Here is a 57,671-nt window from a genome sequence, read left to right on the forward strand (position 1 = left end):
ATGCGCGTCAACGTTGTTTTAATACAATTTGTCGTTTTTTCACGGTTATCTACTGCCGCCAAGCCACCAACAAGCGTTCCACCAGCAAGTTCGGCAATGAGTGCTGCACCATGTTGCAATGCCTTCTCGACTTTCCACGCATCACTGCCTTTATCATAACGAATACTTGCTTCCGTTCTAATGTTCAGCTCACGAGAAGCTCTCCCGACATAACTACTAGCAAAAATGGCGCCTTCTAGCGCAACCGTCGTTGTCGTTTCGATAACCTCAGACGTTTCGCCACCCATCACACCTGCAATCGCAATCGGAGCCGTTCCATTCGTGATTACCGCGTGACCTTCACGAAGCGTCCGTGTTTCGCCGTCCAATGTCACAATTTCTTCGCCATTTGTAGCGAGACGAACGAGAATTTCTTTACTGCCAATACGGTCATAATCAAAAGCATGTAACGGTTGGCCGTACTTCAAGCAAATGTAATTCGTAATATCCACCACATTGTTATGCGGACGAATTCCCGCTTTCATTAATTTCGTTTGTAGCCAAAGCGGTGATTCTTTTACCACGACATCCTTAATTACTTGCATCCCGTAAAATGGCGTCGTTTCTGCATCTTTCACGCTCACTTGAATGTAATCCGCTATCTCACCTTGTGTCGCTACTTCTGGAACAGCCTCAAACGTTGCTTTTTGATCCACAATCGCACCAACTTCATACGCCACACCTGTCATGCTAAGTGCATCTGCACGATTCGGCGTAATCGCCATATCTAAAATCGCATCATCCAAGCCAAGTAACACCGTCGCATCCGCACCAACTTCCACCTCGTTCGGCAATACGAAAATGCCATCCGCGACAGCTTTTGGAATCGTTTTCCCTTCAAATCCTAATTCTTGTAACGAACAGATCATACCTTCGGAGACTTCGCCACGCAATTTCGCACGCTTAATCTTCATACCGCCTGGCAATTTTGCACCGACGCGAGCCACGATTACTTTTTGACCAGCTGCAACGTTTGGTGCGCCGCAAATAATTTGAATTGGCTCCGACTCACCGACGTTTACCGTACATTTATTCAGTGTATCTGCGTTCGGATGTTTCTCACATGTTAAGACTTCACCGACAACGACATTGGAAATTTCTGCATCCAAGTACGCTACGCCCTCTATTTCAATTCCGCCACGCGTGATGCGCTCGCCTAGCTCTTCTGCTGAAACCGCTAGATTCGGAAAATATTCTTTGACCCATTGATATGATACTAACATGATTTTTCGCCCCCTTATTCTTTCACCGAAAATTGATTTGTAAACCGCAGATCGTTCGTGTATAAGTGACGAATATCATCCACTGCATATTTCAACATTGCGACACGCTCTGGTCCCATTCCGAATGCAAAACCGCTGTATTTTTTCGAATCGATGCCCGACATTTCCAACACATTTGGATGCACCATGCCGGAGCCAAGAATCTCGATCCAGCCAGTTCCTTTACAAACACGGCAACCTTCCCCGCCACATTTGAAGCACGAAATATCCATCTCCACGGACGGCTCTGTGAATGGGAAAAAACTTGGACGCAAACGAACATCGCGGTCTTCGCCAAACATTTTTTTCGCGAGCACGGTCAGGGTGCCTTTTAAATCGGCCAACGTAATATTTTCATCGACAACAAGCCCTTCGATTTGCGTGAACTGATGAGAATGCGTCGCGTCATCATTATCACGACGGTAAACTTTACCTGGACAAATAATTTTAATCGGTCCATTCGCAAAATCATGTTTTTCCATGACGCGCGCCTGAACTGGGGATGTTTGCGTACGCAACAACGTATTCTCCGTAATGTAAAAACTATCCTGCATATCGCGTGCTGGATGGTCTTTTGGCAAGTTTAGAGCTTCAAAGTTGTAATAATCCTTCTCGACTTCCGGGCCTTCCGCAATCGTGTAACCCATTCCAATAAATAGATCTTCAATTTCTTCGATAACTTGCGTCAATAAGTGTCCTGTTCCCGCCTCTACAGCTGTGCCAGGAAGCGTCACATCAATGGTCTCATTCGCAAGTTGTGCTTTGATTTGTGCTGCACCAAGTTCATCTTGCTGTTCTTGAATGGCGTTTGTCAATTGTTCCCGAACCTCATTCGCAATGGCGCCGACTTTCGGACGTTCCTCTGCAGATAATTTCCCCATTTGCTTCATGATTTCCGTCATTGGACCCTTTTTCCCTAAATACTTCACCCGTAAATCGTTCAACGTTTCTAAGTTTTCTACGGCCCCGATTTCCTTCAAAGCCTCTTGTTTCAATTGCTCCAACTGATCTAACACGCTACTTCACTCCTTATTTTTAGCCAAAATAAAAAACCTTATCCACAAAAGGGACGAGGTTTATAATCACGCGGTACCACCCTAATAGACAGCACTAGGCTATCCACTTCATTCGAATAACGGCTTCACACCGATCTGTCTTTCATTACCAAAATAAATCCCGACAGCGACTCCAGAGCTGAAATGTTCACTCGTACGCATCATTGCGAGGTTATTTGCAGTCTAAGATAACCTCTCCCTAAAAATGACTCCGTAAAGCTACTTGTCTCCTTCAACGTCTTTAAAACATATTTAGTTGATACGTTACATTATAGTATGTTTTGATAGGATTTTCAAGGTAAAAAGAAAATATGGCGCATAAACATTGTTCTGCGCCTTCGGACCGAGCTTCATCGACTAACTCCTCGAAAACTTCACGCCCTCCATAAAAAACAAGAGCGGTTTTTTATGCGGCCGCTCCAGTTTTTTGGGAGTTGAACGAGCCGATTCAGCTTTTTAATTCAATCCAATCTTCTGCCCACTCCTGGACTTGAATCATCACTTTCTCCAAGCCTTTACCTTTTTCGGTCAATACATATTCAATACGAACAGGTGTCTCTGGGTACACATGCCGTACGACGATTCCGGATTCTTCTAACTCTTTTAAGCGCTCTGCAAGGACACGATCACTCATTTGCGTAATCTCACCAGCAATTTCCTTGAAGCGTTTCGGTCCATCAAGCAAAACATTAATAATCAGACCTGTCCAACGCTTGCCAAGTAGCGAAAAGGCATTCTCGAACTTCGGACACATTGTATGCGTTTCTTCTTTCATTGTTCTCACCTCGCAACCATTATACCATATTCCGATCAAGAAAGTAACTAATTTAACCTCTGCGACTTACAATTAATAAGTGAATGAAGCCATTGAAAATTCACGCATTTAGGAGTAAAATGAAGGAAACAGATACATTCATTAAAAACAAAATTGGAGGGATCATCACTATGACACAGTCCAGATATGTTGTAAAAAGTAGCGTAGCCGAAACGATGGATTTAATTAAATTATCCCAGTCCGAAAATGACATCGTCTTTGAAGAATTGCGCCAATTTGGAGAGTTCCAGCAAGGTATGTTAACATATGAACGTTCCAGCAATCAAACTGCCTTATTTATCGTGGTACACAATTTCAACCACGTCACCGAAGTCACAATGATTGCAACCGGTGGATCGAACGGTAGCCTCTTTAATATTGATTGGGGTCTCGCAAAAGGCATTATTGGCGGCGTGAAGTCTGCATTAAAACCTGTGTTGATCGAGGAAGTAAAGCTGCCAAAATAGGAAAAAGAGTCTGAGACAAAACTCAAGATAAAGCAAAATCGTCCAACCCGTTACTTTGGGTAGGACGAAAATTTTGCTTTACACAAATCGAGCGAAAGCGTTTGTATTCAGGGAGTTTGGTGGAAGCCGGAAGCGGAGTGTACGATTGTACATGAGAACCGGAAGTCCGCTAAACTCCCTGAATGCGAGCGCTTTTCGCCGATTTATCTGGGTTATGTCCTAGCCAGTTTTGCTTATTTTAGCCCTATATATTTGGCTGTCTGATGCTGACTAGTAGCCACCATTCATTTGATCCTTACTTCCGCAACCCATACATCAAAATTCCCGCGGCTACTGCCACATTCAGCGATTCGCTAGCGCCGTATATGGGTATGTATACTTTATGCGTCAACCGGGTTTGTAGCTCCGCTTGAATTCCGTTTCCTTCATTTCCGACCATCAAAGCCAGTGTTTCTCGTGGTTCTGTATCTTGTAATTTCGTTGCTGTATCATCTAAAACCGCGCCGAAAATTGGTACACCATCTTCTTCCAACCGCTCAATCCAGTTCATTAAATTCGCCTGCAACACCGGAATATGAAAATGGCTTCCTTGTGTGGATCGGATCACTTTTGGATTGTAAAGGTCGGCACTGCCACGCCCCAGAACAACTGCATCATATCCTGCCGCATCTGCCGTACGAATCAGTGTCCCAACATTCCCCGGATCTTGTACGCCATCAAGCAACAAAAACTTCTTACCAAAAAGCATCATAATTTCTGGATCTTCCATCTTCACCACAGCAAAGATACCTTGATCTGTAATCGTTTCACTAATACTTGTCGCAACTTCCTTGTTCACATAGAAAACGGGGAGGTTCGCGGTACTCCACTCTTCTGGTATTTTCACATTTGGCGCTACGATTAGCTCTGTCACTAGGCCATCTTGACGCAATGCTTCTTCTACAAGATGAAAACCCTCTACTAAATAGGAAAATTCTTGTTGTCTCCCTTTTTTGGTTTGCAATTTACGCCAATTTTTGACGCGGTCATTTTTCGTTGATTTAATCATTTCCACGATTCATCACGCTCCCATTCCTACCTATTATAGCACAATGGTTGCATTTAAATAGATCTTTTATGGAATCCTTCTTTTATCTAGCGCGTAAAACTGGTATAATACGTTAAAGATATACGTTGTAAAGGGGAGAATGAGATTATTATGCAAACAAATCGGGAACAATGGACATCAAAAATTGGCTTTATTTTGGCGGCGGCTGGGTCGGCTATTGGGCTAGGCGCTTTATGGAAAATGCCTTATGTAACGGCAAATGCTGGCGGTGGCGCTTTCTTTCTTATTTTTGCAGTCTTTACGATATTTATTGGCTTACCGGTCTTGCTCGGTGAATTTGTGATTGGACGTAAGACACAGAGTGGAACCATTTCGGCCTATCAAAAACTTGCACCAAACACAAAATGGGATTGGACGGGGCGTATTGGGGTCCTCACCTGCTTTTTGATTCTTGCTTTTTATTGCGTCGTTGGTAGCTGGGCCTTACTTTACATATGGAAAGCCGCGACTGGAGCGCTTCATGGCCTTTCGGTAGATGCTTTGACGGCCTTGTTTGTCACGACTTCGAATGATCCGCTACAAGTGATTTTGGCGACGGTTGCCTTTATTGCAATCAATCTTTTTGTGTTGCTCAATGGGATTACGGCCGGCATTGAGCGCGCAAATCGGTGGATGATGCCGATGCTTTTTATTTTCTTGCTAATCTTGATTGTCTACTCCCTAACATTGCCGAATGCGATGGACGGCGTGCGCTACTTTTTAGAGCCGAAATTCGATGATTTGTCTTCGGATGGGATTTTACAAGCGCTTGGACAAAGTTTCTTCTCGCTTGCAGTTGGAGTTGGGGGTATGATTACGTATGCTTCTTATTTGAAGCGAGACGTCTTCTTGCCTAGTAGCGCGCTCACGATTGCTTTGATGAACTTACTCATTTCTTTATTTGCTGGATTGGCGATTTTTCCTGCAGCCTTCTCGTTTGGGATTGAGCCACAAGCTGGACCTGGACTACTTTTCGTCGTGTTACCTGCAATTTTTAATCAAGTGCCCTTTGGAATTGTGTTTTTACTACTATTCCTCGTCCTATTTTTGTTTGCCGCACTCACGTCTAGTTTCAACTTATTTGAAGTTCCGGTAACTGCATTCCTAGAAAAACGACCAGAAGCCAGAAAGCGTGTGTTACTCATCGTTGTTGCGATCGTAACCTTGCTCGCTGTACCGACATCACTCAGCACCGGCGTCCTTGCCGACGTAACCATTTTCGGGAAAAATTTATTCGGTATCGCGGACTATCTTTCGTCCAACATCCTCCTCCCAATTGGCGCCTTTTTAATCGCGATTTTCGTCGGTTTTCGGATACCACGCCAAGTACTACTGGAAGAGATTACATCAGGCGGCACCTTCCGCTTCAAACTTTTCGCGGCTTGGTTATTGCTTCTAAAATACGTATGTCCCATCGCGATTTTCTTCGTATTTTTGCAACAACTCGGAATTTTATAGATCAGAAAAAAGATGATGCGAAAAAATGCACCATCTTTTTTCTTTATAAACTTGTGAAAACGTCATGGATCATCCGTTCTACATTATCTGCGTGATAATCGAGGTCATCTAGCGCTTCCATTGGGTTCACATAAAGCATACGCGTCAAAAGTTCTGTATACGCCACTGGCTCAAGTCCTGCCTCGCGCCCCGCCAACTCATTCGTATGCGCTTCTTTTCTAGCCATCGCTTGGAGTTCTCGGAGCGTCATTGTTTTGATTTTTGTGTCCACTTGTAAGGCGCGCTTCGCTTGGATTAAGAAGGCCTCATTCGATATATTACTCCAGCCTAATGTATAGCTTTTAGAACTAACGCTTTCGTTCGCTGCGCCAACAAGGGCTTGACCTACCTGCTTTGCCGTCATGTAGCACGAACCGCCTGTTGCTTTATTATGCTGATCGACATAGAGCGGAAACTCCGCACGATGCAGACGCTTCGCATACGTTTTCCATGCAGTCACTTGGCTCGGCACCAAACCGACCACATACGGTAACCGCAGAGCTACTGTCGTTAAGCCATTCCCATTCTCGTTTAGCAGACGCATCTCCTGCTCCACACTTGCATAAATATACGGATGAATCCCCGTCAATTGTAATTCTGGCCACAAGGCGTGAAAATAGTTATAAAACGACGTGCAAAGAATAAATTTAGATAGTCGCGCTTGTCTTGCTAATTGCGCTAAATGTTCTACTGGCTCTACATTCGCCTGGAAGAAAAACTCTTTTGCTGGCTTTTTTGGTATAAAATGCGAGTTCACTCCACCCGCAAAAATAAAAATATCATGCCCATTCAACAGCTTCACAATCTCCGCATCTGACATATCATTTATATTTCCAAAATGATGTTTGGCACGCGGATCAAGCACGCCATCTTCTGGTACTGGTGGCAAGGAGAACGTGGTGACGTAATAATCCTCCGTATCCAAAAATGCTTTTGTAGCAGCATGACCGATCAAACCTGTGCCACCGAGTATGAATACTGATTTCAAGTGGTGTAACCTCCCCTAAGTTGAGCTGTCTCCTCTTATCCTAAGCGTATTTCTTTTACCGTATCGGCATCTAAACGTTTCACCACTTCGGTAATCAATTTCACTGCATTTGTAAAGTCATCCCGGTGAAGCATGGATGTATGTGAATGAATATAACGTGTCGCGATCGTGATTGATAAGGAGGGGATTCCGTTACCTGTCAAATGAATCGCACCTGAATCTGTACCACCAGCCGCGATAGCTTCGAATTGGTACGGAATTTCTAGTTCGTCCGCGACATCTGTTACAAAATTACGTAGTGGTACATGACTAATCATCGATGCGTCGTAAATGATAATTTGTGGGCCTTCTCCCATTTTGCTGACTGCTTCTTTTGCTGTCACACCAGGCGTATCTCCCGCAATTCCAACATCGACACCGAATGCGATATCTGGCATAATTTGATGCGCTGATGTTTTTGCACCGCGTAAACCGACCTCTTCTTGCACTGTACCAACGCCGTACACGATATTCGGATGTTTCTCGCCCTTCAAGTTACGCAATACCTCAATCGCAATGGCAAGGCCAATACGGTTATCCCACGCTTTTGCAAGGAGGTACTTCTCGTTTTTCATCACGGTAAATTCAAATGCAGGAACGATCATATCGCCAGGCTTAATGCCCCAACTCACGACCTCGTCCTTATCCGCCGCACCAACATCGATAAACATATCTTTCATATCAAAAGCTTTTTGGCGCTCCGCTGCACTCATCAAATGTGGTGGCTTCGAACCGATAACGCCTGTAATCTCTTCTCCAGCACGCGTCACAATCGTCACACGCTGCGCTAACATCACAGAACTAACCCAGCCGCCAATCGTTTGGAATTTGATGAAACCTTTGTCATCGATTTGTGTGACCATGAATCCAACTTCATCTAAATGGCCAGCAATCATGATTTTCGGACCATTCGCGTCTCCCGTCTTTGTTGCGATGGCACTACCAAGTCCATCTGTTTCAAACGTATCTGCTAGTGGTTCTATGTAATTCTTGAAAACATTACGTACTTCGCGCTCGTTTCCAGAGATGCCTTTTGCGTCCGTCAACTCTTTTAGCATTTCTAATTGTTTATCCATTTTTCGTTCCTCCTCGAAATTGAGTGATTTTCCTACTATAGTATACGTCATTTCTGGTTACAAAACCACTTGTAGATTGCGTTTCGATATAAAAATAAGCGCCAAACAAGAATCGAACTTCTCATTTGCCGCTTATTGGACGTTTATTATTTAGCTAAAGCTTCTTTTGCTTGTGTAGCGATTTGTGTAAATGCTGCTTCGTCATGTACTGCAAGATCTGCAAGCATTTTACGGTTCATATCGATACCAGCAAGTTTCAAACCATGCATGAATTTGCTGTAAGAAAGATCATTCAAACGAGCTGCCGCATTGATACGTGCGATCCATAATTTACGGAAATCACGTTTCTTTTGACGACGATCACGGTAAGCATATTGGTAAGATTTCATTACCGCTTGGTTTGCTACTTTATATAGTGTATGCTTCGAGCCGTAATAGCCCTTCGCTAATTTAATTACTTTTCTCCGACGTTTGCGTGTTACTGTTCCGCCTTTTACGCGTGGCATATAAATTACCTCCTAATGGGTTTTCACAAAAATAGATTCTGTGTTTTTCCGAATTAAAACTTGCTTATTTCATTTTAGCGACCATTTGGCGAATACGCTTGAAGTCACCTTTTGAAACTAACGCACTTTTACGTAGTTTACGTTTTTGTTTTTGAGATTTGTTTGCGAACATATGACTTGTGTAACCGTGCGAACGTTTTAATTTACCAGAACCTGTTCTTTTGAAACGCTTAGCAGAGCCACGGTGAGTTTTCATTTTTGGCATGAATTTTTCCTCCTTTAGAACTTTACTTCTCTTGAATTGGCGCTAGGACTAAGAACATTGAACGTCCGTCCATTTTTGGTCTTTGCTCAATTGTACAAAGGTCTTCGCACTCTTTTGCAAAACGGTCAAGCACCTTCTGACCGATTTCTTTATGGGTAATCGCACGCCCTTTAAAGCGGATAGAGCATTTCACTTTATCGCCCTTCTCAAGGAACTTGCGTGCATTACGTAGTTTCGTATCGAAATCGTGTTCGTCAATCGTGGGACTTAAACGAACTTCCTTCATTACGATGATTTTTTGATTCTTGCGAGCTTCTTTGTCTTTCTTCTGCTGCTCGAAGCGGAATTTACCATAGTCCATAATACGGGCTACTGGTGGTTTCGCTGTCGGTGCAACGAGAACAACATCCAAATTGGCTTTCTCCGCAATTTCAAGTGCTTCAGCTTTTGTTTTGACACCAAGCTGTTCGCCGTCTTGATCAATCAATCTTAATTCACGTGCACGAATCCCATCGTTTACCAACATGTCTTTGCTAATGGTGAGCCACCTCCATAAATTATTACTCATAACAAGTGAAAGTACGCATAAAAAAAGCGCCGGTTTCATTACAAACCCGCACATCAGAAAATTCACATACATCATACGTGAACTATAATTCCAATTCTTTGCCTGCAAAAATACATTTACGAGGCGAGAAGCGGGATGCTCCTTCTTTCTTGTCATTCATTAACCAGAAGTTATTGTACCACGGCTAGACTGCATATGTCAAATCACCTACTCATTCGACTACGAGATTTATCATATCAAAGTTTGATCTGCTTTTCAAGGACTTTCTGAAACTTTTTCAAATTCCCGGCTCGGCGAATAGGATTTTGAAGGGGCTGTGGATCGTTTGTTGCATGATTTGCGCCATGATTTCGTCTTTTTCGAGCTGGGAAATTGGTGTGATTTCGTCCGCTTTGTACCAGTTTTTGATGGATGCTCGGTCTGCGATGAAGCCTCCACGGACGAGTTCGCCATTTAATTGGAAGTGTTGACCTGACTGGTTTTCAACGGTGATGTGGCTGTTGTGACCGGTGAGCGTTAATTTTTCGCTATCCATCATTTTTCCCAATTCAGTTCCCAACTAAATCCAAATTTATCGACAACTTTCGCGTGTACGGCACCCCAGAAAGCTTCTTGGAGTTCCATTTCGATCGTGCCTTCTTCGGCGAGCGCTGTGTAGATGTTGGTGATTTCCTCTTCTGACTCGAATTCTAGACCTAATATGACGCTATTTCCTTCTGTGACTGGCGTTTGGAAAATATCATTGAGATAGAGTGTCAAATTTTCGTTAATGACGATTTCTGCGTGGAGGACTTTGTTAGGATATTGTTCAAAACCGGGAATGCCATCCGACATTTGGAAGTTTTTAATTTCCCCTCCCAAAATGGCGTGATAATAGTCTACTGCTTCTTTACAGTGATCCGTTGTTAAATAAGGAATGAGCTTTTTCATTATTTTAACTTCCTTCCATTATTTGATAGTATCAGAATACGCGATTGACTCTTTTTTTGCAAGCGATACATAAAAAGACGATCAGCGCGATGCCGACCGTCCTTTTATAATTAACGAATTTCTTTAATACGAGCTGCTTTACCACGCAGGTCACGTAGGTAATACAATTTCGCACGACGTACTTTACCACGACGTAATACTTCTAATTTAGCGATACGCGGTGTGTGTACAGGGAATGTACGCTCAACGCCAACACTATAAGAGATTTTACGAACTGTGAAAGTTTCGCTGATTCCTGCTCCACGGCGTTTGATTACAACACCTTCAAAAAGCTGAATACGTTCGCGAGTTCCCTCGACAACCTTCACGTGAAGGCGAACAGTATCACCAGGACGGAAGCTAGGCACGTCTGGATTTAATTGACTTTTAGTAATTTCATTGATTAACAAATTCATTACACTTCATCTCCTTCCAACAGACATTCTTTCATTCAACATATGTAATGAAGCGGAACATCGTTATAAAACTGGATCTGTCCAGTTACTAATCTAATCTATCATATTTTCTATAGTGTGTAAAGGTTTTTTTCTTGATGGCTAAAATATGGTATGATAACCTCTAGAAACGGGTATATATTTCTTACAAGTAGAAAGGAAGTGTTCGATGCATGCGAATCGTCAAACAAAATTTTCTCACCCAGTTAACGACGCTACCGTTGTTATTTCCTGTAAATTGTTATCTCGTTACAGATGGTGATAGCTTAACGCTAGTCGATGCTGGTTTACCAATGAGCAGTAGCAAGATTTTGCAGAATATCGCAGCAATTGGTTTGCCGCTACGCCACATTATTTTAACGCATGCGCATGGCGATCATATCGGCGCACTTAAAAATGTCACGGAGGCGCATCCCGAGGCTCTCGTCATGATTTCTGCACGCGAATTACAGCTTTTGAAAGACCCTACACCTCGCGCTTTTGAGGCGCAAAAACCGATAAAAGGCTCCTACCCAAAAACATTTCCCGTTAAAGTCGATAAAACCATCCAGGAAGGTGATATGGTTGGCTCCTTATCTGTCATTGAGACACCTGGTCACACGCCAGGTTCCATCTCCTTTTTCGATAACCGCACACAAGCGATAATTGTTGGCGATTTACTGCAAACACAAGGCGGACTCGCCATAGCCGGTGACACGCGCCCGCTATTCCCTTTTCCAACGATGGGAACGTGGGATTTAGAAACAGGGATTGCTTCCACCGAAAAAATAATGCGCCATCAACCTAAAATTTTAGCGGTTGGCCACGGAAGAATGATTCCTGAACCGATGCGACTACTCGAAAAGGTAGTAGAACGAGCAAAAAAACGATTGCATTCCTAATAAAAACAACTCGGTAACAAGCATTTGTCGCCGAGTTGTTTTGTTACGCTATTTTAAAATCTCGTTATTTTTGTCATAACAACCGTGCCGTAGCCTACCTGACTTAGCAACAGTTTGCCGTCTTCTTCACGGATAAATTGTTCATCGAAATGGCAGTTCAACACAGCGTCTCCACCAAGTTCGTGTGCCTGTTCCTGCAAACCGCGAACAAGCCCTGAAAAATCAGATGTTGCTGACCAGCCAGCTTTTGGCTCTACTTGCACATAATTACGAACAAAAACCACTTTTACGACATCGTGATTTACAGCTGTTGGGCCAGTTGACACGAGCACCGATTCCACATTGCGATCCAACACATCATCCCGATTCTCATCCGCTTCATTTTTAAAAATTCCCATGTTTTAGTCCACTCCTTTTTGTATCTCATCTAACCATTTTTGCTGTTGCTCCGTCAGCTTATAATTCTGAAGCAAGTCCGGCCTGCGTTCCCATGTGCGGCGCAACGATTCGCGCTCTCGCCATTCTTCAATGAGCTTATGATTCCCATTTAAAAGCACCTCTGGAACTTCCATATCCCGAAACTGCGCTGGGCGTGTGTAGTGTGGATGTTCGAGTAGCCCCGTTGAAAATGAATCTGTTACAGCAGAATCAGCATTACCTAGCGCGCCAGGAAGCAACCGGATAACACTATCCATCATCGCCATTGCCCCAATTTCACCGCCAGTTAATATATAATCCCCAATCGACACCTCATCCGTTACTAAAAATTCGCGAATTCGCTCATCATAGCCTTCGTAATGCCCACAAATAAAGATGAGATGCTCCTCTTGTGCAAATTCTTCCGCAAGTTTCTGATCGAATCGTTTGCCAGCAGGATCCATCAAAACAACCCGTGGTTTCGTATCAGGCGATCTTTCCCGCAATGCCTCTACCGCTGAGAAAATCGGTTGCGCTTTTAATAGCATACCCGCGCCGCCGCCATAGGGATAGTCATCCACGGTTTGATGCTTCCCTTCTGCATATTCCCGAAAGTCGATAATAGAAACATCGACGAGGCCTTTTTCAATCGTTTTTTTTATAATCGAGTTTCCAGTCATACCGTCAAACATCGTTGGAAAAATCGACAAAACATCCATTTTCATCTAGTCAAACAGTCCTTCCATGACAGAAATCGTGATTTTTTTATCGTTTACGTTGACCGATTGCACCACGTCTGCGATATATGGAATAAGCTTGTCTTTTTGCCCCTTCATTTGAACAACCCAGACATCATTTGCGCCTGGCGTCAAGATTTCACTAATAGTTCCGAGTAGCTCTCCTTCGTCGGTATAAACTTCGCAACCAATGATTTCATGAAAATAAAATTCATTTTCTTCGAGGTCACCAAGCTGGGATTTCGGCACCTTGAGCATGCCCTCTCGCATACGCTCTACATTGTTAATACCAATAATATCTTCAAAAGTCAGCAAATCGAAATTTTTGTGCTTCCGATGCGTTTTTATGACTAGTTTCTCCGGTTTTTTGCTATTTTTTGCGAATAAAAACAATTCATTTCCTGGTACAAATCGCTCATCCGCGAAATCTGTCTGCGAGATAACGCGTACTTCTCCCATTAAACCGTGTGTATTGACTATTTTCCCTACATTAAACATTTGCTCCATGCTTTCACCTCTAGCGTATTTCTATTATTATATCATCTTGTATTACGATCGTTTTGGCAAAAATAGTATCATCCCAAGCATCGCCCACTGAAACATCGAGAATAGCTTCTAAGTCACGTTCTTTGATTTCACTCCCCAGCGGCAAAATATCTAGTTGTTCCAATTGAAATTCAATCAATTTGACCTTTTCTTGACGCATTTCAATTTCTCGTCCAAAGTAATCATTCACTGATTCTTGGTTAAATTTATTTTTACGCTCCATTTTCTTTTGTTCAAAATGAAGTTGATCGCTTTCCTTTTGCAGTTGTTGTCGTTGTTCTAAGTAGAATTGTAACAATTTCTGTTTGCTTTTCTCTGTTAGTACCTGCTTGACAGTCACTTTTTGGATAATTTTCATCAGGAACACCCCTTTATCCGTGGCTCGTTTCTTCTATTGTAACAGGGTTTTAGGGGGAACGCTATACGAAAAATGGAACACGCCCGTTAGCATCAACAAAAACTGGGCAAGCATTACTCTAAGAGCCAAAGTAAAAAAACCACCGCACGTTTGACGTGGAGTGGTTATTCAATGATTTCGAGTCGAACTTTCTTCTCGTTACGGTTTCCCGTGGCATAGACAAGCGTCCGAATCGATTTCGCGATCCGTCCTTGCTTGCCTATCACACGGCCCATATCATCTTTATTTACTGATAACTTATAAAGAAGGCTTGTAGCGCTCTCTTCCACCGAGATAACAACGTCATCTTGATGATCAACAAGAGGCTTTACGATGGTTAGAATTAAATCTTCCATAGCCATAATCCCTATTATTTACCTAGTTTTGAATTATGGAATTTCTCCATAATGCCTTCTTTTGACAACAAGTTACGAACTGTGTCAGAAGGTTTCGCACCATTATGCAACCATTTTAAAACTGCTTCTTCGTCGATTTTCACTTCTGCTGGGTTCAAAAGTGGATTGTATGTACCCACTGTTTCGATTGAACGGCCATCACGAGGAGAACGAGAATCTGCAACTTGAATACGGTAGAAAGGTTTCTTGTTAGAACCCATACGTTTTAAACGAATTTTAACTGCCATTTATATATACACCTCCATAAAGTCTTACACAAGTATATATATTACCAGTAAAGGATTTGTTTGTAAAGTGTTTTTTCTTTACAGCTGCATTTTTTCTTTTATTTCTTCGGGAGAATGGGCTGTTATCCTATTTAAATAGCGGCAATAACCTGAAATATTATGTTCGACATCATCAATACGAATCCGAAAAGAATGGTGCCGAATGAAGAAACTATTCACAATTTTAGCAGGGTTTTTATAATACATCGCAAGCTCTGGATAAAACAAACCATTTAATTGGAAGTCTGCACGTTTCTCAATCGTTTTGTCTAGTTTTTCGCGATCAAATTCTTGCAATAGATACCCTTTATCCGCCGCCTCAATGCGTTCACACATATCATGGGTTGCAACGGTTAGCTCAAGGAATGTCGGAAATGCTGTTTCACGATGGTAAATAAAATCCAGTCGGCCAAACGCATTCTTTAAACCAAATTCAAAGTAACGATCTTCCGGCAAATATTTTGTAATTTCGTTCGTACAGTAACTTAACCAATGATCGTGATTTTTCCAATACTCTTTGGCGATGAAGTAGTCGAACGCTTTTTTCGCCATATTTAGCCATGTTGCATCAGGGTCCATGGCGTACAACCTCAAGATCGCTAATACAGCCTCACCGTCGTAGTAAATAATACGGAATGGGTCTTTTACAGCAAGTGTAGGATATTCTAAAACATGGATAAACTGCCCATCCTCTTGCTGTTGATCACAAATCGCACGCGCTAAACTTTGGCAAAGTGGTAAATAGGCCATGTCTTGCGTCACTTGCATATATTTTGAAAATGCCAAAATAGCCGCAGCGTTCGCACCTAATTTTATTTCATTCGTATCTTGTTCGATAACATACGCCCGGTCTCCCTGTTCACGAATCAAGTCAATAGCTAAGAATCGCAATGCTTTTTTCGCAGCTACAAGAATCGCCTCGTCTCTAGACACCTCATAAGATTCTATCATCGAATAGGTAGAGCTCGCGTGGCGCAGACTATTGTAATGCTTAATTTTCTTATCAAAACAAGCAAAATAGCCATAAACAAATTCGCCGTCAGCACCTACTTGATTTGCCAAATAAGCGCCCGCACCATGGATGATTCCCTCAATATCCGTTGAGGTTAACTCGCTTCGTCTCCTACCATTGTTCAAACCCCCGCTATGAAGCTCCAACACAACCTCACCATCAAAATAATAACCAAACGTATCAAAAATAATTAGCTCTGAATTCGCCTCTATTTGAAGTTTCCCATGCACCTTATTGGCTTGAACTAGGTAGCGATTCAAGTTCTCTAAATTAAGCGCCACACCTTCATCTTTCGGCTGTATCATTGCATTTCCATTAACCTCTTGCTCCAGTAAGGCTGTATAGAAACCTTTGTCAAAAGAAATTCCTTTGCGATAATAGTTTTTCCTTGTATGTAAAGCTAATTTATTCCATTCTGAGAAAAGAACTGTTTCGAACTGGTAAGCGACATCAATTTTAAACGCTCTATCTTCCGTTTCATTTTGGAGCTTTTTATGAATTTGTTTAAAAATATAATCAAGCGAAACATGGCTATAATTTAGCACAGTCGCACGCTTCTTTTCAAAACCTAGCGAAAGAAAGACTTTCCATTCTCCTTTCCAATTACTCGTGTTTTCTTGTTTGCCTTTCATTTCCACTTGTGTTTTTATCATTGAAACAGCTTCTAAACTTAGCATTTTCCCCACTCCTTTTTAAATAATGGCCTCTCTACTCCGAAAAAGCAGAGAGGTCATTTTTTATATCCTTAATTATTCTTGTGGTCTTCTACGGAATAGTTTCAGTAAGAATCCTCCAGCAAGTAGTAGTAGACCGCCGCCGAACCATTGCGCAGCTGCGGAGTCTTCATCACCAGTTGAAGGTAGTTCCGATCCTGCGGTCGTGCCACTCATTGTGGTACCCGTTGTAGTCCCCGTTCCACCAGTGCTAATAGGAACAATGACTGAACCAGTGGATGTGGTTCCTGTCCCCATTGTTGTACCCGTTCCTGTTCCAGAGCCTGTTCCACCAGTTCCAGTATTCGTTGGCACTGTAGGATCGTTGTCCCCATCGGAATCCGAGTCGGCATCGGCATCGGCGTCCGAATCAGAATCTGCATCCGAATCAGCGTCGGCATCCGTTTCGTCAATAGCTGGGAGAACCGTAGTAGAAGCAACGGCTCCTATTTTTGTATCCTCACCATGTTGAGCGATTAGATAGGCTGTAATGATATCATCAACAGCTAGCGTATGGCCCGTAATATTAGCAGAATAAGTTCCATCTGCATTTAAAACAATATTTCCAATAATCGTTCCATCCGGCAATTGCAATATCAATTTCAAAGTAGTCCCTGATGGCAATGTTTTAGCAATCGCTTGCGCCCGTTGAACCAAATCACTAACAGGGCTAGCGCTATCATATCCACTATCGCCGCTTATGATAGTATCCCCTACATGGACTGGGTTAAACAAAGGTCTATCAACTGCGAAAGTAATCCAACCACCATCCCCGTCAGAATCGGAATCAGCGTCGGCGTCAGCATCCGCATCAGCGTCAGCATCCGCATCGGCGTCAGCATCAGCGTCGGCATCAGCGTCGGCATCAGCGTCGGCATCAGCATCCGCATCCGCGTCAGCATCCGCATCCGCATCCGCATCAGCGTCAGCATCCGCATCAGCGTCGGCGTCAGCATCCGCATCGGCGTCAGCATCCGCATCAGCTTCCGCCTCCGCATCCGCATCGGCATCCGCATCAGCATCCGCATCCGCATCCGCATCCGCATCCGCATCGGCGTCAGCATCCGCATCCGCATCCGCATCGGCATCGGCATCCGCATCCGCATCGGCGTCAGCATCCGCATCATCATCATCCATCGAAACAATAAACGCCGAAGCAGAATTAGTTCCCAACAAATCAATATCCAATAATCCATCCCCAACACGCGCAAAGAAATCCAAGTCATTGTCATCGATACCAGCTGGTAATGCAACTGTTCCTAAAGCTAACAAATCAATTGTCAGCGTAAACACCGTTGCTCCACCAACCGAAAGACGCAATCCATTAGATATGTCTGCTCCAACCGTCCCACTTGTTGGATTAATTTTCAAAGCACTGCCCGTAACACTTCCCGTATTATGATTTGTCGAAAAACCTTGTAAGTATGGAATACTATAAGCAATTGTGGTGTTAGCCCTTATTGCAGAATTGGATAAAATAGGTTTCAATTCATCTGGCAATTTGAAATATGGATAGTAATGCTTCCCAATCCCTATATTCAACAATTGATTTCCAGTAATCGTTAAAATTAATTTTCCTCCTGAATAACTGGCATTCAAGTTCGCTGAATTCAACAAACTAACAGATGCCGCATCCACCGAAACACCATTTAACTCTAATCCCCGTTCTAGAGCGCTATAATGAATCGATACTGGCGCGGAAACAATCGTCGCCGCCGTAAAAAGAGTCGCTAACATTTTCGCCTTTTGATTATACTTACTACTCATTCTGCGCTTATAATCCACCTGTTGTTTTCCCATTATTATTTCCCCCTCAAGCTTCGGCCTAAACCGAGCTGAATTAATATCAACAAGTTTCGTACCAATCCTAAAGCTAACCCGACACAACCTTTCAATTACTAATATATATAATTTTCTGTTATCACCTACTTTCTTAAAAATAGAAAAACAATAAATTTATTATCCTATTTTTCTATTTTTAAAATAATTACTTTAACCTATATGTTAAAAATAGATTGATATCAAAATATGTAGCAAACAATATATACTACCACTATGACACTTGAAGTTAATATACCCAAGAAAAAATAATTTATACCAAAAAATATAAAGTAAATACATTTTAAAGTATTTCCTAGAAATTTTTATTTATTTAGGCTCTTTCTCCCGCTTTTGAAATGCACTTTAATTAACAATTTCAATAAAAATAATTTGTATGTATTTTAAACACCTTAACCCAACGACTTACTTGTTTTTTATTTTACAAACATTTTTCGCGAAAAACAGGTCTATATAACTGGTAAAATATATCACAATAAAAAAAAGCACAAAAAAACATAGCTTTTCGCTATGTTTTTTTGTGCTTTTTTTATCAAAATGGCATTTTAAAATTGCCAAATCCGCCGCGTTTTTTCTTGCCTTTTCCATTTCCACCGCCGCCGGACATCTGTTTCATCATTTTTTTCATCTCATTAAATTGTTTCAACAGGCGATTTACCTCTTGAATTGGGCGTCCAGATCCTCTAGCAATACGCTTACGACGATTGGCATTAATAATATCTGGATGATCTTTTTCTGCTTTTGTCATGGATTTGATGATCGCTTCGATATGTGTCAGTTGCTTTTCATCCACTTGCATACTATCTAAACCCTTCATTTTGTTAGCACCAGGCATCATTTTTAATAGTTCATCAAGCGGTCCCATTTGGCGTACTTGTTGCAATTGTTCCAAGAAGTCATCAAGCGTCATCGACATGTCTTTTACTTTCTGCTCTAACTCACGCGCCTTATCCTCATCCACAGAAACCTGCGCCTTCTCAATGAGCGATAACACATCTCCCATACCTAAAATACGCGATGCCATCCGGTCTGGGTGGAAACTTTCTAACGCCTCCATTTTCTCGCCCATACCAACAAATTTAATTGGTTTTTGTGTGACAGAACGAATCGAAAGCGCTGCACCACCACGAGTATCCCCATCCAATTTCGTTAGAACGACACCTGTGATATCCAGTTGCGCGTTAAAGCTTTCTGCGACATTCACCGCATCTTGCCCTGTCATCGAATCGACAACGAGTAGAATTTCCGATGGATTAGCTATTTCTTTCACAGCAACAAGCTCATCCATCAGCTCCGTGTCAATATGCAAACGACCTGCCGTATCAATCAAAACATAATCCAGATGATCCTCTTTCGCCTTCGCAATCGCTTGTTTCGCAATCTCAACAGGACTTACTTGATCCCCTAAAGAGAACACTGGCATGTCTAACTGATTACCGAGCGTTTCTAATTGCTTAATTGCAGCCGGTCGATAAATATCTGCCGCAACGAGAAGCGGTTTGCGATTATATTTTTTGCGCAGTAGGTTCGCCAGTTTCCCAGTGGTTGTTGTTTTACCAGCCCCTTGAAGACCTACCATCATGACGACAGTCGGTGGTTTATCGGCAACAGCAATCTTACTTTCCTCGCCACCCATCAATGCTGTCAGTTCTTCTTGTACAATTTTGATAACTTGTTGCCCTGGCGTTAAGCTCTTCATGACCTCACTACCAACAGCACGATCGCTCACCGTTTTAATAAATTGTTTTACGACTTTAAAGTTAACATCGGCTTCTAGTAGCGCTAACCGCACTTCACGCATCATTTCTTTAACATCCGCTTCGTTCACTTTCCCTTTTCCACGGATTTTGTTCATCGTTTCTTGTAATCGGCCAGCTAATCCTTCAAATGCCATACGCGCCGCCTCCTAATCCATATTTTTAAGTTGTTGAAGCAGTCCTGCTACTTCACTGGTTAAAATTTCATTGGCTTGTAGATGCTGCTCCAATTGTTCGATCAGCTCCTCACGCTCCTGATACTTCTTCAAAACGCCAAGCTTGTCCTCGTAATTCTCGAGCACGGCTTCCGTTCGCTTAATATTATCATATACCGCCTGTCTGCTCACCTCGTACTCCTCAGCGATCTCACCAAGCGATAAATCTTCCAAATAGTAAAGCGAAACATAGGACTTCTGCTTCTCCGTTAAGAGCGATTCATAGATGTCAATCAAAAAATTCATTCGCGTTGTTTTCTCAAACATGGTGCATCGTCCTTTCCAAACTTAGCGTTTGTTCATACTCTATAAGAATACGTGTAAAAACAGGTGATGTCAAGCAATCCGAGACGAAAAAAACCGTTCAGATCTCACAAAAATTGTTAGGAAAACGCAGTGAAAACAAAGCATTCTCACAAAACTAAATCCACGCTTCAGGCTCACATAAATAGCCTGTGTACGCCTCACTTGCTATAATAGTCCATATACCAACAAATAAGGAGGAAAAAAACATGAGAAAAGTCGTTTTTTATGGTGCTGTAAGCTTAGATGGTTACCTAGCAGACCAAAATAACAGCCTAACCTGGCTATTTGAAACAGACACCGGTGGAGAAACAACCTACGAAAATTTCATCAAAAGTGTGGACTCCGTCATCATGGGGCGAGTCACATACCAAGAGGTTTTGAAGCTACTAAAAGCCGAACCACTTTACCCAGATCAAGAAGTCTTTGTTTTCACACGGGACCAAAACACAGCATTCAAAGATGTGCAGACCATTCATGAAAATCCCGTAACATTTATCAACGAGTTAAAAGAATCTGCTGGTAAATCCATCTGGATTGTCGGCGGTGGGAATTTACTAAAACCGCTCGTAGAAGCAAATTTGATCGATGAATGGTGGATTCAAATCACGCCTGTCTTACTAGGAAAAGGAAAGCGTTTATTTGAAGAAGGAGACTATTTAGACAGACTCGAACTTGTAGATACAACCTCATTTGGGCAATTCGTCGAGCTGCATTACAAAAAAATGGACTAAACAAGAGACCGCCATATCAAGGTTTATGAAACGCCTTGACATGACGGTTTTTTTCTTATTCTTTTGCTCCATCAATCACATCTGCAAACAAGCCATATACATATTCGTTCGCATCGAAAGCTTGCAAGTCATCCATTTTTTCGCCTAGACCAACAAATTTAACGGGGATGTGGAGCTCGTTACGAATCGCGATCACGATACCACCTTTTGCCGTTCCATCTAGTTTCGTTAAGACAAGGCCGCTCACATCGGTTGCTTCTTTGAATTGCTTCGCTTGAACGAATGCATTTTGCCCTGTTGTCGCGTCCAATACAAGTAAAACTTCATGCGGGGCATCTGGTACTTCACGCGTGATAACTCGCTTCACTTTTTCTAGCTCGTTCATGAGGTTTACTTTATTTTGCAGTCGTCCAGCTGTATCACAAAGCAGTACGTCGACATGACGCGCTTTAGCCGCTTGAACCGCATCGAACATCACAGCCGCGGGATCACTGCCTTCTGCTTGCTTGATGACATCGACACCCACGCGCTCGCCCCAAACATCTAGTTGGTCAATCGCTCCTGCTCGGAATGTATCGCCAGCTGCGAGTAATACGCTCTTCCCTTGCGATTTCAGATGGTGCGCTAATTTTCCGATTGTCGTTGTTTTACCGACGCCATTTACGCCGACGAAAAGGATGACAGTGAGGCCGTCTGCTTGGATATTCAGCTCCGGTAGTTCTTCTTCCTCACCATGATAAATCGCCACTAATTTCTCGACGATTACTTCTTGTACTTCTTTCGGATCTTGAATGTTGCGCAATTTCACTTCTTCGCGTAATTGCTCGACCAGCTCCATCACTGTTTCAAAGCCGACATCCGCCTGAATCAAGATTTCCTCTAACTCTTCGAAAAATTCCTCATCCACTTTACGATATCGCGCCACAAGCTCATTCATTTTCCCGGAGAAATTATCACGGGTTTTGGATAAGCCGTCTTTAAACTTCTCCGTTACGGCATCGGTTTGTTGCGTTAATTTATCTTTTATTTTTTTGAAAAATGTCATCGGGGTTGCAACTCCTTATTTGATTAATTCTGCGGTTTCTTCCAAGCGTACGGAAACAAGCTTGGAGACACCGGATTCTTGCATCGTTACGCCGTATAACACGTCGGCTTCTTCCATCGTGCCTTTGCGGTGGGTAATAACGATAAACTGGATATTCGTTTCAAATTTCTTCAAATAACGACTAAAGCGCGTCACGTTGGCTTCATCAAGCGCGGCCTCAACCTCATCCAAAATACAGAACGGCATTGGACGAACACGAATGATCGCAAACAGTAAGGCAATCGCGGTTAATGCACGTTCCCCACCGGATAGTAAACTCAAGTTTTGCAGTTTTTTACCAGGCGGTTGCGCTTCGATATCAATACCTGTCGTTAAAACTTCGTCTGGATTTTGCAGGATAAGTCGCGCCTGGCCACCGCCAAATAATTCTGGGAAAACGATGGCAAATTCAGTCTGAATCGCCGTGAAGGAAGCCTCAAATCGCTTCTTCATCTCCTCATCCATCTCGTCCATCACTTGGAATAACGTCGATTTTGCTTCCAACAGGTCTTCTTGCTGCCCATTCAAAAATTCGAAACGTTCTTTAATCCGCTCAAATTCATCGATGGCGCCAATGTTTACCACACCTAACTCATCCATGGAGCGTTTTAGCAAACGGACTTTAGATCTCGCATTATCGATATCGACGTCTGCCATCGCGCGCGCTTTTGCAGCTTCAAATGTTAGGACATAAGCTTCTGATAGGCGTTCCAAACGGTTATCTACATCGGCATCCAAACGGCTCAAACTGACTTCTGCCACCGTTTTTTGCTCCATGTAGAAGCTCGCCTGATTGTGTTTTTGTTGGAGAGCTTCTTCTTGTTCTGCCAAGCTTTCTTGAAGTTTGGAGCGCTGTTCACGAAGCTCATCGCGGCGCACCGCTGTCTCTTCCTTTTCAGTCCGCGTATTTTCGATCGTTTCTGCTAGCTCTTCTGTATTTGTATGAACCGTTTCCAGATTCGTTTGTAACATCGCGAGTTTAGAGGTGATCGCCTCTTTTTCTTGGTAATGTTCACTCATGTCTAGCTCAAGCTTCGCCAAGGCCTGTTCTGCGGTTTGGAGTTGCTCCCGACTAACTGCTACACGTGATTTCAGCGTGGAATAAGCTTCTTGGTCGCTGGCACGGTTGTGTTCCTGCGCCTTACTTTGCTCAGCCATTTGTTGAATACGCTCGTCTTTATCGATAATCTCCATCGCGAGCACAGCTAATTCTTGTTCCAATTTCTCTTTCCGAGCTGTCAATTGCTCTTGTTCTGTGGCACCTTCTTCTTTTTCCATATCATAAATTTGGAGTTGTTTATTAGCAAGCGCCAAACGTTCTTCCGCGCGTTCTTTCTTACCAAGAAGTTCTGTTTCTTGCAAACGAAGCGATTCCCCAACAGATCGGGCTTCTTCTAATTGTTCTCGTTTTTCTTTCACGCCCTCTTTTAACACGGTAAATTGTTGCTCTGTTTTTTCGACGGAATGCGTCATCTGCGCGATTGTCTTGCTCAGATTTTCGAGCTCATGTTTTCGCGTCATGATCGATGATTTACCTTGCGCCGTAGCCCCACCAGTCATCGAACCGCCCGCATTCACCACATCACCATCCAGCGTAACGACACGATAGCGGAAATTGACCAGTTTGGCTAGCGTATTCGCGCCTTTTAAATCTTTTGCCAAAATCGTCGTCCCAAGCGCGTTCAAAATAACATTCTCGATATGGGCATCGTATGTCAACACGTCACTTGCTAGCGCCACAAAAGCTGGTTGCTGCTCAAGTGCATGTTTCGTCGCAGTTGGCAATTGACGCGGCTGTATCGTGGAGAGCGGTAAAAATGTTGCTCGTCCAGCTCGTGTCTCTTTCAAATACCGAATCGCATCGCGCGCGGCTTGGTCATCCCGCACAATAATATGCTGCGCGTTCGCACCAAGCGCGATCTCAAGCGCCTTCTGATAGTGCTCCGGAATCTCAACTAACTCCACAAACGCGCCCATTATCCCATCGAGTTTCTTCTTCGCCTTCAAAACTTCGCGGACACCTTGGAAAAATCCGGCATAATCGTCAGCTAATTCAGCCAGTGTTTCCTGACGCGATTTTGCTTGTTGGATCACTTCATATTGTCGATACATCTCGCGTTCTTCTTTCACAAACATCGCTTCTTGTTTCGTTAACACTTGTTGAATCGTCTGGTAATGCGCCATCTGCTCAGCAAGTTTCGTTTGCATATCTTCCAAATGCTTTGTTAAATGCTCTACGTTCGCAATGATCTCATTACGATCCGTGATATGTTGCTGATTCTCATGATCCAACTTCTCTGAACGACCTTGCATCTGCGATAATTGACGCTCCAAATAACCGATATCATTTTTCATCGTCGTTTGCGTGTGGCGCAGCTCGATATAATCGCTCTTCATGTTTTCAATCGCTTCTTCGGACAAATTACTATACTCTGCAAGCTTAGCCTCAAGTGCCTTCTTTTCTTTGAGGAACACTTCAAGTGCTGTTTCCTTTTCGAGTTTATCCTGCAAAAGCACTCTTTTTTGAGATTCCTGAGCGCTGATTTTAGTCTCCAATTGTTGTAGGTTTTCATACATCACTTGCTCATTCTCGTTGCTATGCTTTTTCCGTTCTAGCGCGACGTTTCGCTGACCTTCTAACTGTTCCAATCGCTCCGTTACGACTAGGAGTTCCGCTTGCGTCTCCTCCATGTGCTGATCGATCTCAGCCAGTCGCTTTTTTTGCGTATAGATTTGCGTTTCTTCCTGCTTAATTTCTGCCTGCATCGCTGCTAAAATTTCACCATTCTTCACAAAATCAGCTTTTTGAATCGCGATTTTTTCTGTGAAGGCTTCAATTTCTGCCACGAGCAAGGTCACTTCAAACTTCTCTAACTCTTCCTGTTGGAATAAATAGTCTTTCGCTACACTCGCCTGAATTTCTAATGGCTCCAATTGCCCTTCTAATTCGTATAAAATATCCTGCACACGGTTCAAATTCTCTTCCGTTTCGAAAAGCTTGTTTTCCGCCTGCTTCTTGCGGTGTTTATATTTCAACACGCCCGCCGCTTCTTCAAAAATCGACCGCCGTTCCTCTGGCTTACTATTTAGAATTTCATCAATTTTCCCTTGACTAATAATCGAAAACGACTCGCGACCGAGCCCTGAATCCATAAACAAATCTACAATATCTTTTAGGCGACACGATTGTTTGTTGATTAAATAATCACTATCCCCGTTACGAAAAATCCGTCTTGTTACCGATACTTCACTATAATCGAGCGGTAAAAACCGATCTTCGTTCTCAAAAACAAGAGAAACTTCCGCAAAATTAATCGGTTTACGCGTATCACTTCCTGCAAAAATAACATCACCCATCCGACCACCGCGAAGGCTTTTGGCAGACTGCTCACCAAGTACCCAGCGAATCGCCTCGGTAATATTACTTTTCCCACTCCCATTTGGCCCTACAATTGCCGTAGTGCCCGGCACAAAATCAATTACCATCTTGTCAGCAAATGATTTGAAACCATTCATTTCCAGTCGTTTTAATAACATGTCCGGACTCCTTTACCGCTTAGTTTTGACGCAACGCTTGAATGGCATTTTGGGCCGCCTTTTGTTCCGCTTGCTTCTTCGTTTTTCCAGTACCCGCGCCGCGTTTCTCGTGATTGATTGCCACAATGGCTTCGAATGCCTTGCTGTGGGCTGGGCCTTTTTCATCTAGAATAGTATACGTGATAACGACATCACGATCTTTTTGCACAATTTCTTGTAATTGCGTTTTGTAGTCGACGGTTTGCTCAAAATAGCCCGCATCGATCTTAGGAAAGACAACGCGTTCTAGGAATCGGACTACTTTATCAAGCCCTTGATCAAGAAACAGCGCGCCAATAAATGATTCAAAGACATCCGCAAGCAGCGCCGGACGTGTTCTACCACCCGCACGTTCCTCACCACGCCCAAGTCTGACATACCGCGAGAAATTCACCATCTCTGCAAAACTGACGAGTGACGGCTCACAGACGATAGCTGCGCGCATTTTTGTCATTTGTCCTTCCGCCATATCTGGAAATTTCTTAAATAGGTAATGCGATACTGTTACTTCAAGCACCGCGTCACCTAAAAATTCGAGCCGTTCGTTGTCCTCGATTTTTTCCTTGCGATGCTCGTTCACGTAAGACGAGTGTGTAAAAGCTGTTTTTAAGAGCGCCAGATCTGTGAATGTGAAGCCGACGCTTTCCTGTAATTCTTCCCAAATATTCATCTGTAAAGCCTCCATTTTCGTATTTAGAAGCCACACTATAGCTTTATTTTCTAAACAACTCCTAGAATAAGAGAAGTCTGCTTAGAAAATAAACTTTAATGTGGAAAAAGAGGATGCCAAGAAACAGCAACAGAATTTTTAACCGGAATACCCGTCTAAAACAGTCTGTGCTACCTAGACACCCTCGTTCATTTGATTAAAACAGGTCGGATTTATGCATTGCCCTCTATGTACTTCACTGCATCCCCAACTGTTCCGATATTTGCTGCATCATCATCAGAAATTTCTACGCTAAATTCATCTTCAAGTTCCATAACCAATTCAACAACGTCTAGTGAATCTGCACCTAGATCGTCTTTGAAGGAAGCTTCTAAAGTCACTTTAGATTCCTCGACGCCTAAACGATCGACGATAATCTTAGTTACTTTCTCTAATACTTCTGCCATTGTTTACTTCACCTCCCTCCAAGTATTATATAGGATTTCTTCGTATTCGTAAACTATTAATTAAAAAAAGCCTACAAACCGAGCAAAAATCAGGAGTCACTCACCACATTTCCAAGCGAAACCTGTGACTTTCTGAAAACTACATGGTCATGCCGCCGTCAACCGCAATTGTCTGTCCAGTCATATAACTCGAAACATCACTCGCTAAGAACAAGACTGCATTAGCAACATCTTCCACCGATCCGTATTTGCCAAGTGGAATTTGTGCTAGCATCGCCGTTTTTGTGGCTTCGTCCAGTTCATCCGTCATCTCCGTTGCAATAAAACCTGGAGCCACTGCATTGACGTTAATACCACGTGATGCTAGTTCTCGCGCTGTTGTTTTTGTAAGACCGATGACACCTGCTTTACTTGCTACGTAGTTTGCTTGACCAGCATTTCCAATTAAACCGACGACAGATGTAATATTGATAATTTTACCATAGCGCTGTTTCATCATGGTTCTTGAAACGGCTTTCGTACAAAGGAACACACCTTTAAGATTCGTGTCGATCACCGCGTCCCATTCGTCCACTTTCATGCGCATCAATAGGTTATCACGCGTTATTCCCGCGTTATTCACTAAAATATCGATACGTCCATATTTCTCAACGGCTTCTTTGAAAAGTGCTTGTACGTCGTCTTCTACCGCTACGTTGGCTTTCATCGCGGCTGCTTCTCCACCGGCTGCTGTAATCTCATTCACGATTGCCTCTGCTGCTTCTTGGGAACCATTAAAATTAAAAAATACTTTTGCACCTTGTTTGGCAAGTGTCATCACGATTTCACGGCCGATACCGCGTGATCCACCTGTAACAAGCGCTACTTTATCTGTTAAAATCATTATTTTGCCTCCTTCAATGCCGTCGCAACTTCTTGTACAGAGGCTACGTCGCCTGCTGCTAAAATCGTCACGTCACGATTAATTTTCTTGATTAAACCAGAAAGTACTTTACCTGATCCGATCTCAACAAAGGTATCTACACCTTGCGCTACTAGATTCGTAATGATATCTTCCCACAAAACAGGCGCATAAATCTGTTTGACAAGTTTTTCAGGGATTTCATTTTTATCTGTCGTTGCTTTTGCATCTACGTTATTGACGACTGGTACGGCGCCATCTTGGAACGTCACTTGCTCAAGTTCCGCTTGGAATTGTTCAGCTGCCGGCATCATTAATTTAGAGTGGAAGGGTCCGCTCACAGCAAGTGGCATCACGCGTTTAGCGCCTGCTTCTTTTGCATTTGCACCCGCTTTTTCAACACCTGCAACCGTTCCTGAAATAACGATTTGACCTGGGCAATTAAGGTTCGCTAGCTGCACATCATCACCTGCTGCTGTCACAGCATCTGTAATCGCGCCTAATGCATCGCGATCTAAGCCTAGTACGGCTGCCATTGCGCCTTGACCATTTGGTACGGCTGCTTCCATCAATTTACCGCGACGGTGCACTAAATAAATCGCGTCTTCTGCTGTTAAAAAACCACCTGCAACCAGCGCGCTATATTCACCTAGACTATGGCCTGCAACAAAATCAGCCTTCACACCGTATGTCTCCAAAGCTCGTAAAATCGCCACGCTCGTTGAAACAAGCGCCGGTTGGGCGTTCTCTGATTTGGTTAGAAGCTCCATCGGGCCATCTTTGATCACATCCGTAAGGGCATAGCCTAACTTGGAATCCGCCGCTGTATAGACCGCTTGTGCTTCTTTATATTCTGCTGCAACATCTTGTCCCATCCCCATTTTTTGCGATCCTTGACCTGGGAAAACGAATGCTATTTTACTCATCTTTTGTGCCTCCTTGATTTGCTTTTTCTTGTTCAGCTTTTAAGTGGCCGCTTGCGACTTCCGTTTTTATAGTCTCTACCACTTGTTTTTGGACCATTTCACGTGCTTGACGAACGGTAGAAAAAATCGCCTGTGCGTTAGACGAACCGTGTGCTTTAATGACTGGCGCTTGAACGCCGAATAGGCATGCGCCGCCATATTCGCTGTAATCCATTTTCGCTTTTAGTTCCATCAAATCTTTTTTCAAGAAGGATGCCGCGATTTTATTTTTAAGACCGTTCATCAGGCTCATTTTCATCAGGCTAAAGAAGGCTCCGGCTGTTCCTTCGATCGATTTTAAAACCATGTTTCCTGTAAAACCGTCTGTTACGATAACGTCTGCCACGTCCATCATCACATCGCGAGCTTCAACATTGCCGATGAAATTATAAGAGGTCTGGTTCTTCATGAGTGCAAAAGCGCGCTTCGTCACGTCATTTCCTTTTGTTTCCTCGGTTCCGATGTTTAATAAAGCAACACGTGGACGTTCAATTTTCCGAACTTTTTCGGCGTAAACAGAGCCCATTAAACCAAATTGTAAAAGATGTTCGGGTTTGGCGTCAGAGTTTGCACCTAGATCAAGCATCACAAAGCCTTTTCCAGTTACGGTTGGCAGTGTTGGTGCTAGCGCTGGGCGATCAATGCCTTTAATACGGCCAACCACGAAAAGCCCTGTAGCCATGAGAGCACCAGTATTCCCCGCAGAAATGCAGGCATCTGCTTCGCCATCTTTTACTGCTTGTGCGGCTAACACCATCGAAGCTCTTTTTTTTCGTTTGACGGCACGAACTGGTTCATCATCGCTTTCGATTTTTTCGTCCGTATGTATAATTTGAATGCGCGTTTTATCTGCCAAATATTCATTTATTTTCACTTCATCACCAAAAAGTAGGAACTCGACATCTTTATATTGTGCTGCTGCTTTCATGACGCCTAGTACAATTTCTTTGGGCGCATTATCGCCACCCATTGCATCAATTGCAATTTTCATTTCACTTCAGTCCTTTTTACTTTTTTCCGTCGCGTGGTACATCTCGAATTTTCCTTTTAATACCACTTCATCGCCGACGTAGCTTAATACATCCACAATCGTAATCGATCTGCTGTCCCGTTCATTTCTTACTTTCGCTTTTGCTACGACACGCTCGCCTTCTTTCACAGAATGAATAAAGCGCACAGTGGCCTGCGTTGTTAAAGCAAGATCATTCGGAATAATAGCTGTTGCCAGGGAATTCGCTTGTGCAAAGAGATGATGTCCGCGTGCAATTTTATTTCGTTTAAAAACATGTTCTGGCCCCACTTCAAAAATGGAAATGGCTCCTTTATTTAATTCGATATCAATGATTTCACCAATAACTTCTTCGATTGGAAGGGAGCGAACGGCATCTGCGTAATTTTCAGAGGCCACATGTTTAATTCGTTCGCGAAGCTCTGGAATCGCGAGCGCAACTCGATCTAATCGAACTGTCTGTACACTGACTTGAAACTTTTCGGCCAATTGTTCGTCCGTAATGAACGGATTTTCTTCAATCGCTTGAACCAGCCGCGTTTGCCTTTCTTTTTTTGGATATTTTTTCATCCCAATTCCTCTCTCTTTTCACGCTTCTTATTTTAAAACTTTAATACCAGATACTAAGAGTAATATATAAAAAATGCTTCCAATATGCAAGCTTTAAGGCTTTCATGGTCTGTTGGAACTCAGTCTAATTTCTGTTCACTAAAGACACCATTGGCCTCGAAAAAGCCTCGTAACGGGGCATATTCTGCTGCCTCTAAAAACTTATCATGATAAATTATTTCGACGGCATCTTGGCGGGCAATTTCTAAAACACGATAGTCATGAACCATATCGGCGACTTTAAATTCTGGAATGCCGCTTTGCTTTTTACCGAAGAAGTCACCGGGGCCGCGAAGTTCTAAATCGCGTTCGCTGACAACAAAGCCATCGTTGGTTTCCGTCATGATGGTCATTCGTTCTTTGCCGACTTCCGTTTTCGGATCAGCGATAAGAACACAGTAGGATTGCTCTGCGCCACGACCAACACGCCCGCGCAATTGATGGAGCTGGGCAAGCCCGAATCGATCAGCATCATAGATGACCATCATCGTCGCGTTCGGTACATTAACGCCAACTTCGACAACAGTGGTGGACACAAGGCAATCAATTTTATGATCATTAAAATCACGCATAATCTGATCTTTATCCGCCGGTAAAAGTTTACCATGCATCAAGCCAGCAGAATGCCTCCCTTGCCACTTGCCATTCAAAATATTATACACATCAATCGCATTTTGAACGTCTAGCTTTTCCGATTCTTCGATGAGTGGGCAAATGACGTAAGCTTGCCGTCCTTTGGTGATTTCTTGTTCGATAAAACCGATGACGCGCTCAAGCATTTGATGTTTCACCCAATAGGTCTCAATTTGCTTCCGACCTGCTGGCAATTCGTCGATGACGGAAACGTCCATTTCGCCAAAAGCCGTGATGGCAAGCGTCCGCGGTATTGGTGTCGCTGTCATGAAGAGCACGTCAGGAAACGCACCTTTTTCGCGCAATACCCGTCGTTGTTCGACACCGAATCGATGTTGCTCATCCGTGATAACGAGTCCTAATTTTTGAAAGATGACTTCTTCTTGAATGAGTGCATGCGTCCCAACGAGTACATCGATCTGTCCAGCCTCAAGTAGCGCCAACATTTCACGACGACGCTTGCCTTTGACGCTACTTGTGAGGAGTCCAACGGTGACATCAAAGGGTTGCAACAAGTCGACCAATGAATTGGCATGCTGTTCGGCTAGTATCTCTGTCGGTACCATCAAAGCTCCTTGGAAACCACTTTTTGCCGCGGCATATAGGGCAATGGAAGCCACGACGGTTTTCCCAGACCCAACATCGCCCTGTAGTAAACGGTTCATATGGAAGTGCGATTTCATGTCTCCGCATATCTCATTCACGACACGCTTTTGCGCATCCGTTAGTGGAAATGGCAAGCGCTCAATATAATGACGCAATGCCTTCACGTCATAGTCAATCGAGACGCCGCCCGACCGCTCTCGTTCAATTTTGCGGAATAGCTGCATCTTTAATTGGAACAGCAGGAATTCTTCGTACACCATCCGTCGCCGCGCTTGTTTCAATTCTTCCGGACCTTTCGGAAAATGCAAGAATTGGACGGCTTCTGGCCGCGAAATAAGCTGATATTTTTGTAGCCATTTTTCAGGTAAAATTTCGACAACCTCTTGTCCATATACCTCAAATGCTGCCATCGTGAACTTTAGTAATGTCTTGTTACGAATCGTGCCCTTCAATCGGTACACGCCTTCTAGTGCCTCCTCGGATGTTTGGTGTCCTTTTTTATATTTACTTGCCGTTATTTGCGCGCGTCCTTTGTCCCATTTACCAGAAATCGTGACCTCGTCCCCAATCGTTAGCTTTCCTTTTATGTACGGCTGATTGAAAAAATCGATTTTAACGACTTGATGGCCTGACGCAACGCGAAAAGACAGCTTCGATTTTTTCCGTCCATAGTAGGCGAGAGTAGGTTCGGTCAAGACTTCTCCTTGCACCGTCACCCGCTCTTCATGCGCCACCTCGGACAAATCCCGCAACCGATAATCTTCATACCGATACGGAAAATTGAAAAGTAAATCTGCTACTGTCTCAATATCTAATTCTTTTAACGTTTTCGCTGTCTCAGCGCCGACACCTTTCACGTCTGTCACTGGAATATCATTCAGATTCTTCACGTTCCTCTTGCGGCGACAAACCAAAGATCTTTCTTTGTACTGCCCTACCAGTAGGTGTTGCCGCTAGACCTCCTTCACCAGTTTCACGCAATGAACTCGGCATTTGTAACCCCACTCGGTACATTGCCTCAATCACTTCATCACATGGAATTCTACTCTTAATGCCGGCTAATGCCATGTCCGCTGAAATCATCGCCTGCGAAGCTCCTAGCGCGTTACGTTTCACGCATGGTACTTCCACAAGTCCTGCTACAGGATCACACACGAGTCCAAGCATATTTTTCATCGTCATCGCCATTGCTTCCGCGGATTGTTCCGGTGTCCCGCCGGCCGCCTCCACGATAGCTGCTGAGGCCATCGCGCTTGCTGAGCCGATTTCCGCTTGGCAACCACCCGCCGCGCCAGAAATAAAGGCTTTATTGGCCACAACGAAACCGAAAGCTCCAGCTGTAAATAGGAAGCGTAACATATCATCACGTGTCATGCTAAGGCGATCTTTCACTGCATACAGCACACCAGGAACGACACCGGCGCTCCCCGCAGTTGGCGTTGCGCAAATAACTCCCATCGCCGCGTTGACCTCGTTCGTCGCAATCGCTTTAGCAACAGCATCCAAAATTGTTTCACCAGATAGCATATTTCCTTTTGCAATGTATTCGCGCATCAGAACCGCATCACCACCCGTTAATCCAGTCGTTGATTCCACGCCTTCTTCCCCGCGAGCAATCGCCTCTTCCATCACCGTCAAATTCCGGTCCATCACTTCTAAAATCGTTTCGCGCGTGTTATTCGTAACATTCATTTCACGCTCAATCATGATTTCAGAAATTCGTTTATTTTCGCGATTTGCGATATCCACCAGCTCTGCAACTGTATGAAACATAGTATAACCTCCTATTTGTTGTGGCTCTTACGAAGCGTACTCTGCTAAGTTAGAGCCTCAATATGCATGGGAACGTAGTGAGCATGTAATCCATGTGCTGCATCGTGTCCTGTGCCTTCGGATCCAGCTTCAGAAGCCAACCCCTCGAAACTTTCACACCCTCCAAGTTTTTTCGGGGCTAAACGGGCTTCCTCAGCTTTGTTGTGGCTCTTACGAAGCGTATTCTGCTAAGTTAGAGCCTCAATGCATGGGAACGTAGTGAGCATGTAATCCATGTGCTGCATCGTGCCCCGCGCCTTCGGATCCAGCTTCAGAAGCCAGCTCCTCGAAACTTTCTCGCCCTCCACAAAAACCAAGATCGGGTTTTCATTGCGGCCGCTCCAAGTTTTTTCGGGGCTAAACGGGCTTCCTCAGCTTTTCATTTGATCCAGCTTCAACGGCCAACTCCTCGAAAACTTCACGCCCTCCATAAAAAGCAAGATCGGCTTTTTACTGCGGACGCTCCAGTTTTTTTCGGAGCTGAACGGGCCGTTTCAGCTTTTCGTTTTTCATAATACAAAACTGGCCACCTGGTAAATATCCGGCAACTGCTTAATTTCGTCTAGCACAACTTGTTCGACAAGCTGATCGACCTCGAGCACCATCAAAGCTTCGTCACCTTTTACTTTTCGAGATACTTTCATTTGTCCAATATTAATTTCGTGCTTTGCAAAAATTCCTGACACAGCTGCAATCGCACCAAACTGATCTTTATGTAATACTAAAACAGCAGGCGACATACCGGTAAACTCTAGTTCAAACTCATTCAAACGTACAATTTCCACCTTGCCACCACCGATAGAAGCGCCGACTAAAGTTGTTTGTTGCATCCCATTTTTGAGCACTAATTTTACAGTATTGGGGTGAGCCGCTTCCTCAAGCTCCTCGATAAAATTAATATGCATGCCCCACTCATTGGCGAGCTTGATCGCGTCTGGCATCCGTTCATCGTCTGTTTCAAAGCCGAGCAAGCCGCCGATTAAAGCGACGTCCGTCCCATGCCCCTTATACGTCTTCGCAAAAGAACCATACAAATGAATATCCACCTGCATTGGCATTTCATTAAACACACTTCGCGCAACAGCACCAATCCGACAAGCCCCGGCCGTATGCGAACTCGAAGGTCCAACCATCACCGGTCCAATAATATCAAACACACTATTAAATTTCATCTCACTTCACCCCTTCATGTTTTTTATAAAACAAGGTACCACCTACGAACAAAGCCGAAGACCGCCAAACCTCAGCGGCGCGGCAAATGTTCATATCCTAGGCAAAGCCGAGCACCGAAGCGGAGCGTACGACTGTACGTGAGCATCGGAGCACAGGCTTTAACGACGGAGATGGACGTTTGCCGTGCCGCTGAATGACTACTCGACGGAGAAGATGTATGGATATACCGGCTGCCCACCCGAATGAATCTCAAACTCAATTTCTGGAAAATCGTTTGACACTTGCTCGGCAATGTTCTCAGCATCTATTTCCGTCACGTCTTCCCCGTATAGCAACGTCACAATTTCGCTATATTCATCCACCATTTCCTTCAGTGTCGCAATCGTCGCCGTAGCTAAACTTGGATGGCTCACTTTGATATCGCCTTCTACCATCCCGATGTACTCATCTTTCTTAATTGTCACACCATCAACGGTTGTATCGCGAACTGCTGTTGTCACTTGACCACTCGCGATATCTTGAATCGCCGCAGTCATTTCATTCGCATTATGTTCAAAACTAACCTCCGCTTGGAATACAAGTAATGCTGCCATACCTTGAGGAATCGTCTTCGTCGGAATAATTTTGACCTTATCTTCTCCTAAAATAAGTGCGGCTTGATCGGCGGCCATTTGAATGTTTTTGTTATTTGGCAAAACAAAGACTTGCTCGGCGTTCGCTGATTCGATTGCTTTCACAATATCTTCCGTACTTGGGTTCATCGTTTGACCGCCAGAAAGTACGACGGTTGCGCCAACACTTTCAAATAAACGTTTAATCCCTTCACCAACAGAAACCGTTACGATGCCGTATGCTGCTTTTTCGGAAGCTTCCGGAGCTTTGTCCTTCAATACTTCCCGATGTTGTTCACGCATATTCTCGACTTTCATTTTGATGAGGCTTCCGTACTGTTGGCCGTAATTAAATACGTCTCCAGGATGTTCTGTATGGACGTGAACTTTGGCAACTTCCTCATCCGCCACGACAAGCAAGGAATCACCCATTTCGGCAAGGTCATCGCGAAACTTCTCTTCATTAAATTTCTTTTGACCTGGTTTGTTTTCGTTGATTTGTACCATTATTTCTGTGCAATAACCAAATACGATTTCCTCGGTCGACATAACATCTTGCACATGGCGGTGGTGCTCTGCGTTAATGAGCTCGCCCATGGAAGCCGTGTAATTCGTGATCCCATCTTCATTACCAGTAAGCGCTGCATAAAATCCTTCGTAAATGATAATAAGTCCTTGTCCGCCACTGTCCACGACGCCAACTTCTTTCAAAACTGGTAACATTTCTTGGGTTTTTGCAAGCACAATTTTACCTTTTTCAAGGATTTGTTGCATCACAAATTCGATATCGTCGGATTCGTTTGCAGCTACCACACCTGCTTTTGCGGCTTCACGGGCAACGGTAAGAATCGTCCCCTCCACCGGTTTCATCACTGCTTTGTAAGCTGTTTCCACGCCAGCTGTGAATGCTGCGGCTAACTCTTTTGTATTTAATTCTGTTTTTCCCTCGATTGCTTTGGAAAAACCACGGAAAAGTTGGGATAAAATAACCCCAGAATTACCGCGCGCTCCCATGAGTAAACCTTTAGCAAGACTTGTTCCTACCGCACCCACTGTGCTCAAGCTATTGCGACCAACTTCTTGCGCGCCGCTAGTCATGGATAAATTCATATTGGTTCCTGTATCGCCGTCCGGTACGGGGAAGACGTTTAACGAATCGACAAAATCCGCATTTTTTGCTAAGTTCTCTGCTCCAGCTGCGATCATTGCCGCTAGCTTTTCTCCATTCAATTGATACATACTCACGATTACGTATCCTCCCTTATGCTTCGTTCGTCACACGGACACCCTGGACATAGATATTCACAGAATCTACTGTGATGCCCAACGTTTTTTCTAACGTATATTTCACGCGCTCCTGTACGTTGTGAGCGACCTCAGAAATTTTAGTACCAAAACCGACGATAATATACATATCAATGTTTAAACCGTCATCTTCTTGACGAACAATGACACCTTTCGTGTAGTTCTCACGGCGCAATATATCCGTCAGGCCATCGCGTATTTGATGCTGACTGGCCATCCCTACAATGCCGAAATTCTCCTCTGCTGCCCCACCAGCAAGCGTTGCAATCACTTCTGTAGTGATATCAATTTTGCCGAGCTTTGTTTCCATTTCAATTGTCATCTTTATGTTCCTCCTTAGGTTAAGTAAGGTTTTCAGAAGAAGCCGACGCTTCATGCCAGCTCCCTAAGTATCTTTCATAAAAATTATTCTAACATCGCTGTTCTTCTCTATTCTACTATATTAAAGGAGGGTTGGGAAGGAGTTTGTTGCTAAGGCTTTTAGGAAGGGTAATTTAGTTCCTCACGAGTGCGAAAAGAGGGAGTATTTGTTCCTTTTCTGTCGAGGCTAACGGGCTGTTTCAGCTTTTCGGTCTGTCAAGTAAAAAATCTTTGCAGGTTTTTCGCTTAAGAGGTTGCAATTGGATGTGGTTTATGATAAATTATTGTAGTGTATGAAAAACAAAAAGCTATTTTTATGCGATAGATGGGTAATTAACAGCTTTTTTGAAGTAGCTCTGTAAGGAGGGAAATAACGATGGCAAAAGTATGTGTAGTAACAGGTCGCAAAACTCGCTCTGGTAACAAACGTTCCCACGCGATGAACGCAAGCAAACGTACTTGGAAAGCAAACTTGCAAAAAGTTCGTATCTTAGTAAACGGCAAACCTAAAAAAGTTTGGGTTTCAGCTCGTGCGCTTAAATCTGGTAAAGTTGAACGTGTTTAATAAGAAAATGAATGCATAAATGGTACCTATAGAATGAACACTTCAAAAATAGAAGTGCATTCTATAGGTATTTTTTGCATACTCAAAAAACAGAAGCACAACTTGCATAAAGAAGCCTTTATTCACTCCAATCAAGGAAGCCATTATACAAGTCCTATCTACCAGTGCTACAATGATACTCTCCCATATAAGTATCATTTTATAAGCAGGTAACATTAACTAGTTTTTCGCTGATTGCACTCAATAGTTCATTCATAATTAAACCTCTACTAAGCACTTGGATGATCAGTTACAAAAGCATTCCTAGCATTACTTTCAACAACTGAATCCTCCTCAATTATTGTGAAATCATCACCAAATTGCTTATTTAAACGCTTAGTTGCTTCGTGTTCATCTAACCCCCCTTATATTAACAGCATAAAGAAAGAGCATCACTTTTTTTCAGAGTGCCCTTTCTTTGGGTATTAATGGTATCTACTTAACTACTATAATCTCTACATTTTCTTTCTCTTCTTCCTTTCCTCTCTTCTCCAAGTAACAAAGAATACGACAATGATAAAGAATAACATTCCGTAATTGGGGTGTCCTATAAAAAAACCTATTATACTACTTACAGCAATTGCTATAAAGACACTCCAATAAGGATGCTCATCATAAAAATGATTCAATTTCTTAAACAATGCCTTCATCCCCATACCTCCATTTCCTATTATTTGGTGGTATACCTAGTTGCAACGTGCTTACCCGCAGCATTGTACCCCAATTGTTTATAGAACCCAACCCAACCATTGTTGTTTTTATCCCATTTTTTAGCCACTGCATTACCAGGTCTTGCACCATGATCCGACATTTGAGCAAGGTTTAGCAAGCCTACCGTAGCTGCAGTTGGTATTCCAATAACAGCTACAATAGCTCCTACTCCAGTGTACATAGCAGTATTAATCGCCCCTGCTACAATACTTCTTGATACAGCAATGTGTGTGTACGTCCATTTACCCCACTTGGATACTTGAGTAGAACCTGGCCCTGCTCGTAACATACTTCCTTCCTCTTCCTCAGATACAATAAGTTCATCGTCCTCCTCCAATGGTCCCAACTCTTCGGATTCTTTATCCGCTTCGTTATCACTTGGATGTATTTCTACTACATTTCCATCTATTACTGTTTTTGCTCCATCACTAGGTAAAGCCTCAATATCGATTGTATTATTTTGATTGAGAGCAATCGTTTGCCCGTCTTCATCATAGGCAGTGACCTTCGTCCAATATACATTTCTATCAGAATAAACGCTGTTGTTTACCTGGTAAACAAGACTTGGAGTAATCGATAGGTCTGCCCCACTACCATCCAAATGCAATGAACCTTCACCTCGACTTATTTCGTCAATTGTAGGCCATAAGTTTTGATATTGTGACGTCCAACTTGTTTCTGTCCCTACATCAAAGCTATTGTATTTTAATCCATCGAAAACCCACACTTTATACCCTTGGGCTCCCGTTACTTCACTCCATTCTAGATCAATTGCCCCTACTTCTTCATCAATTCCTCTCGATGATATGTCTACATCACTAACTACTTTATACGGCATTGTCACAACACCCGCTTCAGAGACCGGCGTCTCTCCATCAGCTAGGACTGCAATAACGCGAGTATAATAGAATAAACGGTCACTGTAGTTTACACTTGGATTCGCTTGATTCGCTACAGTATATGTTTTCATCGGATCTATGGGTAGCTCACTACCCGTTCCATCTGTATGCAATTGGTAGTTTCCATTCACAATATCTGTTTTAGTTGCCCATATTTTCTTCCCTTTGGTACTCCAGCTGGTCACTTTACCAACGTTTACATACTGATAATTAAATCCGTTGAACAGCCCAACTTTATAGGAAATCGCATCGGTTACAGGTTGCCAACTGACATCCAAATACCCTGTACTTGCTTCACCTTCGGAACGATGACTCGTAACCATTGGTTTCGCCATTTGCTCGATTGGCATGATTGCATCCGTGATATCCGATGTTGGACCGTCTCCCCACGGATATACCGCTAGTATACGCACAATATACTTCTTCTGATTGCGCAAGCCAAACGTACTGCCTGCTTGATACCCATTCTCATACAACACACGTGGATCACTCGCAAATTCCACGCCCTTGCCATCTTGGTGGAACTTGTATTGTTTATTCGCTATTTCTGCTTGTGTTGGGAAGATATTTTTCCCTTTTGTAGACCAATTGGTCACATTTCCTGTATTGAAATACTCATAGTTGTAGCCGTTGCTGATCACTACTTTATAATCAATCGCACCGGATACGGCTTGCCATGAGATATCCATGTACCCTGTACTAGTTCCTGCACCATTTGATACCGTTTTAATGGTTGATTTCTCTGGTTTCGCTGGTAATGTTTCTGGTGGCATAACTGCCTCCGTAATATCGGATGTTGGGCCATCTCCGCTAGCATAGATGGCTAAAATACGGACAATATATTTCTTTTGTCCACGCAATGTCCAGGTCGTTCCTGCTTTAAATGTATTCTCGTATAATTGCGTCGGATCATTCGCAAATTCTGTTCCTTTTCCATCCGTATGGAAACGATACAAACCTTTGTCTAGTTCTGCTTTGGTAAGGAAAATACCTTTGCCTTTCGTCGTCCAGGATGTCACATTTCCTACTGAAAAATACTCATAGTTATAGCCGTTACCAATAATCACTTTATACCCTGTCGCACCTGGCATCGCTTTCCATGACAAGTTCATCGCACCTGTTCCAGTTCCAACACCGTTCGATACGGTTTTAATCGTTGCTTTTTCTGGTTTATCCTGTACACTTCTTAACATTCTTTTACCCTCATAGTAAGGATCTGTCCAATCGCCGTCTACCTTCACGGAAGAGACTTCTGTCTTCTTATCTTCTGTCATGTGTGTGTCTTGCTGTTCATTTTCCGTTTGTTCCTCTACAACTTCTGTTTTTTCTGGCGTGCCTTCTATTGTTCCTTCTGCTGGTGGCACTCCTTGTTCCGCATGCGGTTCGTATGCTGGAATCGTAGACACGATCATCGCAATGGAGATCATGACTAATAGTACTCGTGATAGTCCCTTTTTCATCTTGTTAAGCCCCTTTTCTGTTTGTAATTGAGCAATACGTCTCCACTAAAATGTATCACACAACACTTGTAAATAGCAATCTCTTTTTTCTTATATTTGTAAATATGGGCGAACCATCGTCGTGTATTTCTCCCATATTTTACTATTCCAATGCTTGGAGTCAAGTGTTATCAGAACATTTCACTTCTTGTTATACTTTTACTTCTCTTCTCCTGTTAAACGTCTATTGAATCTGGGTCTATTTTATGCTATGATTACCGCACAGTACATGTCTTCATGTATTTTTCTACGATAGCATTTTATATCCCTTTAAGTGCTATCTCTTTTCTACAAACTCTGTATAAAGAAGATGCCTATCACCAAACGTGGTGACAAGCACCTTCTTTTTTGTATTAAGATGGTCTACTTGGTAACATTGGTACCTCTTGTTCTTTTTGTAACGTGTCCGTGGCGCGGTCGTAAATTTTGGCCGTGATTTGACTGGTGGCGTTAGGCTGAATAGCAAGACCCCTAGGCACATACCATAACTTGCTTTTTTGATCCATGTTCGTTTGCTCGTCATTTAAATTTAGCTCCTTTACGCTTGTTTGCTTGATATCGTGGACGAAGGAATAGCCAAGTGCCTACCAGTAACAAGGTCAGTCCCCATCCGATGGAATGCGTGGTGCGATCCCCCAACGAGGGCAGGGTCGGTCCGGGAACAACTGGCACCACCGATGGACTTACTTCGGAGGACACTCGCGTCGGTAAAGGAAGCGTTGGTGTCCTTGTATCCTCTGTCACAGGAGATGTTAGTGAAGGCTTCGGCGGCGTGGTGTGCCCCTCCTCCACTGGATCAATCGCTTCGATGGGCTCGTCCAGCGCATACACAAAGCGCACCGTTTGTGCGGATGGACCGAAGATCCCCGTCGCGTTCGCTGGGTGTTGGGAAACATGGTACCCCGGAATCACTTTGGCTTTCGCGTGATACGTCTCCCCTGCGTGCCCCTGCAGGATGTCTTCTTCCGCTACGGCTTTCCCTTGTGTATCCACATGTTGGACCGTGACCGGTTGCACGACTGGCAACGCTTGTTTGGTATAGACAAAACGAACCGTTTGTGCCACCGCTTGGAAGGTCCCGGTATGATTACTTGGTAGGCTGGTCAGTTGGTAGCCTGAAATCGTTTTAACCTCGGCTTGGTATGGGGCACCAAATGCCCCTATCAAGGTTTCCTCTTGTGTTAGGGCTTGCCCTTGGTCATCCACATATTGTACCGTGACCGGTTGCGCCATAGGTGGGACAGTCTCTTGTGCGTAGATAAAGGTCACCGTTTGCGCTTCTGTACCAAAAGTGCCCGTTTGATTGGCTGGTGTCGTGACAAGTCGGTACCCTAAAATAGCCTGGGCTTCAGCTTCATACGTATCCCCCAAAGCTCCTGTCAACACTTCTTCTGGTGCTAAGACCTTCCCGTTGGTATCTAGATGACGCACTGTGACCGCTTGACTGACAGGGATGGCTTCCTTGGTATAGACAAAGGTCACCGTTTGCGCCTCGGTGCCGAAAGTTCCTACCCGATTGATCGGTTCTTCGGTGAGCTGATACCCGTTAATCGTTTTAGCTTGGGCTTCATACGCTTCGCCCAACACCCCCGTTAAACGTTCCTCTGGCGCTAAAAATTCGCCTTTTTCATCCACATAACGGACGGTGACGGGTTGAACCGTTGCTTTCGCAGGTAGTACTCGTTGTTTGAAGACAACGGTCATAAAATTGCCTGTTGATGCCCCGTCCTTTGGTCCCTGAAAAGTAACTTGTCCTTTTTCCCCACTTTCTTCCCACCGCATGTATGGCGTCGTATATTTTCCCCCACGTAACTTGCCATCTAGCTTTACCGAGCCATACGTAGAAGCGTCCCCAAATGGATCGAACGCCTGCATAAAGACAGGTTCCCCGACGTAGGCATCCGGGAGTTGCACCTCACTTCGTAATTCCCATGTATTACTTGCATCCTGGATGAGCGGTAAGTGTTGTAACGGTCGAAAATCACTGACACTCGTAGTCAAATACAACTTCTTCAGGTTCGTCAGCTGCCGAAAAGGTGCCAAGCTTTGAATGTTATTTTCCATATCCAAATTGATATATTCCAGTTTCGTTAATCCTGCAATCGGACTCGCATCTGTGATGTTGTTGTCACTTAAATCTAAATACCTGAGATTGGTTAAGTTTTTTATCCCCGAAATATCTTGCACTCTACTCTTTACGATGGAGAGCTCTTCTAGTTTATCTAGACCGGCTAATCGATCTAGATTTTCTACAAAACCGCTCCATACACCATCTCCAATGCTTAGCCTCTTTAAATTATGCAGATATTGGACGCCTTCGATTTCTCTCATTGGATTATCGGTAATATCCCAATTTTCGTTGATTTCTGTCACTCGGTTGAGTTCTTCTTGTGTGACCTTCTGGTCCAGATCTAAATCTTCAAAATAGACGTGGGGATAAATTTGTTTCGCCACTGTTATCGCTAATTTTTTATCTGGAAAAAGCGAACGATAGGTACTATTGGCTGGAAGGAGTGTTGCTGCTTCTTTGGTATAGACAAACGTCACGGTTTGCGCCTCGGTGCTGAAAGACCCTACCCGATTCGCTGGTTCTTTGGTGAGTTGGTAGCCGTCAATCGTTTTGACTTGGGCTGTATACGCTTCGCCAAGCACCCCCGTTAAACGGTCCTCTGGCGCTAAAGCACCGCCTTGGTCATCCACATAACGGACGGTGACGGCTTGGACAGTTGCTTTCGCAGGTAGTACTCGTTGCTTAAAAACGACACTTATAAAACGATTGGAATTGGTGCCACCTACGGGTCGCTGTGTAAAGGTAACCCTGCCAACGGTTCCCTGTTTTGTCCAAATGACCTGATTATTTTGGTATGCGTCCAATCCCTGCCATTTATCGTCCAAGTAAACGGAACCATACGCCACCTGTTGCCCAGTAGGATCAAACGCCTGCATAAAGACAGGTTCCCCGACATAGGCATCCGGGAGTTGCACCTCACCCCGTAATTGCCATGTGCTACCTTCATCTTGGATTAATAGTAGGTTCTGTAATGGTCTAAAGTCACTGACACTCGCACTCAAATACAACTTCTTCAGGTTCGTCAGCTGCCGAAAAGGTGCCAAGCTTTGAATGTTATTTCGCATATCCAAACTAATATATTCCAGCTTGGTTAATCCAGCAATCGGGCTCGCATCTGTGATTTCATTATCGGTTAAATTCAGATACGTCAGATTGCTTAAGTTTTTTAATCCTGAAATGTCCTCTATATCCTGATATGGTAAATATAAACTCACCAAATCCGCAGATCTAGATAATCCATCCAAGTTCTGAATATCACCAGAATCCAAGTATGATGTTTCTCTCGTAATAAACAATTCCTTAAGGTGATGTAAATACTGCGCGCCTTCTAAGCTAGTATACCAATTGTCACTGATCGCACTAATTTTCACTATTTGATCTAATTTTTCCTGTGTTACTTCACCATCTAGAAGCGCATCCCCTGCAGCAGTCATGACGGCTGCTCCAAAACAGACATCTTTAAATAGCGAGCGGTAAGTGCTGTTTGGGGGTACTACATGTGTCGCGTACTGCAAAGTAACTATTTGTTTTTCTTCTGAAAATGTACGTGTCATACTCACTGGTGCCTTCCATATTTGATAACCCTCGATTTTCTGTACTTGAATATCATAGGACTCTCCATATTCTCCATGTACTTCCTTTGGCGAGATGATATTATCACCAAATTCGTCAACGTAATGGATTGTAATTGATTTTGCTTCTGCGGCTTCATAGATAATCACTACTGTTTGGACTTTATCAGAGAAATGTCCCTTACTATTAGTTGGTATCTCCGCTACTTTATAACCTGCTATTACTTTAGGTTTTGCTTCATATGAGTTATTATAGCTCCCGATTAATTTTTCTTGTGCTGCAATTTCATTTCCTGATTTATCTACATGTTTGACAATAACAGGCTGTACTTCTGGGCTATCACCTGATGCTACAGTGATTTCGCCAATGCGCTGCCCATCTACTATGGCTTGGTACACACCTTCTGACTGGTTTTTATTCATCGTTATACGTAACGTTGGTTCTGTCTCTCCTACTAATATTTTACCGTCTTTTTCCCATGAGACTGCTGGTAACCAACCTTTTCCCGATGAGAACTTGTACACCATGTCTTTTACTTCCAAATCTAGCGCTTGCCCCTCGTTTAGATAATAATACATCTGTTTGTTGGTGTAGGAACTTTTGCGATTTTCAACTGTCAAAACGGCACCTTCCTCGACACCAGAAGCAGGCCAACCATGTTGTGCATCTAATACTTCTTTCAACTGGGAAACGGTAGGGCTTCCCTTTAAGGTGTAGCGATGCAGGTCAGGGTTTTTTTTGAAGGCATTTGGACCTACTTGTCGTAATCCGAGCGGAAATTGAATTTCTTGTAATTTATTTTCCCAAAAAGCCATCTCACCAATAGTTTCCACTCCCTCTGGTAAATCAAGCTTTTTTAACCGATTGCCAGCAAATCCAGATTCACCGATGGAAAACAAATTTTTAGGTAATTTTACTTCTACTAAGCGATTACTGGCAAAAGTCCCATCAGCAATCTTGCGTATACTGTCTGGCAATTGTAACGTAGAAATTTCATTAGCGGCAAAAGCACCCCTTCCTATATCCGTCGCTCCAACGACCCTCAAATGCTTTATCTTGTTGAAAGCAAAAGCATCTTCTCCTATCTGCTTGACATTTTCGGTAACTAATAATTCTGTTATATCATTAAACATAAAGGCCCTATCGCCTATCTTTTGTATTGTTTTCGGTATATCTATGCCTGATAGCATATTCATATGAAAAACATCATCCCCGATTGCTGTGACAGTGTAGGTTTCACCAGCTATTTGAATTTCTTCAAGAATATGATCCGCAAAAAATCCTTCTATCCCAATAATTGTCGCTGTTTTTTGTATCGGATCATAGCTATACGTGAAATGATCTAACTTAATTTGATTTTGTTTTGCTTCGCTGTTTTTCTCTATGTTTGTAGACATCAGTTGAGGCATTTCTGCATAAACAAATGGCGTTTTCACACTTATAAGTAAAGCTACAATACAGCACCAGACCCCGATTTTCTTCATTTTTATTCTCCCCTTTTAATATTTTCTTCATTATAACTTTTCCCTCACTAAATAGCTGTGTACAAAATAAGACTTTTACATTGCTAAAACAGCCATTGGATAGCGTTTTCATTACAAGTTATTCCATATAAACTAATAGAAAAACAGAATTCCCATCAACTTGCAACGGAAATTCTGTTTTTCTACGTTTGAGAGAAGCTCTCCTTACTCAATATTTAGTAAACTACTTAATCACAATTGTCTCTAAACCAACTAATTTGGCCCAAGTTAGAATTTGATCGGTTGTTACGTTTAGTGAAACAACCGTATGATGGCCACCGCCGGCTTCAAGCCAAGCATGGACACCTTCATGGAAACCTGGCTTCACTTCCCATAAAACACGCGCAACTGGCAAATTGGGCGCAGGTTCTGTTGGCTCGAATGCGGATACTTCATTAATTAAGAGTTTGTAATGTGTGCCGAAGTCTGCCATCGAGACGACTACTCCATCCCCAGCTTTCCCATCAAAAACAAGTCGCGCTGGATCCTCACGATTTCCCATGGAGAGCGGTGAAACGACAATTTTAGGCTTGTTAACGGCAAGTGTCGGATCTACTTCCATCATATGTGATTGCAAAATGGCTTCCTTCCCAGCTGCTAATTCATACGTATAATCTTCCATAAAGCCAGTATTCTCATTGTGAGCCATCACCTTCATCAAACGATCAATGGCAGCCGTTTTCCAGTCGCCTTCACCGGCGAAACCATATCCTTCTGCCATCAAACGCTGCACAGCAAGGCCTGGTAATTGCTTCATGCCATAAAGGTCTTCAAAATTAGAAGTAAAGCCAGTATAATCTCCTTGTTCAAGGAAACGACGGATTCCAATTTCTTGACGAGCTTGTACTTTTACGTGTGCTTCCCACGTTTTTTGATTGTAGTCACCATATTCAAAGTCATATAGCTGTTTATACTCGTCAAACAAGGCATCTACTTCATCATCGGTTACCGCGTCGATAACCTGAACTAAATCATTAATTCCAAAATAATCCACAACCCAACCAAATTGGATTTGCGCTTCCACCTTGTCTCCTTCTGTTACACCAACATTTCTCATGTTATCCCCGAAACGCGCGATTTTAATCGTAAAACTCTCCTCGTAAGCAACTGCTACATCCATCCAACAAGCAATTTCTGTCATTACGCGTTCCGTTTTCCAATAACCCACGACTATCTTATTTTGTTTGCCTAGCCGCGCATTAATAAAGCCATATTCACGATCGCCATGCGCGGATTGATTCAAATTCATAAAGTCCATATCAATCGTTTTCCACGGAATACTTTCGTTGAATTGTGTAGCTAAATGAAGCAGTGGTTTTTGTAATAATTTTGTGCCACGAATCCACATTTTAGCTGGCGAAAACGTGTGCATCCATGTGATTATACCGGCAACTTCATCCCGATAATTCACTTCTTTCATGATTTTTGTGATCGTATCTGCCGTTACTGCAAGCTCCTTTAGAATGAGGGGATAGGGCAAATTCCCGCTTTTATTCAGCGCATCCACCATTTCTTCTGCGTTTTTCTTTACACTTCTTAACGCCTCTTCCCCATACAAATGCTGTGAACCCACGACAAACCAAAATTCTTTTTCCACTATTTTTAACATTTTCACTTCAGCTCCTTTTATTTGCTTTGCCCATAATAAGCATTTTGTCCATGTTTTCTTAAATAATGTTTATCAAGTACCCTTCTCGGGAGTTCTTCTGCATAGCTATTCAATTGCCTTGTGAAATAATTCATCTTACAGACCTCATCTAGAACCACTGCGTTCATCACTGCGTTGGCGGCACTTCCACCCCAAGTAAACGGTCCATGTCCATGAAGCAAAACTCCAGGTACGTCTGCCGGATTAATGCCCCGCTTATGAAACGTTTCTACAATCACATTTCCTGTTTCATGCTCGTATCCAGTATCAATCTCCTCTTGCGTTAAAATTCGTGCACAGGGAATAGCACCAAAAAATGTATCTGCATGTGTTGTTCCCATCGCAGGCACATCGAGTCCCGCTTGCGCCCAAATCGTGGCCCACGTCGAATGTGTATGCACAATACCACCGATTCCAGGAAACGCTTTGTATAATACCGCATGCGTTGGCGTATCCGACGATGGATTTAAATCCCCCTCTACGACTTGATTGTCCAAATCGACAACAACCATATCGGAAGCTTTCATTTCTGCATAGCCAACACCGCTTGGTTTAATGACAAAACATTTAGACGCCGGATCAAACGCACTCACATTTCCCCAAGTGTATTGAATGAGCCCACGCTCCGGTAATTCCAAATTGGCTTGAAAGACCTCTTCTTTCAAATCTTCTAACATCGAAAATTCCCTCCAGTCTATATCAATTTTTCAATCGCTTGCTTTTCAATGGCAATTCCCCCGCGGTAGCGCTTCATGAACACATCATAGCCATTCATCTCAGCGTCAGTCGGTTTAAGCGTCACACCCTGATCCTCTTTAAATACCTTTTGTTCCAAAAACTCAGCCAAAGTTTCTCCCGTTCCGAGCTTCATGTACGAAGCAAGCAACGCAATTCCCCAGGCGCCACCTTCACTGGCTGTATTCATGACAGTAATAGGCGCTCTCATCGCTGCCGCAAGTACACGCTGGCCAACCTCAGGCGTTTTAAAAATTCCACCGTGCCCAACTAGCTTATCAATTTGAATGTGTTCTTTTTCTAAAATATCTAACCCCATCCGCATGGCACCAAACGCACTAGCAAGGTGAACACGCATAAAATTAGCCAAATTGAATCGGCTGTCTGGCAAGCGAACAAATAGCGGTCTACCCTCATTGACACCTGTAATATTTTCACCAGAGTAGTAGCCATAAGAAAGCAAACCGCCACAATCTGGATCACCATGTAACGCTTCCTTCAAGAGCACCGAAAACAACCTATCTTTACTAACTTCCAGTCCTAATGCCTCCGTCACTTCTTGAAACAGTTGCATCCATGCATTTATATCAGATGAGCAATTATTCGTGTGTACCATAGCAACGAGATCCCCAGATGGCGTTGTCACTAAATCAATCTCGGGGTACACTGCTTGTAATTCTTTTTCTAGCACAATCATCGCAAAAGCAGAAGTACCCACCGATACATTTCCAGTTCGTTTCGCTACGCTGTTCGTGGCAACCATGCCCGTTCCCGCATCTCCCTCCGGTGGACAAATCGGAATCCCCGGCTTCAAATTACCAGTTGGATCAAGCAAATAGGCACCCTCTTGTGTGAGTTTACCTGCTTCTTCCCCAGCAAGAGACACTTTAGGTAAAATCTGATTCAAATGTAAAGTAACGCCTTCTTTTTCAACTAATTGTTCCAAAGTAGCGGCCATTTTTTGATTATACGTTTTCGTTTTCATGTCAATCGGAAACATTCCCGAAGCGTCGCCTATTCCGATGGTCCTCTCACCAGTCAATTGCCAGTGTATGTAACCAGCAAGCGTCGTTAGATAATCAATGTGGGTGATATGCTCTTCTTTGTTTAAAATAGCTTGGTATAAATGAGCAATGCTAAAGCGTTGTGGGATGTTGTAGTTGAAACTCTCTGTTAATTTCTTTTCTGCTTCTTCCGTCATGGAATTGCGCCATGTTCGGAATGGAACTAATAATTGTTTATCCTCATCAAAAGCCATGTATCCGTGCATCATTGCACTAAATCCAATGGCCCCCACGGAAGAAAGCGTCTCACCATACTTCTCAAAAACTTCAGATGCCAGCTTGCGATAACTCATTCGTAAGCCCTTCCAAATATTATCGAGCGAATATGTCCAGATGCCATTTTCTAATTGGTTTTCCCATTCATAATATCCAGTAGCTACTGCGCTGAATTTAGAATCCATCAGAACAGCTTTAATTCGTGTCGATCCCAACTCGATGCCTAAAGATGTACGGCCATCAATTATATCCAACATCTCCTGCGCTTTTACTTCTTCTGTATTAATTTTAAAAACCTCCTTAAAAAGCTTATCAAATCATTTGTTTTTAGTGGCGATTACAATTTAAATCTACCTTTTTTGTACGTACATGTCAACTAAAAAAGGTAAAAAATATTAAAAAAGCTTGATATGTACGAACAAATATTGTAAAATGAAAATGCTTACAAAAATTATGTTAAATCGATTATGAAAAAGAAGGGATTGAAAACAATATGAAAAATGAAAAGAAAATTTCCGCATCATTTATCTACTTTTTTGGAGCTTTTGGTGGAATCTTGTTTGGTTACGATATCGGAGTAATGACTGGAGCGCTACCATTTCTACAAGATGACTGGAACCTCGCGGGGCATGCGGGGCTAATAGGCTGGATTACATCTGCGGTGATGCTAGGCGCTATCTTTGGGGGTGCAATGGCCGGAATACTCTCCGATCGATTAGGTCGGCGCAAGATGATTTTAATTTCTGCTGTTATTTTTGTCATCGGATCTATTCTATGCGGAATCGCCCCACACAATGGGCAATATTACTTAATTGCAGCCAGAGTATTGCTCGGATTAGCAGTAGGGGCTGCATCAGCGCTTGTTCCATCTTACATGTCAGAAATGGCACCTGCTAAACTACGTGGACGCTTATCTGGAATCAATCAAGTGATGATCGTTTCTGGTATGCTCCTCTCCTACATTGTTGACTTTCTACTAAAAGATCTACCTGAGGCATGGGCTTGGCGCTTGATGCTTGGATTGGCAGCGGTTCCAGCAATTATTCTTTTCTTTGGTGTATTAGCGCTTCCGGAATCTCCACGTTTCCTAGTCAAATCCACAAAGCTAGACGAAGCCCGTAAAGTGCTCAGCTACATTCGCAAACCGGAAGAAGTGGAACAAGAACTAGATCAAATAAGTAAAACTGCTCAGCAAGAAGCCCAAATAGCGCATACAACAAATTGGGGAACCCTCCTCACGAGCCGTTACAGGGCACTTGTTATCGCCGGAATCGGTATAGCCGCTTTTCAACAATTCCAAGGGGCCAACGCCATTTTTTATTACATCCCACTAATCGTTGAAAAAGCAACGGGACATGCTGCCAGTGAGACGCTGATGTGGCCTATCATTCAGGGGGTCATCCTTGTTCTTGGCGCGCTATTCTTCTTGGTCATTGCAGACAAGTTTAATCGCCGCACCTTACTAACTGTTGGTGGAGCCGTGATGGGACTTTCTTTCATCTTGCCAGCAATTTTAAATACCTTTGTGAAATCGGATGCAAGTCCAATGATAATGCTCGTTTTCCTTTGTGTCTATGTAGCTTTCTATTCTTGCACTTGGGCACCATTGACTTGGGTAATCGTTGGCGAAATTTTCCCACTGGGCATTCGTGGGCGCGCATCTGGACTAGCCTCCTCCTTCAACTGGATCGGCTCCTTTCTAGTTGGACTGCTTTTCCCAATCATGACTGCATATATGTCACAAGAATTGGTTTTCGCCATTTTTGGCATTATATGCTTCCTAGGTGTACTATTCATTCGTTTCTTCGTTCCAGAAACTCGTGGTCGTACACTCGAAGAAATCGAACAAGATGCTAAGCAGACTACAGAAGAAATTCGTGTCTAAAAAAGAAAGGTACTTTTGTGAAGCAAACTTTAGCTCCACAAAAGTACCTTTCTTCTTATATACTTAAATTTCTTTAACCGAATCCCGCTCAATTAGCACTGGTGTATAACAAATATTCTCCTCTGGGACGCCTGTTTCAATCGTGCGCACAATCCAATTGGCTGCATCTTTCCCCATTTCTTCCTTAGGATGGCTCAACGTTGTTAATTTAATGCTACCAACGCGGCTAAGTGACGAATCATCGTTTCCAACAATCGAAAAATCATCTGGAATTTTGTAATCTTTTTCCATTAATTCCGTGGCGAGTAGATTGGCAATCTGATCGTTATAGCAAACAATCCCTGTCACATCTTTCGCGCTAAGCCTTTCCAAAAGCTGTTCGATAACTTGCTCACGAGTTTCTGTCGTATAGGTAATGACATCCCCTTCTGAAAATCGGATTTCGTAAGTCTCACAAGCTTTAATAAACCCTTTCAAACGATACTTCCCTTGTAAGTCATCCGTTTTTGTGACAAAAAGAAGCTTTTTATGTTGCTTCTTAATCAGACATTCCGTAGCCAAGTAACCCACCGAAACATCGTCTACGCAAATATAAGGGATATTTAGTTCCTCATACCCCGCGTTAATCATGACAATCGGGATTCCCCGCTCTCGTAAACTAACATACAGAGCTAAATTAGGATTATAGAGGGCACTTTTCGTCGGCTCAACAATCAGACCATCCACGCCCCGATCGATCATCTTTTGTAGACACTCTTTTTCCGCTGCGTAATCATTGTTCGTACTCGCAAGCAACAAGGAATAATTTTTACTGCGGAGTGTCTTTTCAATGCCACGGATGATGGATGGGAAAATATAATCGGATAAATAGGTAGTAATGACACCAATTGTTTTATGCTCATGATTATTTCTATGTGTATGCTCACTTGTATATCGATTATCTACGTAAGTACCGGATCCTTTTTCTTTTCGCAATAATCCTTCATTCACAAGCACTGCAATTGCCTGGCGCACCGTATGCCGACTGACCCCATAGTCTTTTTGAAGTTTCAATTCAGGCGGAATCGCCGTATCTTGAGGGTAGTTTCCTGATAATATCTTTGTACGTATATCTTCAGCAATCACTTGGTATTTAGATGGATTCATACATTTATTCCTTTCCGTATCAAAACAGTTTACGACTTCCTTAACAAACGAAAGAGAGCCTATTACCGAAAAATAAAATTGCTTTCTCTACTCTTTTTCAAATAAAGAAGTATTGTTTTATCATCACCAAAAATAGCATATTCTAAAATTTCCTAGATAAAAAATCAGAATCTAGCACAATGCACGTTGCTAGATTCCATTTCCTATATCCGCATAAAATTAGCTCCACGCTCGAAAATTCGAATGTCGTCGCCAGTTCCTTTGCCAATCTTATTGTAAATTTCTTTTTCGGTCAAGTCAGTTCCATCTGTGTTCCACGGAGTTAGCGCCATTAGCTTCCAAGTATTGTCTACTTTTTGCAACGTTAACTCTAATTTCTCAGGCTTTTCTTTATCGATAAATGTGAATAAATAATAAATCTTATCTTTTTGGTAGTATGCACCATATAAATAATCTTTACTTTTAACTATTTCTTGATACGTACTTGTATACGTCGGCAAGTCTAGCGGTTGATTCCCAACTGTATTTTTTTGCATACTGGTTTCATCTTTATCAAAAACGGCTTGAATCATCTCTGTTGCCAGTTCGTCTGCCGTTTTGTCAGGGCTAGCATTTTTGTTGTCATTTAAGCCATTTGGAGCTGTGGAACAGGCTGAGAGTGCGAGAATCAAGCATGCGGATAGCAAGATTTGAAAACTTTTTTTCATCAGCGCTCGCCTTTTTCTAGTTTGTCTACATTTGACACAATGACGCCACCGATAAGAATTGCAATTCCTGGGAAGGGATTGACAAATATGGCGCATGCGATTCCGGTGATCGTCAGCGTCAGGCCGGCTTTATAGTAACTTTTCTTGATTAGGAAAACCAGTCCGACAACCGCAATAATCATGAAGAAAATACCGATATAGGTCATGCTCATCATAGCATTATAGAGCGGGTTAGAGCTACTTTTCCCGAGATTAATAAAGGTAGAAATTTGTACGAGAACGCTTAAAATCAGTCCGATAATCGTAACAATCAGGGCTATTTTTGATCTTTTTGCGATTAAAGCTGTATTATCTTTCATTGCAATACTCCCTCTAGTCATTACTTTGGATAAATAAAACTAAACCTGTTTGGAATGAAAATGTGCCTTGCTCACCAAGAAATTCGTTGCTGGAAAGCGCGGCTCCAAATGGGTAATTGGCTTCGGTTAATGGATATTTGAATCCCTTTAATGTAAGTTTCGTCACGTCTGCCATCGTTATGAAGGCCGCATATTTTTTGTCTGGAATTCGGGAAACCTGGTGTTCGCCTGGTGTGTACATTTTGATATAGTTATAGCGATCAAGCAACTCGATTTTAGAAATAACGTCCAGAAATCGCGGTTGCATGAGCATCATAATGTTAGCGAGCAAATGATCTAGACGACCACCCGTCGCACCAAAAATTCGAATGAGATCTGGTTGCTGCGTGAGCGCCCATTGCAGACCGATTTCGGTATCTGTCTCATCTTTTTCAGCTGGGAACTCGGTCACCTCCGTCATTGTTTTTAGATGCGCCAATTCTGCTTTGGAAAGGGAATCGAAGTCGCCCATCGCGATGATTGGGATGATTCCACGCTCAGTAAGACGCACGGCTCCACGATCGACACCAATCCATGGAATGGTTTTGTCATATTTAGATATATCAGGAAGTTCCGACTCTGGGCCTCCGACCATGATATGTAAGATTTTCACTGGTTTACCCCCTCCCCTATGGATTTAGATTTGTTGAGACTCTTGCGAAGCGTACTCTGCTGAGTTAGAGTCTCAATATGCATAGGAACCGTAGGTGAGTATGTAATCCACCAGCGGCTCTTACGACACCCATCCTCGAATTATTTGCGAAACAAGTTAAGAAGCAGAGAATCCAGAGAGTCTCAATATGCATGAAAACGAAAGAGGGCATGTAATCCATGTACTGCGTCATGACCTGCGCCTCGAAAACTTCACGCCCTCCGCAAAAAGCAAGAGCGACTTTTTACTGCGGCCGCTCCAGTTTTTTTCGGAGCTGAACGGGCCGTTTCAGCTTTTCGTTGGATCCAGCTTCGGAAGCCAGCCCCTCGAAACTTTCACGCCCTCCATAAAAAGCAAGATCGGCTTTTTATGGAGGCCGCTCCAAGTTTTTTCGGGGCTAACGGGCTTCCTCAGCTTTTCTCTATTCCCCTACTATCTCTCTCAACTTGTCTACTGCTTTTTCCCGATCCTTACTTCCATAGATATAAGAACCTGCAACAAAAACATCAACGCCTGCTGCTACGCAAAGTGGTGCGGTTTTGTCATCTACGCCGCCGTCTACTTCGATCTCAATCTGTAAACCTTTTTCTGCTATCATTTTTTTGGCTGCTGTAATTTTTGGTAATACTTCTTTAATAAAGCTTTGTCCACCAAATCCTGGATTTACTGTCATAAATAGAATTAAGTCGACTTCTTCTAATACGTGCTGAATGGTTTCAATCGGCGTCGCTGGATTTAAAACGACGCCTGCTTTTACGTCAAAAGAACGGATTAACTGTAGTGTGCGATGCAAATGCGGACACGCTTCCACGTGGACGGAAATATAATCAGCGCCTGCTTTTGCGAATTCTGGGATGTACTTATCTGGATTTTCAATCATCAAGTGCACGTCTAATGGAAGCTTCGTAACTGGTCGGATCGCTTTGACTACGCTCGGACCAAATGTGATATTAGGTACGAAATGGCCGTCCATCACATCAACATGAATGTAGTCCGCGCCATATTCTTCGACTTCTTTAATATCTGCTGCTAAATTAGCAAAATCTGCGCTAAGTATGGATGGAGCTATTTTTCCCATTATTAATACCTCTCTTTTTTGTTTTTTACTTCGGTCAAAATTTGAATGTAATGTTTGTATCGGAATGCTGCAATCTCACCATCTTCTACGGCCGTTTTGACTGCGCATTTTGGTTCATTTTCGTGAATACAGCCGCGGAACTTACATTCGCCACGACGTCGATCAATTTCTGGAAAACAAAATTGAAGGTTTTCGATCGTTAACTCGTCCATCTCGATAGAACTAAAGCCTGGCGTATCTGCAATGAAGCCTTCGCCGATTGTCATCAGTTCAACGTGACGTGTTGTATGCTTCCCGCGTCCTAAAACAAAGGAAATAACGCCCGTTTCGATATCTAAATTGGGATTCAACGCGTTCAAAAGGGTTGATTTACCGACACCGGATTGTCCTGCGATCACTGCAATTTTGCCAGCGATGACTTCAAAGACCGCTTTTTTATCGATGTCTGTGTTCGTTAGTAAGACTTGATACCCTGCCTCTTCATAAATCGCTTTATATTCTGCGATCTCTGCTCTGCGCGTGTCGTCTGCTACATCCATTTTGCTGATACAAATCACTGGTTCCACATCTTCAAGCTCAATGGCAACAAGGAAGCGATCGGCTAGATTAGCAGAAAAGTCAGGTTCTACTGCGGAAAAAACGAGTAGCGCAAGGTCAACGTTGGCAATCGGCGGCCGCACTAGAGCGTTCTTACGAGGAAGCAACTCGAGTACGTAGCCTTCTTTTAAGTTATCCGCTTGAAAAACGACATGATCGCCGACAAGCGGTGTAAGTCCGCGCTTTCTAAAATTGCCACGTGCACGGCATTGATATGTTTTTCCATCGCAATAGACGTAGTAAAAACCGCTCAGCGCCTTCATAATTTGTCCTTCCAGAAAAGTCACCTTCATTTCTTATGGATTTGGATAATCGATTGTTTCTTCTAAAATAACGGTATTGTCACGAACGACTTTATAGCCGGCTTGTGTCCCTTCTTCGATTTCGAAAGTAAGTGTTTCAGATGTATCCTTTGTTATATCCATTTCTTTATATGCACTGGTCATGCTGTGCGTCTTATCTTGGATATAAATTTGAATGTGTTGCGGTTTCGGCGGAGTTGCAGCCGGATCTTCTGGCTCATACGGAATATTGATCGTACGTTTCACCGTCTTCACATCTTTTTCCTTCGTGCCTTTACTCATAACAACGGTTACTTTATCGCCTTTATTGATGGACGCGCCGGCTTGTGGTTTTTGCGAGATCACTTGACCTGCACCAACCGTGTCGGAGTATTCTTCTTTTTCGACGGTAATCGTGATGTCATTAGAACTAGCGTAGTCATCGAGCCCAACTTGGTTGAATCCTGATAAATCTTTTAGTGTCATCGGTTGCGGACCTTTACTGACAACGAATGAAATCTCGGTATCTGCTGCCACAACTTCGCTACCTGAGGTCGGATCTTGTGAGATAATCACGCCAGAATCAACAGAATCGCTATATTCTTCTGTGTAGCTCACCTTTTTGTACCCTTGTTGATTTAAAACTTGTTTCACAGTATCGTAAGTCTTACCAGTATAGTCTTCCACCGTGATTTTCTGCACACCGATGCTGACATATAGATTCACCGTCGAGCCTTTTTCTTCTGCTGTTCCTATTTCAGGATCGGTATCTATAATCTTGCCCTCATCAATCTTATCACTGTTCTTTTCAAACGTCTCCCCAACTACAAAACCTGCATCTTGGAGTTTTTGCACCGCGGTTTCTTTCGTGTCGTTCGCTACGTTTGGGATTTTGATCGTGGCTGGTGGCCGACCCATGAGCCACAGCGCTATGATAACAATCGCGAAAAAGAGAATGATTCCTGAAATAATCCACCACATTTTCTTTTTATTGCTCTTCTTTTTCGGTGGGGTCTCGGCTACTTCTGGCTTTTCTTCCGCCGCAACGACCGTATTATCCAAATTCTGCATCGCATTTTTCGTCGCGATAATCGGGATTGTTTTTGTCTCACCATCATCCATCGGAAAAACGTATTTTGCTTCATTACGCCTTTCTGGGCTGAGCGCAGTTTTCAAATCTTCTTCCATCGCTTCGGCTGTTTGATAACGCAAAAATGGATCTTTCGCAGTTGCCCGGATAACGATATTTTCTAAACTTTGCGGAATCTCTTGGTTCTGCTCACGAATCGAGGGGATGCTTGCCTG

General features: G+C 43.2%; 54 protein-coding genes, 1 pseudogene and 2 other annotated features (2 of these 57 only partly in view). Of the genes and pseudogenes, 6 read left to right on the top strand and 49 right to left on the bottom strand.

The annotated features are described in order from the left end of the window. The 3 genes from pheT to HCJ54_RS03740 form a co-directional block, all read right to left on the bottom strand. Positions 1 to 1,262, bottom strand: partial view of a phenylalanine--tRNA ligase subunit beta gene (gene pheT, locus HCJ54_RS03730; RefSeq protein WP_187136688.1) — the 5' portion only. The gene continues 1,147 nt to the left of window position 1, outside the view; the window shows 1,262 of its 2,409 coding nt (coding positions 1-1,262); the start codon lies at positions 1,260 to 1,262; the stop codon falls past the left edge of the window. Positions 1,263 to 1,276: 14 nt separating this feature from the next. Continuing rightward, a complete protein-coding gene (gene pheS / locus HCJ54_RS03735; protein ID WP_036064646.1) occupies positions 1,277 to 2,317 on the bottom strand; it encodes a phenylalanine--tRNA ligase subunit alpha in 1,041 nt (346 codons plus the stop codon). Positions 2,318 to 2,363: 46 nt separating this feature from the next. Then, positions 2,364 to 2,601 (bottom strand) — a binding site (T-box leader). Positions 2,602 to 2,804: 203 nt separating this feature from the next. Then, positions 2,805 to 3,131: a winged helix-turn-helix transcriptional regulator gene (locus tag HCJ54_RS03740; protein ID WP_036064644.1), complete on the bottom strand. Its 327-nt coding sequence runs from the start codon at positions 3,129 to 3,131 to the stop codon at positions 2,805 to 2,807. A 170-nt stretch (positions 3,132 to 3,301) separates the two neighbouring features. On the opposite strand from HCJ54_RS03740, the gene HCJ54_RS03745 reads away from it, so the two are divergent. Further along, positions 3,302 to 3,637: a DUF6054 family protein gene (locus tag HCJ54_RS03745; protein WP_187136689.1), complete on the top strand. Its 336-nt coding sequence runs from the start codon at positions 3,302 to 3,304 to the stop codon at positions 3,635 to 3,637. 295 nt (positions 3,638 to 3,932) lie between these two features. On the opposite strand, the gene HCJ54_RS03750 is transcribed toward HCJ54_RS03745, so the two are convergent. Continuing rightward, positions 3,933 to 4,691 carry a TrmH family RNA methyltransferase gene (locus HCJ54_RS03750; protein ID WP_187136690.1) on the bottom strand — a complete coding sequence of 253 codons (759 nt, stop codon included), beginning with the start codon at positions 4,689 to 4,691 and terminating at the stop codon, positions 3,933 to 3,935. A 144-nt stretch (positions 4,692 to 4,835) separates the two neighbouring features. On the opposite strand from HCJ54_RS03750, the gene HCJ54_RS03755 reads away from it, so the two are divergent. Next, a complete protein-coding gene (locus tag HCJ54_RS03755; protein ID WP_187136691.1) occupies positions 4,836 to 6,182 on the top strand; it encodes a sodium-dependent transporter in 1,347 nt (448 codons plus the stop codon). Between the two features lie 43 nt (positions 6,183 to 6,225). Here HCJ54_RS03755 and HCJ54_RS03760 read toward each other — a convergent pair whose 3' ends face one another. From HCJ54_RS03760 to rplS, 8 genes are all read right to left on the bottom strand, one after another. Then, complete coding sequence (locus HCJ54_RS03760) at positions 6,226 to 7,209, bottom strand: NAD-dependent epimerase/dehydratase family protein (protein WP_187136692.1); 984 nt, start codon at positions 7,207 to 7,209, stop codon at positions 6,226 to 6,228. Between the two features lie 35 nt (positions 7,210 to 7,244). Beyond that, positions 7,245 to 8,324, bottom strand: coding sequence for a M42 family metallopeptidase (locus tag HCJ54_RS03765; RefSeq protein WP_036064636.1), 1,080 nt, complete (start codon positions 8,322 to 8,324; stop codon positions 7,245 to 7,247). Between the two features lie 146 nt (positions 8,325 to 8,470). Beyond that, a complete protein-coding gene (gene rplT / locus HCJ54_RS03770) occupies positions 8,471 to 8,830 on the bottom strand; it encodes a 50S ribosomal protein L20 (protein WP_036064634.1) in 360 nt (119 codons plus the stop codon). Positions 8,831 to 8,894: 64 nt separating this feature from the next. Further along, a complete protein-coding gene (rpmI, locus tag HCJ54_RS03775; RefSeq protein ID WP_036064633.1) occupies positions 8,895 to 9,095 on the bottom strand; it encodes a 50S ribosomal protein L35 in 201 nt (66 codons plus the stop codon). 22 nt (positions 9,096 to 9,117) lie between these two features. Continuing rightward, entirely contained in the window at positions 9,118 to 9,633 is a 516-nt protein-coding gene (infC, locus tag HCJ54_RS03780) for a translation initiation factor IF-3 (RefSeq protein WP_103035007.1), read from the bottom strand. A gap of 44 nt (positions 9,634 to 9,677) precedes the next feature. Beyond that, positions 9,678 to 9,816, bottom strand: a sequence feature (ribosomal protein L20 leader region). A gap of 124 nt (positions 9,817 to 9,940) precedes the next feature. Beyond that, positions 9,941 to 10,210, bottom strand: coding sequence for a hypothetical protein (locus HCJ54_RS03785; RefSeq protein ID WP_187136693.1), 270 nt, complete (start codon positions 10,208 to 10,210; stop codon positions 9,941 to 9,943). Continuing rightward, positions 10,198 to 10,593: a VOC family protein gene (locus HCJ54_RS03790; protein WP_187136694.1), complete on the bottom strand. Its 396-nt coding sequence runs from the start codon at positions 10,591 to 10,593 to the stop codon at positions 10,198 to 10,200. Before HCJ54_RS03790 ends, HCJ54_RS03785 begins: the two co-directional genes overlap by 13 nt. A 110-nt stretch (positions 10,594 to 10,703) precedes the next feature. Next, on the bottom strand, positions 10,704 to 11,048 hold the full coding sequence (rplS, locus tag HCJ54_RS03795; protein WP_036064629.1) for a 50S ribosomal protein L19: 345 nt from the start codon (positions 11,046 to 11,048) through the stop codon (positions 10,704 to 10,706). Positions 11,049 to 11,260: 212 nt separating this feature from the next. Here rplS and HCJ54_RS03800 point away from each other — a divergent pair, with 212 nt between their 5' ends. After that, on the top strand, positions 11,261 to 11,968 hold the full coding sequence (locus tag HCJ54_RS03800) for an MBL fold metallo-hydrolase (RefSeq protein WP_187136695.1): 708 nt from the start codon (positions 11,261 to 11,263) through the stop codon (positions 11,966 to 11,968). A 53-nt stretch (positions 11,969 to 12,021) separates the two neighbouring features. Here HCJ54_RS03800 and HCJ54_RS03805 read toward each other — a convergent pair whose 3' ends face one another. The 11 genes and pseudogenes from HCJ54_RS03805 to HCJ54_RS03850 all read right to left on the bottom strand — a co-directional run bounded on the left by HCJ54_RS03805 (position 12,022) and on the right by HCJ54_RS03850 (position 20,550). Beyond that, complete coding sequence (locus tag HCJ54_RS03805) at positions 12,022 to 12,366, bottom strand: hypothetical protein (RefSeq protein ID WP_036064625.1); 345 nt, start codon at positions 12,364 to 12,366, stop codon at positions 12,022 to 12,024. Between the two features lie 3 nt (positions 12,367 to 12,369). Then, a complete protein-coding gene (trmD, locus tag HCJ54_RS03810; RefSeq protein WP_036064623.1) occupies positions 12,370 to 13,110 on the bottom strand; it encodes a tRNA (guanosine(37)-N1)-methyltransferase TrmD in 741 nt (246 codons plus the stop codon). Then, positions 13,111 to 13,629 carry a ribosome maturation factor RimM gene (gene rimM / locus HCJ54_RS03815; RefSeq protein ID WP_187136696.1) on the bottom strand — a complete coding sequence of 173 codons (519 nt, stop codon included), beginning with the start codon at positions 13,627 to 13,629 and terminating at the stop codon, positions 13,111 to 13,113. Between the two features lie 10 nt (positions 13,630 to 13,639). Next, positions 13,640 to 14,026, bottom strand: a complete 387-nt coding sequence (locus HCJ54_RS03820) for a YlqD family protein (RefSeq protein ID WP_187136697.1) — start codon at positions 14,024 to 14,026, stop codon at positions 13,640 to 13,642. Between the two features lie 164 nt (positions 14,027 to 14,190). Further along, positions 14,191 to 14,421: a KH domain-containing protein gene (locus HCJ54_RS03825; protein ID WP_036064617.1), complete on the bottom strand. Its 231-nt coding sequence runs from the start codon at positions 14,419 to 14,421 to the stop codon at positions 14,191 to 14,193. 14 nt (positions 14,422 to 14,435) lie between these two features. Continuing rightward, a complete protein-coding gene (gene rpsP, locus HCJ54_RS03830; protein ID WP_036062095.1) occupies positions 14,436 to 14,708 on the bottom strand; it encodes a 30S ribosomal protein S16 in 273 nt (90 codons plus the stop codon). 78 nt (positions 14,709 to 14,786) lie between these two features. Continuing rightward, complete coding sequence (locus HCJ54_RS03835; RefSeq protein ID WP_187136698.1) at positions 14,787 to 16,436, bottom strand: poly(glycerol-phosphate) alpha-glucosyltransferase; 1,650 nt, start codon at positions 16,434 to 16,436, stop codon at positions 14,787 to 14,789. Between the two features lie 72 nt (positions 16,437 to 16,508). Next, on the bottom strand, positions 16,509 to 16,730 hold the full coding sequence (locus HCJ54_RS15645) for an LPXTG cell wall anchor domain-containing protein (protein WP_425324789.1): 222 nt from the start codon (positions 16,728 to 16,730) through the stop codon (positions 16,509 to 16,511). A gap of 510 nt (positions 16,731 to 17,240) precedes the next feature. Further along, positions 17,241 to 18,275, bottom strand: a pseudogene (locus HCJ54_RS15650) (Lmo1799 family Asp-Ala repeat surface protein); the annotation flags it as partial. Positions 18,276 to 18,843: 568 nt separating this feature from the next. Continuing rightward, positions 18,844 to 20,205: a signal recognition particle protein gene (gene ffh, locus HCJ54_RS03845; protein ID WP_187136699.1), complete on the bottom strand. Its 1,362-nt coding sequence runs from the start codon at positions 20,203 to 20,205 to the stop codon at positions 18,844 to 18,846. Between the two features lie 12 nt (positions 20,206 to 20,217). Then, on the bottom strand, positions 20,218 to 20,550 hold the full coding sequence (locus HCJ54_RS03850) for a putative DNA-binding protein (RefSeq protein ID WP_185408834.1): 333 nt from the start codon (positions 20,548 to 20,550) through the stop codon (positions 20,218 to 20,220). Between the two features lie 245 nt (positions 20,551 to 20,795). On the opposite strand from HCJ54_RS03850, the gene HCJ54_RS03855 reads away from it, so the two are divergent. Beyond that, on the top strand, positions 20,796 to 21,320 hold the full coding sequence (locus tag HCJ54_RS03855) for a dihydrofolate reductase family protein (protein ID WP_187136700.1): 525 nt from the start codon (positions 20,796 to 20,798) through the stop codon (positions 21,318 to 21,320). A 55-nt stretch (positions 21,321 to 21,375) separates the two neighbouring features. Here HCJ54_RS03855 and ftsY read toward each other — a convergent pair whose 3' ends face one another. From ftsY to HCJ54_RS03920, 13 genes are all read right to left on the bottom strand, one after another. Further along, entirely contained in the window at positions 21,376 to 22,365 is a 990-nt protein-coding gene (gene ftsY, locus HCJ54_RS03860; protein ID WP_185408836.1) for a signal recognition particle-docking protein FtsY, read from the bottom strand. A gap of 15 nt (positions 22,366 to 22,380) precedes the next feature. Beyond that, the gene (gene smc, locus HCJ54_RS03865) at positions 22,381 to 25,941 is read right to left on the bottom strand and encodes a chromosome segregation protein SMC (RefSeq protein ID WP_187136701.1); all 3,561 of its coding nucleotides are present in this window, start codon (positions 25,939 to 25,941) and stop codon (positions 22,381 to 22,383) included. A gap of 19 nt (positions 25,942 to 25,960) precedes the next feature. Further along, positions 25,961 to 26,650 (bottom strand): ribonuclease III, encoded by a 690-nt coding sequence (gene rnc / locus HCJ54_RS03870; protein ID WP_185408838.1) that lies wholly within the window; start codon positions 26,648 to 26,650, stop codon positions 25,961 to 25,963. A gap of 212 nt (positions 26,651 to 26,862) precedes the next feature. Then, positions 26,863 to 27,096: an acyl carrier protein gene (locus HCJ54_RS03875; RefSeq protein WP_187136702.1), complete on the bottom strand. Its 234-nt coding sequence runs from the start codon at positions 27,094 to 27,096 to the stop codon at positions 26,863 to 26,865. Between the two features lie 139 nt (positions 27,097 to 27,235). Beyond that, a complete protein-coding gene (fabG, locus tag HCJ54_RS03880; RefSeq protein WP_036064603.1) occupies positions 27,236 to 27,979 on the bottom strand; it encodes a 3-oxoacyl-[acyl-carrier-protein] reductase in 744 nt (247 codons plus the stop codon). After that, positions 27,979 to 28,923: an ACP S-malonyltransferase gene (fabD, locus tag HCJ54_RS03885; protein ID WP_187136703.1), complete on the bottom strand. Its 945-nt coding sequence runs from the start codon at positions 28,921 to 28,923 to the stop codon at positions 27,979 to 27,981. The genes fabG and fabD overlap by 1 nt, the downstream gene beginning before the upstream one ends. After that, positions 28,916 to 29,953 carry a phosphate acyltransferase PlsX gene (gene plsX / locus HCJ54_RS03890; RefSeq protein ID WP_185408841.1) on the bottom strand — a complete coding sequence of 346 codons (1,038 nt, stop codon included), beginning with the start codon at positions 29,951 to 29,953 and terminating at the stop codon, positions 28,916 to 28,918. The genes fabD and plsX overlap by 8 nt, the downstream gene beginning before the upstream one ends. A gap of 6 nt (positions 29,954 to 29,959) precedes the next feature. Then, a complete protein-coding gene (fapR, locus tag HCJ54_RS03895; protein WP_036064600.1) occupies positions 29,960 to 30,541 on the bottom strand; it encodes a transcription factor FapR in 582 nt (193 codons plus the stop codon). 119 nt (positions 30,542 to 30,660) lie between these two features. After that, positions 30,661 to 32,709 (bottom strand): ATP-dependent DNA helicase RecG, encoded by a 2,049-nt coding sequence (recG, locus tag HCJ54_RS03900; RefSeq protein ID WP_187136704.1) that lies wholly within the window; start codon positions 32,707 to 32,709, stop codon positions 30,661 to 30,663. Continuing rightward, positions 32,693 to 33,592, bottom strand: a complete 900-nt coding sequence (sdaAA, locus tag HCJ54_RS03905) for an L-serine ammonia-lyase, iron-sulfur-dependent, subunit alpha (RefSeq protein ID WP_185525449.1) — start codon at positions 33,590 to 33,592, stop codon at positions 32,693 to 32,695. Before sdaAA ends, recG begins: the two co-directional genes overlap by 17 nt. Before the next feature lie 548 nt (positions 33,593 to 34,140). Beyond that, positions 34,141 to 34,803 (bottom strand): L-serine ammonia-lyase, iron-sulfur-dependent subunit beta, encoded by a 663-nt coding sequence (gene sdaAB / locus HCJ54_RS03910; RefSeq protein ID WP_185408845.1) that lies wholly within the window; start codon positions 34,801 to 34,803, stop codon positions 34,141 to 34,143. A gap of 198 nt (positions 34,804 to 35,001) precedes the next feature. After that, positions 35,002 to 36,660 (bottom strand): DAK2 domain-containing protein, encoded by a 1,659-nt coding sequence (locus HCJ54_RS03915; RefSeq protein WP_187136705.1) that lies wholly within the window; start codon positions 36,658 to 36,660, stop codon positions 35,002 to 35,004. 16 nt (positions 36,661 to 36,676) lie between these two features. Next, positions 36,677 to 37,042 carry an Asp23/Gls24 family envelope stress response protein gene (locus HCJ54_RS03920; RefSeq protein ID WP_036064591.1) on the bottom strand — a complete coding sequence of 122 codons (366 nt, stop codon included), beginning with the start codon at positions 37,040 to 37,042 and terminating at the stop codon, positions 36,677 to 36,679. A 414-nt stretch (positions 37,043 to 37,456) separates the two neighbouring features. Here HCJ54_RS03920 and rpmB point away from each other — a divergent pair, with 414 nt between their 5' ends. Continuing rightward, on the top strand, positions 37,457 to 37,645 hold the full coding sequence (gene rpmB, locus HCJ54_RS03925) for a 50S ribosomal protein L28 (RefSeq protein ID WP_036069695.1): 189 nt from the start codon (positions 37,457 to 37,459) through the stop codon (positions 37,643 to 37,645). 494 nt (positions 37,646 to 38,139) lie between these two features. Here rpmB and HCJ54_RS03930 read toward each other — a convergent pair whose 3' ends face one another. From HCJ54_RS03930 to HCJ54_RS03955, 6 genes are all read right to left on the bottom strand, one after another. Next, the gene (locus tag HCJ54_RS03930) at positions 38,140 to 38,334 is read right to left on the bottom strand and encodes a hypothetical protein (protein ID WP_187136706.1); all 195 of its coding nucleotides are present in this window, start codon (positions 38,332 to 38,334) and stop codon (positions 38,140 to 38,142) included. Between the two features lie 20 nt (positions 38,335 to 38,354). Next, complete coding sequence (locus HCJ54_RS03935) at positions 38,355 to 40,754, bottom strand: hypothetical protein (RefSeq protein WP_187136707.1); 2,400 nt, start codon at positions 40,752 to 40,754, stop codon at positions 38,355 to 38,357. Between the two features lie 558 nt (positions 40,755 to 41,312). After that, positions 41,313 to 45,920: a MucBP domain-containing protein gene (locus HCJ54_RS03940; RefSeq protein WP_187136708.1), complete on the bottom strand. Its 4,608-nt coding sequence runs from the start codon at positions 45,918 to 45,920 to the stop codon at positions 41,313 to 41,315. A 223-nt stretch (positions 45,921 to 46,143) separates the two neighbouring features. Then, positions 46,144 to 47,568, bottom strand: a complete 1,425-nt coding sequence (gene araA / locus HCJ54_RS03945) for an L-arabinose isomerase (RefSeq protein ID WP_187136709.1) — start codon at positions 47,566 to 47,568, stop codon at positions 46,144 to 46,146. A 17-nt stretch (positions 47,569 to 47,585) separates the two neighbouring features. After that, positions 47,586 to 48,284, bottom strand: a complete 699-nt coding sequence (locus HCJ54_RS03950) for an L-ribulose-5-phosphate 4-epimerase (protein WP_187136710.1) — start codon at positions 48,282 to 48,284, stop codon at positions 47,586 to 47,588. Between the two features lie 17 nt (positions 48,285 to 48,301). After that, positions 48,302 to 49,879, bottom strand: coding sequence for a xylulokinase (locus tag HCJ54_RS03955; RefSeq protein ID WP_187136711.1), 1,578 nt, complete (start codon positions 49,877 to 49,879; stop codon positions 48,302 to 48,304). A gap of 236 nt (positions 49,880 to 50,115) precedes the next feature. Here HCJ54_RS03955 and HCJ54_RS03960 point away from each other — a divergent pair, with 236 nt between their 5' ends. Then, positions 50,116 to 51,507 carry a sugar porter family MFS transporter gene (locus tag HCJ54_RS03960; RefSeq protein ID WP_187136712.1) on the top strand — a complete coding sequence of 464 codons (1,392 nt, stop codon included), beginning with the start codon at positions 50,116 to 50,118 and terminating at the stop codon, positions 51,505 to 51,507. A gap of 63 nt (positions 51,508 to 51,570) precedes the next feature. Here HCJ54_RS03960 and HCJ54_RS03965 read toward each other — a convergent pair whose 3' ends face one another. From HCJ54_RS03965 to pknB, 7 genes are all read right to left on the bottom strand, one after another. After that, on the bottom strand, positions 51,571 to 52,653 hold the full coding sequence (locus tag HCJ54_RS03965) for a GntR family transcriptional regulator (RefSeq protein WP_187136713.1): 1,083 nt from the start codon (positions 52,651 to 52,653) through the stop codon (positions 51,571 to 51,573). Between the two features lie 203 nt (positions 52,654 to 52,856). Beyond that, the gene (locus HCJ54_RS03970; RefSeq protein WP_187136714.1) at positions 52,857 to 53,360 is read right to left on the bottom strand and encodes a hypothetical protein; all 504 of its coding nucleotides are present in this window, start codon (positions 53,358 to 53,360) and stop codon (positions 52,857 to 52,859) included. After that, positions 53,360 to 53,719, bottom strand: coding sequence for a DUF1418 family protein (locus tag HCJ54_RS03975; RefSeq protein WP_036064587.1), 360 nt, complete (start codon positions 53,717 to 53,719; stop codon positions 53,360 to 53,362). Before HCJ54_RS03975 ends, HCJ54_RS03970 begins: the two co-directional genes overlap by 1 nt. Positions 53,720 to 53,732: 13 nt before the next feature. Beyond that, entirely contained in the window at positions 53,733 to 54,371 is a 639-nt protein-coding gene (locus tag HCJ54_RS03980; protein WP_185525457.1) for a thiamine diphosphokinase, read from the bottom strand. A 460-nt stretch (positions 54,372 to 54,831) separates the two neighbouring features. Then, complete coding sequence (gene rpe / locus HCJ54_RS03985) at positions 54,832 to 55,488, bottom strand: ribulose-phosphate 3-epimerase (protein ID WP_187136715.1); 657 nt, start codon at positions 55,486 to 55,488, stop codon at positions 54,832 to 54,834. A gap of 2 nt (positions 55,489 to 55,490) precedes the next feature. Beyond that, positions 55,491 to 56,378 carry a ribosome small subunit-dependent GTPase A gene (gene rsgA / locus HCJ54_RS03990; protein WP_187136716.1) on the bottom strand — a complete coding sequence of 296 codons (888 nt, stop codon included), beginning with the start codon at positions 56,376 to 56,378 and terminating at the stop codon, positions 55,491 to 55,493. A 3-nt stretch (positions 56,379 to 56,381) separates the two neighbouring features. Further along, on the bottom strand, positions 56,382 to 57,671 hold the 3' portion of the coding sequence (pknB, locus tag HCJ54_RS03995; protein ID WP_187136717.1) for a Stk1 family PASTA domain-containing Ser/Thr kinase. It continues 669 nt past the right edge of the window; the window shows 1,290 of its 1,959 coding nt (coding positions 670-1,959); the start codon falls outside the window, past its right edge; the stop codon is at positions 56,382 to 56,384.

This window comes from Listeria grandensis (genome assembly GCF_014322885.1).
GTDB lineage: Bacteria > Bacillota > Bacilli > Lactobacillales > Listeriaceae > Listeria_A > Listeria_A grandensis.

Excerpts from the sequence above, each read along its gene's own strand:
- fapR (WP_036064600.1), bottom strand. The coding sequence starts at position 30,541 with ATGAAAAAATATCCAAAAAAAGAAAGGCAAACGCGGCTGGTTCAAGCG.
- rpmI (WP_036064633.1), bottom strand. The coding sequence starts at position 9,095 with ATGCCAAAAATGAAAACTCACCGTGGCTCTGCTAAGCGTTTCAAAAGA.
- rplS (WP_036064629.1), bottom strand. The coding sequence starts at position 11,048 with ATGAATTTGTTAATCAATGAAATTACTAAAAGTCAATTAAATCCAGAC.
- rplT (WP_036064634.1), bottom strand. The coding sequence starts at position 8,830 with ATGCCACGCGTAAAAGGCGGAACAGTAACACGCAAACGTCGGAGAAAA.
- HCJ54_RS03825 (WP_036064617.1), bottom strand. The coding sequence starts at position 14,421 with ATGGAAGATTTAATTCTAACCATCGTAAAGCCTCTTGTTGATCATCAA.
- HCJ54_RS03975 (WP_036064587.1), bottom strand. The coding sequence starts at position 53,719 with ATGAAAGATAATACAGCTTTAATCGCAAAAAGATCAAAAATAGCCCTG.
- HCJ54_RS03820 (WP_187136697.1), bottom strand. The coding sequence starts at position 14,026 with ATGAAAATTATCCAAAAAGTGACTGTCAAGCAGGTACTAACAGAGAAA.
- plsX (WP_185408841.1), bottom strand. The coding sequence starts at position 29,953 with ATGAAAATTGCAATTGATGCAATGGGTGGCGATAATGCGCCCAAAGAA.
- HCJ54_RS03740 (WP_036064644.1), bottom strand. The coding sequence starts at position 3,131 with ATGAAAGAAGAAACGCATACAATGTGTCCGAAGTTCGAGAATGCCTTT.
- rsgA (WP_187136716.1), bottom strand. The coding sequence starts at position 56,378 with ATGAAGGTGACTTTTCTGGAAGGACAAATTATGAAGGCGCTGAGCGGT.
- HCJ54_RS03935 (WP_187136707.1), bottom strand. The coding sequence starts at position 40,754 with ATGAAAAAGGGACTATCACGAGTACTATTAGTCATGATCTCCATTGCG.
- araA (WP_187136709.1), bottom strand. The coding sequence starts at position 47,568 with ATGTTAAAAATAGTGGAAAAAGAATTTTGGTTTGTCGTGGGTTCACAG.
- HCJ54_RS03920 (WP_036064591.1), bottom strand. The coding sequence starts at position 37,042 with ATGACAATTGAAATGGAAACAAAGCTCGGCAAAATTGATATCACTACA.
- rimM (WP_187136696.1), bottom strand. The coding sequence starts at position 13,629 with ATGGAGCAAATGTTTAATGTAGGGAAAATAGTCAATACACACGGTTTA.
- HCJ54_RS03805 (WP_036064625.1), bottom strand. The coding sequence starts at position 12,366 with ATGGGAATTTTTAAAAATGAAGCGGATGAGAATCGGGATGATGTGTTG.
- sdaAA (WP_185525449.1), bottom strand. The coding sequence starts at position 33,592 with ATGTTTCATACAGTTGCAGAGCTGGTGGATATCGCAAATCGCGAAAAT.
- HCJ54_RS03960 (WP_187136712.1), top strand. The coding sequence starts at position 50,116 with ATGAAAAATGAAAAGAAAATTTCCGCATCATTTATCTACTTTTTTGGA.
- HCJ54_RS03745 (WP_187136689.1), top strand. The coding sequence starts at position 3,302 with ATGACACAGTCCAGATATGTTGTAAAAAGTAGCGTAGCCGAAACGATG.
- HCJ54_RS03850 (WP_185408834.1), bottom strand. The coding sequence starts at position 20,550 with ATGTTTGAGAAAACAACGCGAATGAATTTTTTGATTGACATCTATGAA.
- ftsY (WP_185408836.1), bottom strand. The coding sequence starts at position 22,365 with ATGACATTTTTCAAAAAAATAAAAGATAAATTAACGCAACAAACCGAT.
- HCJ54_RS03755 (WP_187136691.1), top strand. The coding sequence starts at position 4,836 with ATGCAAACAAATCGGGAACAATGGACATCAAAAATTGGCTTTATTTTG.
- HCJ54_RS03765 (WP_036064636.1), bottom strand. The coding sequence starts at position 8,324 with ATGGATAAACAATTAGAAATGCTAAAAGAGTTGACGGACGCAAAAGGC.
- rpmB (WP_036069695.1), top strand. The coding sequence starts at position 37,457 with ATGGCAAAAGTATGTGTAGTAACAGGTCGCAAAACTCGCTCTGGTAAC.
- fabD (WP_187136703.1), bottom strand. The coding sequence starts at position 28,923 with ATGAGTAAAATAGCATTCGTTTTCCCAGGTCAAGGATCGCAAAAAATG.
- fabG (WP_036064603.1), bottom strand. The coding sequence starts at position 27,979 with ATGATTTTAACAGATAAAGTAGCGCTTGTTACAGGTGGATCACGCGGT.
- HCJ54_RS03855 (WP_187136700.1), top strand. The coding sequence starts at position 20,796 with ATGAGAAAAGTCGTTTTTTATGGTGCTGTAAGCTTAGATGGTTACCTA.
- rpe (WP_187136715.1), bottom strand. The coding sequence starts at position 55,488 with ATGGGAAAAATAGCTCCATCCATACTTAGCGCAGATTTTGCTAATTTA.
- smc (WP_187136701.1), bottom strand. The coding sequence starts at position 25,941 with ATGTTATTAAAACGACTGGAAATGAATGGTTTCAAATCATTTGCTGAC.
- sdaAB (WP_185408845.1), bottom strand. The coding sequence starts at position 34,803 with ATGAAATTTAATAGTGTGTTTGATATTATTGGACCGGTGATGGTTGGA.
- HCJ54_RS03835 (WP_187136698.1), bottom strand. The coding sequence starts at position 16,436 with ATGCTAAGTTTAGAAGCTGTTTCAATGATAAAAACACAAGTGGAAATG.
- trmD (WP_036064623.1), bottom strand. The coding sequence starts at position 13,110 with ATGAAAATGGATGTTTTGTCGATTTTTCCAACGATGTTTGACGGTATG.
- rnc (WP_185408838.1), bottom strand. The coding sequence starts at position 26,650 with ATGAATATTTGGGAAGAATTACAGGAAAGCGTCGGCTTCACATTCACA.
- HCJ54_RS03790 (WP_187136694.1), bottom strand. The coding sequence starts at position 10,593 with ATGAAAAAGCTCATTCCTTATTTAACAACGGATCACTGTAAAGAAGCA.
- ffh (WP_187136699.1), bottom strand. The coding sequence starts at position 20,205 with ATGGCATTTGAAGGATTAGCTGGCCGATTACAAGAAACGATGAACAAA.
- HCJ54_RS03950 (WP_187136710.1), bottom strand. The coding sequence starts at position 48,284 with ATGTTAGAAGATTTGAAAGAAGAGGTCTTTCAAGCCAATTTGGAATTA.
- HCJ54_RS03940 (WP_187136708.1), bottom strand. The coding sequence starts at position 45,920 with ATGAAGAAAATCGGGGTCTGGTGCTGTATTGTAGCTTTACTTATAAGT.
- HCJ54_RS03965 (WP_187136713.1), bottom strand. The coding sequence starts at position 52,653 with ATGAATCCATCTAAATACCAAGTGATTGCTGAAGATATACGTACAAAG.
- HCJ54_RS03875 (WP_187136702.1), bottom strand. The coding sequence starts at position 27,096 with ATGGCAGAAGTATTAGAGAAAGTAACTAAGATTATCGTCGATCGTTTA.
- HCJ54_RS15645 (WP_425324789.1), bottom strand. The coding sequence starts at position 16,730 with ATGGGGACAGGAACCACATCCACTGGTTCAGTCATTGTTCCTATTAGC.
- HCJ54_RS03800 (WP_187136695.1), top strand. The coding sequence starts at position 11,261 with ATGCGAATCGTCAAACAAAATTTTCTCACCCAGTTAACGACGCTACCG.
- HCJ54_RS03970 (WP_187136714.1), bottom strand. The coding sequence starts at position 53,360 with ATGAAAAAAAGTTTTCAAATCTTGCTATCCGCATGCTTGATTCTCGCA.
- HCJ54_RS03930 (WP_187136706.1), bottom strand. The coding sequence starts at position 38,334 with ATGAAGGCATTGTTTAAGAAATTGAATCATTTTTATGATGAGCATCCT.
- HCJ54_RS03955 (WP_187136711.1), bottom strand. The coding sequence starts at position 49,879 with ATGTTGGATATAATTGATGGCCGTACATCTTTAGGCATCGAGTTGGGA.
- rpsP (WP_036062095.1), bottom strand. The coding sequence starts at position 14,708 with ATGGCAGTTAAAATTCGTTTAAAACGTATGGGTTCTAACAAGAAACCT.